Source organism: Streptomyces sp. NPDC002867 (assembly GCF_053591895.1).
Window position 1 is genome coordinate 57,236 of the sequence record NZ_JBSFUR010000015.1, and the last position, 55,967, is coordinate 113,202.

At 72.0% G+C, this 55,967-nt stretch carries 50 protein-coding genes, 1 tRNA gene and 1 pseudogene (2 of these 52 running past the window's edge); 15 read left to right on the forward strand and 37 right to left on the reverse strand.

The window, feature by feature from the left end:
• The 3 genes from ACWD0A_RS16915 to ACWD0A_RS16925 form a co-directional block, all read left to right on the forward strand.
• Positions 1-180, forward strand: the final stretch of a protein-coding gene (locus ACWD0A_RS16915; protein ID WP_451298753.1) for an acyl-CoA desaturase. Its footprint begins 828 nt before the window's first position; only the last 180 of its 1,008 coding nucleotides appear in the window; its start codon lies beyond the left edge, outside the window; its stop codon occupies positions 178-180.
• Positions 180-866, forward strand: a complete 687-nt coding sequence (locus ACWD0A_RS16920) for a TetR family transcriptional regulator (RefSeq protein ID WP_451298898.1) — start codon at positions 180-182, stop codon at positions 864-866. The genes ACWD0A_RS16915 and ACWD0A_RS16920 overlap by 1 nt, the downstream gene beginning before the upstream one ends.
• 225 nt (positions 867-1,091) lie before the next feature.
• Positions 1,092-2,846 (forward strand): FG-GAP repeat domain-containing protein, encoded by a 1,755-nt coding sequence (locus ACWD0A_RS16925; RefSeq protein WP_451298900.1) that lies wholly within the window; start codon positions 1,092-1,094, stop codon positions 2,844-2,846.
• A 73-nt stretch (positions 2,847-2,919) separates the two neighbouring features.
• Here ACWD0A_RS16925 and ACWD0A_RS16930 read toward each other — a convergent pair.
• Positions 2,920-3,173, reverse strand: a pseudogene (locus tag ACWD0A_RS16930) (hypothetical protein).
• Positions 3,173-3,994, reverse strand: coding sequence for a trans-aconitate 2-methyltransferase (locus ACWD0A_RS16935; protein ID WP_451298755.1), 822 nt, complete (start codon positions 3,992-3,994; stop codon positions 3,173-3,175). Before ACWD0A_RS16935 ends, ACWD0A_RS16930 begins: the two are co-directional and overlap by 1 nt.
• 131 nt (positions 3,995-4,125) lie before the next feature.
• Between ACWD0A_RS16935 and ACWD0A_RS16940 the strand changes: the two genes are divergently transcribed.
• The gene (locus ACWD0A_RS16940) at positions 4,126-4,623 is read left to right on the forward strand and encodes a MarR family winged helix-turn-helix transcriptional regulator (protein ID WP_307715065.1); all 498 of its coding nucleotides are present in this window, start codon (positions 4,126-4,128) and stop codon (positions 4,621-4,623) included.
• On the opposite strand, the gene ACWD0A_RS16945 is transcribed toward ACWD0A_RS16940, so the two are convergent.
• From ACWD0A_RS16945 to rsmI, 16 genes are all read right to left on the reverse strand, one after another.
• Positions 4,582-5,340 carry a LuxR C-terminal-related transcriptional regulator gene (locus ACWD0A_RS16945; RefSeq protein WP_451298757.1) on the reverse strand — a complete coding sequence of 253 codons (759 nt, stop codon included), beginning with the start codon at positions 5,338-5,340 and terminating at the stop codon, positions 4,582-4,584. The genes ACWD0A_RS16940 and ACWD0A_RS16945 overlap by 42 nt on opposite strands.
• Positions 5,341-5,641: 301 nt before the next feature.
• Positions 5,642-6,748 carry a galactokinase gene (gene galK / locus ACWD0A_RS16950; RefSeq protein WP_451298759.1) on the reverse strand — a complete coding sequence of 369 codons (1,107 nt, stop codon included), beginning with the start codon at positions 6,746-6,748 and terminating at the stop codon, positions 5,642-5,644.
• Complete coding sequence (gene galE, locus ACWD0A_RS16955) at positions 6,745-7,713, reverse strand: UDP-glucose 4-epimerase GalE (RefSeq protein ID WP_451298761.1); 969 nt, start codon at positions 7,711-7,713, stop codon at positions 6,745-6,747. Before galE ends, galK begins: the two co-directional genes overlap by 4 nt.
• Positions 7,714-8,754 (reverse strand): galactose-1-phosphate uridylyltransferase, encoded by a 1,041-nt coding sequence (gene galT, locus ACWD0A_RS16960; protein ID WP_451298763.1) that lies wholly within the window; start codon positions 8,752-8,754, stop codon positions 7,714-7,716.
• Positions 8,755-8,914: 160 nt separating this feature from the next.
• Complete coding sequence (locus ACWD0A_RS16965; RefSeq protein WP_451298765.1) at positions 8,915-9,622, reverse strand: helix-turn-helix transcriptional regulator; 708 nt, start codon at positions 9,620-9,622, stop codon at positions 8,915-8,917.
• A 211-nt stretch (positions 9,623-9,833) separates the two neighbouring features.
• Positions 9,834-11,669, reverse strand: coding sequence for an outer membrane protein assembly factor BamB family protein (locus tag ACWD0A_RS16970; protein WP_451298767.1), 1,836 nt, complete (start codon positions 11,667-11,669; stop codon positions 9,834-9,836).
• Between the two features lie 66 nt (positions 11,670-11,735).
• Positions 11,736-13,517, reverse strand: coding sequence for an outer membrane protein assembly factor BamB family protein (locus tag ACWD0A_RS16975; protein ID WP_451298769.1), 1,782 nt, complete (start codon positions 13,515-13,517; stop codon positions 11,736-11,738).
• 67 nt (positions 13,518-13,584) lie between these two features.
• On the reverse strand, positions 13,585-15,219 hold the full coding sequence (locus tag ACWD0A_RS16980) for an outer membrane protein assembly factor BamB family protein (protein WP_451298771.1): 1,635 nt from the start codon (positions 15,217-15,219) through the stop codon (positions 13,585-13,587).
• A gap of 244 nt (positions 15,220-15,463) precedes the next feature.
• Positions 15,464-17,272 carry an ABC-F family ATP-binding cassette domain-containing protein gene (locus ACWD0A_RS16985; RefSeq protein ID WP_451298773.1) on the reverse strand — a complete coding sequence of 603 codons (1,809 nt, stop codon included), beginning with the start codon at positions 17,270-17,272 and terminating at the stop codon, positions 15,464-15,466.
• A gap of 36 nt (positions 17,273-17,308) precedes the next feature.
• A complete protein-coding gene (locus ACWD0A_RS16990) occupies positions 17,309-18,616 on the reverse strand; it encodes an acyltransferase family protein (RefSeq protein ID WP_451298775.1) in 1,308 nt (435 codons plus the stop codon).
• 193 nt (positions 18,617-18,809) lie between these two features.
• On the reverse strand, positions 18,810-19,709 hold the full coding sequence (locus ACWD0A_RS16995; protein ID WP_451298777.1) for a 4-(cytidine 5'-diphospho)-2-C-methyl-D-erythritol kinase: 900 nt from the start codon (positions 19,707-19,709) through the stop codon (positions 18,810-18,812).
• On the reverse strand, positions 19,706-20,566 hold the full coding sequence (gene rsmA, locus ACWD0A_RS17000; RefSeq protein WP_451298779.1) for a 16S rRNA (adenine(1518)-N(6)/adenine(1519)-N(6))-dimethyltransferase RsmA: 861 nt from the start codon (positions 20,564-20,566) through the stop codon (positions 19,706-19,708). Before rsmA ends, ACWD0A_RS16995 begins: the two co-directional genes overlap by 4 nt.
• Positions 20,563-21,732, reverse strand: coding sequence for a ubiquitin-like domain-containing protein (locus ACWD0A_RS17005; RefSeq protein WP_451298902.1), 1,170 nt, complete (start codon positions 21,730-21,732; stop codon positions 20,563-20,565). The genes rsmA and ACWD0A_RS17005 overlap by 4 nt, the downstream gene beginning before the upstream one ends.
• A gap of 392 nt (positions 21,733-22,124) precedes the next feature.
• Positions 22,125-22,994 (reverse strand): TatD family hydrolase, encoded by an 870-nt coding sequence (locus tag ACWD0A_RS17010; protein WP_451298781.1) that lies wholly within the window; start codon positions 22,992-22,994, stop codon positions 22,125-22,127.
• 84 nt (positions 22,995-23,078) lie between these two features.
• A complete protein-coding gene (locus ACWD0A_RS17015) occupies positions 23,079-23,528 on the reverse strand; it encodes a hypothetical protein (RefSeq protein WP_451298783.1) in 450 nt (149 codons plus the stop codon).
• A 147-nt stretch (positions 23,529-23,675) separates the two neighbouring features.
• Entirely contained in the window at positions 23,676-24,533 is an 858-nt protein-coding gene (rsmI, locus tag ACWD0A_RS17020; protein WP_177150571.1) for a 16S rRNA (cytidine(1402)-2'-O)-methyltransferase, read from the reverse strand.
• A gap of 61 nt (positions 24,534-24,594) precedes the next feature.
• Here rsmI and ACWD0A_RS17025 point away from each other — a divergent pair, with 61 nt between their 5' ends.
• Positions 24,595-26,322, forward strand: a complete 1,728-nt coding sequence (locus ACWD0A_RS17025) for a dolichyl-phosphate-mannose--protein mannosyltransferase (RefSeq protein WP_451298785.1) — start codon at positions 24,595-24,597, stop codon at positions 26,320-26,322.
• A 90-nt stretch (positions 26,323-26,412) separates the two neighbouring features.
• On the opposite strand, the gene ACWD0A_RS17030 is transcribed toward ACWD0A_RS17025, so the two are convergent.
• Entirely contained in the window at positions 26,413-28,107 is a 1,695-nt protein-coding gene (locus ACWD0A_RS17030) for a hypothetical protein (RefSeq protein ID WP_451298787.1), read from the reverse strand.
• Between the two features lie 311 nt (positions 28,108-28,418).
• On the opposite strand from ACWD0A_RS17030, the gene ACWD0A_RS17035 reads away from it, so the two are divergent.
• The 4 genes from ACWD0A_RS17035 to ACWD0A_RS17050 all read left to right on the forward strand — a co-directional run bounded on the left by ACWD0A_RS17035 (position 28,419) and on the right by ACWD0A_RS17050 (position 32,334).
• A complete protein-coding gene (locus tag ACWD0A_RS17035) occupies positions 28,419-30,056 on the forward strand; it encodes a penicillin-binding transpeptidase domain-containing protein (RefSeq protein ID WP_451298789.1) in 1,638 nt (545 codons plus the stop codon).
• A gap of 55 nt (positions 30,057-30,111) precedes the next feature.
• Positions 30,112-30,603, forward strand: a complete 492-nt coding sequence (locus ACWD0A_RS17040; protein WP_451298791.1) for a YbaK/EbsC family protein — start codon at positions 30,112-30,114, stop codon at positions 30,601-30,603.
• Positions 30,600-31,451 carry an EamA family transporter gene (locus ACWD0A_RS17045; RefSeq protein WP_451298793.1) on the forward strand — a complete coding sequence of 284 codons (852 nt, stop codon included), beginning with the start codon at positions 30,600-30,602 and terminating at the stop codon, positions 31,449-31,451. The genes ACWD0A_RS17040 and ACWD0A_RS17045 overlap by 4 nt, the downstream gene beginning before the upstream one ends.
• 85 nt (positions 31,452-31,536) lie before the next feature.
• A complete protein-coding gene (locus tag ACWD0A_RS17050; protein WP_451298795.1) occupies positions 31,537-32,334 on the forward strand; it encodes a DUF817 domain-containing protein in 798 nt (265 codons plus the stop codon).
• Here the strand turns inward: ACWD0A_RS17050 and ACWD0A_RS17055 are convergent.
• The 7 genes from ACWD0A_RS17055 to ACWD0A_RS17085 all read right to left on the reverse strand — a co-directional run bounded on the left by ACWD0A_RS17055 (position 32,258) and on the right by ACWD0A_RS17085 (position 37,984).
• Entirely contained in the window at positions 32,258-33,064 is an 807-nt protein-coding gene (locus ACWD0A_RS17055) for an SDR family NAD(P)-dependent oxidoreductase (protein ID WP_451298797.1), read from the reverse strand. The genes ACWD0A_RS17050 and ACWD0A_RS17055 overlap by 77 nt on opposite strands.
• Positions 33,061-34,251, reverse strand: a complete 1,191-nt coding sequence (locus ACWD0A_RS17060; RefSeq protein ID WP_451298799.1) for a serine hydrolase domain-containing protein — start codon at positions 34,249-34,251, stop codon at positions 33,061-33,063. Before ACWD0A_RS17060 ends, ACWD0A_RS17055 begins: the two co-directional genes overlap by 4 nt.
• Positions 34,252-34,330: 79 nt before the next feature.
• The gene (locus ACWD0A_RS17065; RefSeq protein ID WP_451298801.1) at positions 34,331-34,798 is read right to left on the reverse strand and encodes an organic hydroperoxide resistance protein; all 468 of its coding nucleotides are present in this window, start codon (positions 34,796-34,798) and stop codon (positions 34,331-34,333) included.
• 91 nt (positions 34,799-34,889) lie between these two features.
• On the reverse strand, positions 34,890-35,309 hold the full coding sequence (locus ACWD0A_RS17070) for a MarR family winged helix-turn-helix transcriptional regulator (RefSeq protein WP_451298904.1): 420 nt from the start codon (positions 35,307-35,309) through the stop codon (positions 34,890-34,892).
• A gap of 71 nt (positions 35,310-35,380) precedes the next feature.
• A complete protein-coding gene (locus tag ACWD0A_RS17075) occupies positions 35,381-36,160 on the reverse strand; it encodes an energy-coupling factor ABC transporter ATP-binding protein (protein ID WP_451298803.1) in 780 nt (259 codons plus the stop codon).
• The gene (gene cbiQ, locus ACWD0A_RS17080) at positions 36,148-36,909 is read right to left on the reverse strand and encodes a cobalt ECF transporter T component CbiQ (RefSeq protein WP_451298805.1); all 762 of its coding nucleotides are present in this window, start codon (positions 36,907-36,909) and stop codon (positions 36,148-36,150) included. Before cbiQ ends, ACWD0A_RS17075 begins: the two co-directional genes overlap by 13 nt.
• Before the next feature lies 1 nt (position 36,910).
• Complete coding sequence (locus ACWD0A_RS17085; RefSeq protein ID WP_451298807.1) at positions 36,911-37,984, reverse strand: energy-coupling factor ABC transporter permease; 1,074 nt, start codon at positions 37,982-37,984, stop codon at positions 36,911-36,913.
• 173 nt (positions 37,985-38,157) lie between these two features.
• Here ACWD0A_RS17085 and ACWD0A_RS17090 point away from each other — a divergent pair, with 173 nt between their 5' ends.
• Positions 38,158-38,568, forward strand: a complete 411-nt coding sequence (locus ACWD0A_RS17090; RefSeq protein ID WP_451298809.1) for an SsgA family sporulation/cell division regulator — start codon at positions 38,158-38,160, stop codon at positions 38,566-38,568.
• A 183-nt stretch (positions 38,569-38,751) separates the two neighbouring features.
• On the opposite strand, the gene ACWD0A_RS17095 is transcribed toward ACWD0A_RS17090, so the two are convergent.
• Together ACWD0A_RS17095 and ACWD0A_RS17100 are read right to left on the reverse strand one after the other, a co-directional pair.
• Positions 38,752-40,917 carry an MMPL family transporter gene (locus tag ACWD0A_RS17095; protein ID WP_451298811.1) on the reverse strand — a complete coding sequence of 722 codons (2,166 nt, stop codon included), beginning with the start codon at positions 40,915-40,917 and terminating at the stop codon, positions 38,752-38,754.
• A gap of 136 nt (positions 40,918-41,053) precedes the next feature.
• Positions 41,054-41,626, reverse strand: coding sequence for a TetR/AcrR family transcriptional regulator (locus tag ACWD0A_RS17100; protein ID WP_451298813.1), 573 nt, complete (start codon positions 41,624-41,626; stop codon positions 41,054-41,056).
• Positions 41,627-41,798: 172 nt separating this feature from the next.
• Between ACWD0A_RS17100 and ACWD0A_RS17105 the strand changes: the two genes are divergently transcribed.
• Entirely contained in the window at positions 41,799-45,131 is a 3,333-nt protein-coding gene (locus ACWD0A_RS17105) for a S41 family peptidase (RefSeq protein WP_451298815.1), read from the forward strand.
• 90 nt (positions 45,132-45,221) lie between these two features.
• Here the strand turns inward: ACWD0A_RS17105 and ACWD0A_RS17110 are convergent, their stop codons facing one another.
• The 4 genes from ACWD0A_RS17110 to ACWD0A_RS17125 all read right to left on the reverse strand — a co-directional run bounded on the left by ACWD0A_RS17110 (position 45,222) and on the right by ACWD0A_RS17125 (position 48,938).
• Positions 45,222-45,440, reverse strand: a complete 219-nt coding sequence (locus ACWD0A_RS17110; protein ID WP_307715035.1) for a hypothetical protein — start codon at positions 45,438-45,440, stop codon at positions 45,222-45,224.
• 113 nt (positions 45,441-45,553) lie between these two features.
• On the reverse strand, positions 45,554-46,459 hold the full coding sequence (locus tag ACWD0A_RS17115; protein WP_451298817.1) for an SDR family oxidoreductase: 906 nt from the start codon (positions 46,457-46,459) through the stop codon (positions 45,554-45,556).
• Complete coding sequence (locus ACWD0A_RS17120) at positions 46,456-47,373, reverse strand: alpha/beta fold hydrolase (RefSeq protein ID WP_451298819.1); 918 nt, start codon at positions 47,371-47,373, stop codon at positions 46,456-46,458. The genes ACWD0A_RS17115 and ACWD0A_RS17120 overlap by 4 nt, the downstream gene beginning before the upstream one ends.
• Positions 47,370-48,938 carry a flavin-containing monooxygenase gene (locus ACWD0A_RS17125; protein WP_451298821.1) on the reverse strand — a complete coding sequence of 523 codons (1,569 nt, stop codon included), beginning with the start codon at positions 48,936-48,938 and terminating at the stop codon, positions 47,370-47,372. Before ACWD0A_RS17125 ends, ACWD0A_RS17120 begins: the two co-directional genes overlap by 4 nt.
• Before the next feature lie 183 nt (positions 48,939-49,121).
• On the opposite strand from ACWD0A_RS17125, the gene ACWD0A_RS17130 reads away from it, so the two are divergent.
• The gene (locus tag ACWD0A_RS17130) at positions 49,122-49,832 is read left to right on the forward strand and encodes a MerR family transcriptional regulator (RefSeq protein ID WP_451298906.1); all 711 of its coding nucleotides are present in this window, start codon (positions 49,122-49,124) and stop codon (positions 49,830-49,832) included.
• Here ACWD0A_RS17130 and ACWD0A_RS17135 read toward each other — a convergent pair.
• Complete coding sequence (locus tag ACWD0A_RS17135) at positions 49,820-50,617, reverse strand: exodeoxyribonuclease III (protein WP_451298823.1); 798 nt, start codon at positions 50,615-50,617, stop codon at positions 49,820-49,822. The two genes, ACWD0A_RS17130 and ACWD0A_RS17135, sit on opposite strands and share 13 nt — an antisense overlap.
• An 86-nt stretch (positions 50,618-50,703) precedes the next feature.
• On the opposite strand from ACWD0A_RS17135, the gene ACWD0A_RS17140 reads away from it, so the two are divergent.
• Together ACWD0A_RS17140 and ACWD0A_RS17145 are read left to right on the forward strand one after the other, a co-directional pair.
• Positions 50,704-51,192 carry a GNAT family N-acetyltransferase gene (locus ACWD0A_RS17140; RefSeq protein WP_451298825.1) on the forward strand — a complete coding sequence of 163 codons (489 nt, stop codon included), beginning with the start codon at positions 50,704-50,706 and terminating at the stop codon, positions 51,190-51,192.
• Between the two features lie 110 nt (positions 51,193-51,302).
• On the forward strand, positions 51,303-52,256 hold the full coding sequence (locus ACWD0A_RS17145) for a trypsin-like serine peptidase (protein ID WP_451298827.1): 954 nt from the start codon (positions 51,303-51,305) through the stop codon (positions 52,254-52,256).
• A gap of 65 nt (positions 52,257-52,321) precedes the next feature.
• On the opposite strand, the gene ACWD0A_RS17150 is transcribed toward ACWD0A_RS17145, so the two are convergent.
• Positions 52,322-52,909, reverse strand: coding sequence for a TetR/AcrR family transcriptional regulator (locus ACWD0A_RS17150; protein ID WP_451298829.1), 588 nt, complete (start codon positions 52,907-52,909; stop codon positions 52,322-52,324).
• A gap of 120 nt (positions 52,910-53,029) precedes the next feature.
• Here ACWD0A_RS17150 and ACWD0A_RS17155 point away from each other — a divergent pair, with 120 nt between their 5' ends.
• Positions 53,030-54,193, forward strand: coding sequence for an FAD-dependent monooxygenase (locus tag ACWD0A_RS17155; protein ID WP_451298831.1), 1,164 nt, complete (start codon positions 53,030-53,032; stop codon positions 54,191-54,193).
• Between the two features lie 132 nt (positions 54,194-54,325).
• Here ACWD0A_RS17155 and ACWD0A_RS17160 read toward each other — a convergent pair.
• The 3 genes from ACWD0A_RS17160 to ACWD0A_RS17170 form a co-directional block, all read right to left on the reverse strand.
• Positions 54,326-54,399, reverse strand: a tRNA-Ala gene (locus ACWD0A_RS17160).
• 83 nt (positions 54,400-54,482) lie between these two features.
• Positions 54,483-55,577, reverse strand: a complete 1,095-nt coding sequence (sepX, locus tag ACWD0A_RS17165) for a divisome protein SepX/GlpR (RefSeq protein WP_451298833.1) — start codon at positions 55,575-55,577, stop codon at positions 54,483-54,485.
• Between the two features lie 147 nt (positions 55,578-55,724).
• Positions 55,725-55,967: the end of a GNAT family N-acetyltransferase gene (locus tag ACWD0A_RS17170; RefSeq protein ID WP_451298835.1), read on the reverse strand. 420 nt of this gene lie beyond the right edge of the window; 243 of the gene's 663 nt are visible here — the last part of the coding sequence; its start codon lies beyond the right edge, outside the window — the gene reads right to left on this strand; its stop codon occupies positions 55,725-55,727.

A 55,967-nucleotide genomic window follows, 5' to 3' on the forward strand; every position in this document is an offset into this window, starting at 1 on the left:
GCGCGGCACGGGGTGCTGCGGGGCCAGGTGGACTCCAGCGCCCGGCTGATCCGCTGGTTCGAGCTGGCGGGCTGGGCGTACGACGTGCGCTGGCCGCAGCAGTCCCGTATCGACGCCCGTCGCGCGGAAGCGGACGGTGAGGACGCCCGCGGCAAGCGCGCCACCGCCGACGCGGCATGATGGACGGCGTGGCGAGTGACGGCAGTACGAGCAGCGCGGACAAGAACCGGTCACCCGGCGGCAGGCGGGTCCGCCGGGTGCGGATGACCGGCGCCGAGCGCCGGGAGCAGTTGCTGGACATCGGGCGCACGCTCTTCGCCGAGAAGGGCTTCGAGGGCACGTCGGTCGAGGAGATCGCGGCCAAGGCGGGTGTCTCCAAGCCGGTCGTGTACGAGCACTTCGGGGGCAAGGAGGGCCTGTACGCGGTCGTGGTGGACCGTGAGATGCGCCAGCTGCTGGACATGGTGACGGGCGCGCTGACGGCCGGCCATCCCCGGGAGCTGCTGGAGCAGGCGGCGTTCGCGCTGCTGGACTACATCGAGACGTACACGGACGGTTTCCGCATCCTGGTCCGCGATTCGCCGGTGGCCCAGTCGACGGGTACGTTCGCGTCCCTGATCAGCGACATCGCCACGCAGGTCGAGGACATTCTCGGCCTGGAGTTCAAGAACCGCGGTTTCGACCCGAAGCTCGCCCCGCTGTACGCGCAGGCGCTGGTGGGCATGGTGGCGCTGACGGGCCAGTGGTGGGTGGATGCCCGCCGCCCGAAGAAGGCGGAGGTCGCGGCGCACCTGGTGAACCTGGCGTGGCACGGCCTGGACGGCCTGGAGCAGAAGCCGCGCCTGATAGGCCACCGCAAGAACTGACGCGGCGGCGTCCCGCTTCGAAGTCCCCCGGCGCGAGCAGCGGCCGGCCCCTCCTGCGAGAGGGGGCCGGCCGCTGCTCGTGCCGGGAGGCACCGCGCCGGAAACCGTGTGGAAATCGAGCGGTTTTCCGTACATCCCTTGATCCCCCTGGACTGTCTATATCGGTGCCTCGTCCCGATGACGAGGCGTGAACCGACTTTTCCCCGAGGGGGGACTTTGACTTCAGTGGAATCCGGCCGCCCCGCCGTCGCGCGCCGTACGGCGGCGCGCCGCGTCGCGGCCTGCACCGCGCTGGTCGTCTCGGCGGGCATGCTGCTCGCCGTTCCGGCGCACGCGGACGACGCACCGGCGTCGCGCACGCCGGTGGAGCGCACCGCTCCGACCGTCGAGAGCATGCCGAAGTCTCCGATCAGGCAGTCCGGCGCGGCGAAGGCGCCGTCGGCCTCCGTGGCCGGCGCCGCCGAGACCGCGGCGCCGGCCGTGCCGCGCAGTGACCTCGACCGCGACGGCTTCAGCGATCTGCTCCAGCGCACCGTCGACGGCCAGTACTGGGTGACGCCGACCGGCAGCGAGGAGACCTACCCCTACCTGCTGGGCGAGAGCGGCGAGACGTTCAAGGACGCGTTCACGGTCGCGGGCATGGACACGGCCGACCCCACCCGGCCCACGGTCTTCACGCTGTCCGCCGACGGCCGCCTCTCGTCGTACCTCAGCCACGACACCTACGCCGACCTGCAGTGGTCCGGCACGGGCTGGCAGCAGTTCAACAAGATCTTCTCGCCCGGCGACCTGACCGGCGACGGAGTCGGCGACGTCCTCGCACGCAACTTCGCGGGCGAGCTGTTCCTGTACCGGGCCCAGCCCGGCGCGGCCGAGCCGTTCGCGCCGAAGGTCCGCGTCGGCTCCGGGTGGGGCCAGTTCGACCAGCTCGTGGGCGTCAACGACGCCGACGGCGACGCGATCGCGGACCTGTTCGCGCGCAACCCCGCCGGTGAGCTGTTCTTCTATGCCGGCACCACGGCCGCGCAGCCGTTCAAGCCGCGCGTGAAGATCGGCACCGGCTGGGGCATCTACAACCAGCTGTTCAGCGTGGACGACATGAACGGCGACGGCTTCGGCGACCTGCTGGCCCGCACCGTGTCCGGCACGCTCTACCGGTACCTCTCCACCGGCACGGGCGCCTTCCAGGCGAGGACGCAGCTCAGCACCGGCTGGAACGACGTCTCGCAGTTCTCCGGCGCCGGCAACAATCCGCACTGGGGCAAGAACGAGGTCCTCGGCGTCAACACGTCCGGTGTCCTGTACGCGTACTACGGGATGAACAACGGCCAGCTCAGCGCCCGCGAAGAGTTCGGCCCCGGCTGGGGCGGCGCGAAGCTCACGCTCACCTCCTCGTTCAACGACGACGGCTACGGCGACCTGCTCGAGATCTTCGAGGACGGCACGCTGTGGAACTACGACGACTACGTCGGCGACAGCGAGATCGGCAGCGGCTGGGGCATCTACAACACCCTGGTCGGCCCCGGCGACCTCTCCGGCGACGGCAAGGGCGACCTGCTGGCCCGCGACAGCGCCGGTGCCCTGTACCTGTACCGGGGCAACGGAAACGGTTCGGCGTTCGCCGCCCGCCAGAAGATCGGCACCGGCTGGGGCCAGTTCTCCGTGCTCGCCGGCGCCGGTGACATCGACGGCGACGGCCGCGCGGACATCCTCGCGCGCGCCAAGGACGGCAGCCTGTACCTGTACGCGGGTACGGGCGTGGCCACGGCTCCGTTCAAGGCGAAGAAGCTGATCGGCACGGGCTGGAACCAGTTCAACAAGTTCGTGACGCCCGGCGACCTGACCGGTGACGGCCGCGCCGACCTGCTGGTCCGCGCGTCGGACGGTGTGCTGTACCGCTACGACGCCGACGGCAAGGGCGGCTTCAAGGCCAAGGCGAGGGTCGGCTCGGGCTGGAACACGTACCGCACCCTGCACTGATCCCGCTGCCCCGGCAGCACGGCGCCCCGCCGCGGTTCTCCCGCGGCGGGGCGCCGTCGTACGCCCGGCCCCCTCAGCCGGCCGGCTCCAGGAACTCCGGGCGGTTGCCCACCGGGGCCTCGGAGCGGAACCGCTTGTGTCCCGGCAGGTTCTCGTCCCCCACGACCTTCGCACCCAGCCTCTCCAGCCTTCGCGCGTACGTCTCGACACCGCGGTGACGCGCAGCCCGGGATGCGCCGTGCCCAGCACGTCGCCGTGGTACGCGCGCGGCGCGTCCTTGGAGCCGGGCGGGGCGGCGAGCCGGACGTGGCCGGCGGCGGCGAGCATCACGACACCTTCCGGGCGACGGCGAAGATGCGGCGGAACGGGAACACGGTGCCGTGCGGCCCCTGCGGATACGCCTTGCGCAGCAGGTCCCGGTACTGGCCCAGGAACTCGCGCTCGGCCTCCGGGTCGTCGGCGAGCTCGGTGAGGACGGGACGCAGCGCGGTGCCCTTCACCCAGTCGAGCACCGGGTCCTCGCCGCCGAGCAGCTGGAGGTAGGTGGTCTCCCAGGTGTCCGTGTCGCAGCCCAGGTCGGCGAGCCGCAGCAGGTACTCGGCGGGCTCCAGGATGTGCACGTAGCGCCGCCCGTGGTCGCCGAGACGCTCGCGCCACTGCGGGGACGCGCACAGCTCGCCGAGGAGGGCGTGGCTGGGCGAGGTGAAGTTGCCGGGCACCTGGAAGGCGAAGGTGCCGCCGGGCGTGAGTCCGTCGATCCAGACGGCGAAGGACTCGGGGTGGTCGGGGACCCACTGGAGCGCCGCGTTCGAGACGATCAGGTCGTACGGCTCGTCGGGGGTCCAGTGCGCGGCGTCGGCGAGACGGAAGTCCAGCCAGCCGCCGCCGGGTGTGGTGCCGGCGTGGTCCTTCTCGGCCTGGGCGAGCATCTCGCGGGAGAGGTCGAAGCCGGTGATGTGGGCATCGGGCCAGCGGTCGGCGAGGAGCGCGGTGACGTTGCCGGGGCCGCAGCCGATGTCGGCGATCCGGGCGGGGCGGCTGCCGGAAGGCAGCTGGGGTATGCGGGCGAGCATGTCCAGGAAGGGGCGCGTGCGGTGCTCGGCATGGCGCAGGTACTGGTGCGGATCCCAGGTGGGTGCGGAATGCATGTTCGAGTCCCCTTTGCAGGAACGGGCAGCCAAAAACGGAACGGTTCCGGGCCGACCCTGCCCAATAGTCAAGCAGAATATATCTTGACGTCAAGAGACTTCATGTCGACAGACCAACTACACTGATCGACATGGAGGACGAGGTCGATCGACTGGTCGCAGCATGGCGCCGAGAGCGCCCGGACCTCGACGTGGAACCGCTCGAGGTGCTCAGCCGCGTCTCCAGACTCGCCCGCCATCTCGACCGGGCCCGCCGGCTCGCCTTCGCCGAGCATCAGCTGGAGCCGTGGGAGTTCGACGTGCTCACCTCGCTGCGCCGGGCGGGCGCGCCGTACCAGCTCTCCCCCGGCCAGTTGCTCACCCAGACACTGGTCACGTCCGGCACGATGACCAACCGCATCGACCGGCTCGCCAAGAAGAATCTGGTCGAGCGGCTGCCCGACCCCAGCGACCGGCGCGGCGTCCTGGTGCGGCTCACCCCCGAGGGCCGCGACCGGGCCGACCAGGCACTGGCCGGACTGCTCGCCCAGGAACGGGCGATCCTGGCCCAGCTCTCCCACGCCCAGCGCGCGGAACTGGCCGCACTGCTACGCCAGTTGACCGCCCCGTTCGACAACATCCCCGGCTAGGTCCACCGGACCGACACCCGCCCTGCGCGCCAGGGCGACCGCGGCGAGCGTGGAGTGCACGCCGAGCTTGCCGAGCACGTTCTGCATGTGCGTCCGGACGGTGTGCGGTGACAGGAAGAGGCGCTCGGCGACCGCTTTGCGCCCCAGGCCCGCCACCATGCAGCGCAGTACCTCCTGTTCGCGCGGGGTCAGCGACTCGACCAGCTGCTCGCTCTCCGTGCGGTGCTTGCGGGCCGCGGTCAGCTCGCGCAGCACGCCGGTGAGTAGTGCGGGCGACACATGCGTCTCGTCCCGCAGCACCCCGCGGACCACGCCCAGCAGCCGTTGCAGCGAGCAGTCCTTGGCGACCCAGCCCGACGCCCCCGCCTGGAGCGCGAGCGCCGCGCGGGCGGCGTCGTCCTTCTCGGCGAGCACCACGGACCGCACGGCGATCTGACGGACACGGACGCCGGCGACCAGCGAGATCCCGTCCACCAGCCCGTCGTCGGCGCCCGCCACCGCGCGCGGCGCGGGCACCGGGGAGATGCCGAGATCCGCGTCGACGAGCATGACGTCGAAGCGCCGTCCCTCGGCCGCGGCCCGCTCCAGGCAGCGCAGCGCGGCAGGGCCGCTGCCCGCCGCGGCGACCTCGACGTCGGGCTCGGCGGCGAGAGCCGCGGCGAGCGACTCGGCGAAGATTCGGTGGTCGTCCACCACCAGGACCCGGATACGGACCACAAGCACCCCCAGTGCCGGAGGACGGATCGGCGCGGATACGACGCCCGGAGAAGGAGGTACAGGAAATCGCCCGGCCGCCGCCGTGCTCTGACTGATACCCCGCCCCGGGCACCGTACCCAACGGTGTCGCCCCCTGATCGACACCGGCCCCCACCGGTGCTGAGCATCAGGGTACGGACGGGCGGCTGCGAGCGAAGCCTCTTTGCGGAAATGACCGTCCCAAGCCCGCCCCGCATCGCGATCCGCCGCCCGTCCGTGCCGCCTGCACCCCCGGGCCGGGGGCGCGTTCGGCTCGAGCACCTCAGGACACGCGCCGCGCCCCCGCGGACGGGACCGCCGTGAAGACGCGGGGCTCGTCCAGGGTCCGGGCCGCGAACGCCTCCTGGACCGCCTTCGTCACCAGGTGCGCCGAGGACGACTCGGCCAGCACGATCGCCGAACCGCCGAAGCCGCCGCCCGTCATCCGCGCGCCGAGCGCCCCGGCGGTGAGTGCCGTGTCGACCACCAGGTCGAGTTCGGGGCACGAGACCCGGAAGTCGTCGCGCAACGAGGCGTGGCCCTCCGTCAGGACCGGGCCGATCGCGCGGACCTCGCCCGCCTCCATCTGTGCGATCACGCGCTCCACCCGGTGGTTCTCCGTGACGATGTGACGGACCAGGGCGCGCACCTCCGGGTCGTCGAGGCGGGCCAGGGCGTCGTCCAGCCCGTCGAACGGGACGTCCCGCAGCGCGTCGACGCCGAGCGCCGCCGCGCCCGCCTCGCAGCCGGCGCGGCGCTTTCCGTACTCACCCTCGCTGTGGGCGTGCTTCACCCGGGTGTCCACGACGAGGAGTTCGAGGCCGTGGGCCGTCAGGTCGAAGGGGATCTGGCGCATCGAGAGGTCACGGGTGTCCAGGTGCAGGGCGTGGCCCTCGACGCAGCAGGCCGAGGCCATCTGGTCCATGATCCCGGTGGGGGCGCCGACGTAGACGTTCTCCGCCCGCCGGCACATACGGGCGATGTCCCGGGAGTCCATGCCCAGTGCGTACAGGTCGTTCAGGGCGAGCGCGGTGACGACCTCCATCGCGGCGGACGAGGACAGTCCGGCGCCGGTCGGCACGGTGGACTCGTAGTGGATGTCTGCGCCGCCCACCGCGAGGCCCGCCCAGCGCAGCGCCCACACGACGCCCGATGGGTAGTCGGTCCAGTCGCCCGAGCGCGCGGCGGGGGCCAGGTCGTCGACGCGCAGTTCCACAGGATCGCCGGCCACGTCGGCGGAGTGGAGCCGCAGCACGCCGTCGTCGCGGCGCGCCACGGTCGCCACCGTGGTGTGCGGCAGCGCGAAGGGCATGACGAAACCGTCGTTGTAGTCGGTGTGTTCACCGATCAGATTCACCCTGCCGGGGGCTGCCCACACACCGTCGCTCATGACGCGTTTTCCCTCCCGCGGGCGAATGCCCAGGCGTCGGACACGATGCCGGCCAGGTCGGCGCGGCTCGGTTGCCAGCCCAGGCGTTCCTGGGCGGCGGCTGCGGAGGCGACGAGGACCGCGGGGTCACCGCCTCGGCGCTCGGCCATGACCTCGGGCACCGGGTGGCCGGTGACCTTGCGCACGGTCTCGATCACCTCGCGCACGGAGAAGCCGTTGCCGTTGCCGAGGTTGCAGATCAGGTGCTCGCCGGGCTTCGCCGCGTCGAGCGCGAGCAGATGCGCCTCGGCGAGGTCGGCGACATGGATGTAGTCGCGGACGCAGGTGCCGTCCGGCGTCGGGTAGTCGTCGCCGAAGACGGAGATGGACGGGCGCCTGCCCAGGGCGACCTGGAGGACCAGCGGGATGAGGTGCGACTCGGGGTCGTGGCGCTCGCCGCAGTCGCCGTACGCGCCCGCGACGTTGAAGTACCGCAGGGACACCGCGGCCAGCCCGTGCGCCGCGGCCTCGCCGCTGATCATGTGGTCGACGGCGAGCTTGGAGGCGCCGTAGGGGCTCGTGGGCGCGGTCGGGTCGGACTCGGTGATGGGGGTCGAGACCGGCTCGCCGTACGTCGCGGCGGTGGAGGAGAAGACGAGCGTGCGCACGCCGGCGGAGCGCATCGCGGACAGCAGCGCCATCGTGCCGCCGACGTTGTTCTCCCAGTACTTCTCCGGCTTGACGACCGACTCGCCGACCTGCGAGAACGCGGCGAAGTGCAGCACGCCGTCGTACGAGGCGTCGAGATGGCGCGCGGCGTCCTGGATGCGGCCCTCGACGAACTGCGCGCCCGCCGGGACGCCCTCGCGGAACCCGGTGGAGAGGTCGTCGAGCACGGTCACCTGGTGGCCGGCCTCCAGGAGGTGCTGGGCCACCACACTGCCGACATATCCCGCACCGCCTGTGACCAGGTATTTCTTGCTCACTTAGCTCGCTACCTCTCGCAGTCGCTCGGCCGCGGCTTCCGGCGGCACGTCGTTGATGAACACGCTCATACCGGCCTCGGAACCCGCGAGAAACTTCAGCTTGCCGGAAGTGCGGCGGATGGTGAAAAGCTCGAGATGCAGGGCGAAGTCGTCCCGCCCGTCCGCGGTGAACGGCGCCTGGTGCCAGGCGGAGATGTACGGGGTCGGCGGTTCGCCCGGGCCGAAGATCCGGTCGAAGCGCCTCAAGAGTTCCAGATAGATCTGTGGGAACTCTGTGCGCGCGGCCTCGTCCAGGGCACGCAGATCGGGCACCCGGCGCTTCGGATAGAGGTGCACCTCGTAGGGCCAGTGCGCCGCGTACGGCACGAAGGCGACCCAGTGCGCGCCCTCCAGCACCACGCGGACCTCCTCGGTCAGCTCGCGCGCCACGACGTCGTCGAAAAGGTTGCGCCCGGTCGCCGCGCGGTGCCCGGCCGCGGAGCGCAGCATGAGGCCGGTGCGTGGGGTGACGAAGGGGTAGCCGTAGATCTGGCCGTGGGGGTGCTGGAGGGTCACGCCGATCTCGGCGCCGCGGTTCTCGAAGCAGAAGACCTGCTCGACACCGGGCACGTCGGCGAGGTCGGCGGTGCGGTCGGTCCATGCTTCCAGGACGAGTCCGGCCTGCTCGGCGGTGAGATCGGCGAACGAGACGTCGTGGTCGGAGGTGAAGCAGACGACCTCGCAGCGGCCGAGGCCGCCCGCGAGGGAGGGGAAGCGGTTCTCGAAGACGGCGACGTCGTAGTCGGCGGCGGGGACTTCGCTGTGACGCCCTTCGCGCGAGGGGCAGAGGGGGCATGCGTCGGCCGGCGGGTGGTAGGTGCGGCCCTGCCGGTGCGCGGCGATGGCGACGGCGTCGCCGAGGAGGGCGTCGTGGCGGATCTCGGAGGTGGTGGAGACGGCGTCGAGGGGCCTCGGGTCGACGGCGTCGCGTACGACGTCGTCCCGGGCGTCGTAGTAGAGCAGCTCACGACCGTCGGCGAGCCGGGTCGGCGTCTTCCTCACACGGAGCTCCTCACCACTTTCTCTCAACAGAATCAAACATAAGTAATCATGACCCAACAGTTGGCGTCAATGGCCGCCCACCCCGGGACGACGCCGGCCAGAAGATCAAGACCAGTTCGGTGAACCACCCACCAGAACCATCACCATCAAACAAAGAACCTCAGCGCGACTGTCCGTCCCGTTCGAGGCCGGACGGCACATCGCCGTGCGCCGCACGGTCCAGTAGGCCCGTCCGGGCGGCCAGGGCCGCCGCCTCCAGACGGGAGCCGACGCCCAGCTTCATCAGCACGCGCTGCACATGCGTGCGCGCGGTGCTCGGCGCGATGCCCATCCCGGCCGCGATCAGCCGGGTGTCCTCGCCCTCCGCGACCCGCACGAGCACCTCGACCTCGCGTGCGGTGAGCAGCGAGAGGAGCCGCTGACCCTCGTCGTCGGGCTGCGCGGCCGGGTTGAGGAGGTCGGTGAACGCGCCCTGGAGGAGCTGGGGCGCCACCACCGCCTCGCCCGAGCGGGCCTTCACCAGCGCGCGCTCCACCCCTTCGATGCGCTCGTCGTGGCGCACGTAGCCGGACGCCCCCGCCGCGAACGCCGCGGCGATGCCCCGCGGGCTGGGCACCGGGCCGAGGACCAGGACGGCCACCTGGGGGCGTTCCCGCTTGATCCGTACGACCGGGTCGAAGGCGCCCGGCGCGGCAGGCGCCTGGGTCCCCAGCAGACAGACCTCGGGCGCCCTGGCGACGACGAGTTCGGCCGCCCCGGCGGCGGGCGCGGCCGCCGCCAGCACCCGGTGCCCGCGCAGTTTCAGCGCCGAGGCGAGCGCCTCCGCGAGCAGTCTGTGGTCGTCGACCACGATGAGCCGCACGCCCATCGAGCAACCCTCCCCGTTGGAGCAGGCCCCCCGGCCTCCTGACCCGGCAAGCTACACGCTCGTACCCACGAGCGCGCCCCCAACTCGGCAGAAGCGCCCCGGAATGCCGAATTCGTCGGTAAACAGGGCCACTTGTACCGGCCCTGGGCGACAAACACCGCGGCCCGGTCCGTCGAAGCGACGGGCCGGGCCGGACGGCGTTCTCGTACGGTCAGTCGGCCACGCTGAAGGCGACCGCCAGGTACTTCTTGCCGAACTGCGAGTCGTTCTCGCGCGGCTTGCTCATCAGGTCCTGCGAGACGAAGAACCGGCCCGCCGCGTAGTCGTACTCGGCGCCGGTCTCCGGGAAGCTCGTCTCGGCGTCGCGCACGGCACGGTCGGAGGGGTTCTCCAGCAGCACCGTCTGCTTGAAGGTGGCGCCGTCGATGCTCACCACCTGACCGCCCTTGTTGTAGGGGGGCCACTTGTAGACGATGAGGTTGCCACCGTCCATGCGCAGCGGCAGCGAGTGGTAGCCCTCGCCGGCGTCGGCGCGCTCGGGCGTGCCCTTGCCGGTCGCGAGGTCGAAGGCGACGATCTCGTTGGTGCGGCCGAGCGCACCGCCGCCGTCGTGCTCGGTGGTCGGCAGGTAGAGCCTGTCGTTGCCCACGAGCACGAACTGACAGCCCTCGACGCCGTCGCTGGCCGAGCAGCGGGCCAGGTACTGGTCGCCCGGAGCCGCGATCTTCGCGCGCAGCTTGCCGGTCCTGCCGTCGATGGAGAAGAAGTCCGAGATGCCGAACGTGCCCGTGTCACCGACGTCGGCGGCGACGACCAGCGGGTCGCTGGACACGACACGGGCGTCCTCGACGCCCGCCGGCATCTTGTACGACGACAGCGGGGTGCCGTTGTCCGCGTTGAGCGTCTGGACGGTGGCCGTGCGGTTGTCGTAGTCGCCGCAGGTGCGGACCGCGACGAGCGCCTTGCCGCCGCCGTAGCCGATGTCACGGCACTGCTGGGCGTCGACCTTGGGCTTCCAGCGGACCTCTCCGGTGGTCAGGTCGAACGCGGCACCACCGTAGAGACCGCCCGCGGCGACCGTGTTGCCGCTCTGGGTGACCTGGTCGAACTGGCTCTTCGCGTCGCCGTCGCCGGGGACCGACTTGCTCCACAGCAGCTTGCCGGTGTTGAGGTCGAGGACCCCGACCTCGGTGCACCTCTCGTAGAACTTGGGAGCGGTGCGCTTCTTCGCCTCGAAGAGGATCGCCGTCTTGTGGTCCTCGGTCATGTGGCGCGAGGCCGCGCACACCTGGCCGGCGAGCGGGATGGTCCACAGCACGCTGCCCTTGGCGACGTCGTACGCGACGACCGAGTTGACGCCCGGCTTCACGTACGCCTTGTCGGTGACCCAGGAGCCGGGGACGGCCGTCAGGTCCTCGCGCGCCGGTTCGGGAAGCTGGAAGGCGACCTTGGCCTTGGTGTTCGCCCCCGCCTTCTCCTTGCCGGCCCCGTCCGGGGCGGGCTTGGTGTCGCCGCCGCCACCGCCGCCGGACGCGCCGCCCGAGGAGTTCTTGGCCTCGTCCTTCTTGCCGTCGTCACCGGTGTTCGCGTACACGATGCCGCCGACGACGATCAGGACGATGGCCACGCACGCGGCGATGATGATCTGCATCTGCGTGCTGAGCTTCCGGCCGCCGCCACTGCCACTGTTCTGCGGCGGCGTGTACTGCGGCTGCATGGGCTGCGTCGGGTAACCGTAGCCCTGCTGCGGATGACCCGGAGCGCCCTGCTGCGGGTAGCCGTAGGGCGGCTGGCCCGCGGCGGGCGGCGGGGTCTGGGGCGGCTGCCCGTACGGCGGCTGGGCGGGCGGCGGGGTCTGCGGGTAGCCGTACGCGCCGTCCTGCGGCGGCGCGCCGAACCCGCCCGCCGGCGGCTGCTGCGGCGCGCCGAACCCGCCCTGCGGGGGCTGGTGCGGCGGGCCGGCCGGTGGCTGGTGCGGCGGCGGGCCGGGCGGCTGGTTCGGCGGCGGGCCGGGCGGCTGGTTCGGCGGGGGCGGCGGCTGCGTCATGGGGTGCTTACCTCTGGGGACGGTACGGCTGAAGAGCGGACAAGGGTTCCGGGACGACGGTCACGGTCACTGGCCGAAGGCCATCATGGTCTTCGTCTCCTTCTCCTCCTTGTCGTTGCTCGCGCTCACCCGCCCGGCGGCGATGAAGAAGCGGCCGTCGGCGTAGACCGTCTTGGGCGAGTAGAAGGTGTTCTCGATCTGCGCGGTGGACGCCGGGTGCTGGAGCAGCGTCTTCGGCGCGCCGCCGGTGGGGGCAATCGTGGCGACCGTGCCGCCCTTGTCGTAGGAGGCGCCCATGTAGACGAGGACGTTGCCGCCCTCCATCCGCAGCGGAGTCATCCGACGCTCGGCCGGGGCCTTGGAGCGCCACTTGGCCTTGCCGGTGTCGAGGTTGAAGGCGACGACCTCGTTGGCGGTGCCGTAGCCCGTCTCGGTCGCCATGTAGAAGGTGTTCGCGTCGGCGGCCACGCCGGTGCAGCCCTCCAGGTTCTGGCCGAAGACCACGAAGGCGCCGCCGCAGCGGGGCTGGTACTTGTCCTTGCCGCCGTCGATCTGCGAGCGCGGCTTGCCGTTGTCGGTCAGCGCGATGATCGACCACTTCTTGGGCTCGCGCTGGGTGATGGAGACGACCAGCGGGCTCGCCGAGTAGACCTTGTCGATCTCCCAGCCCTCGGGCGTGTTGTAGGTCCACTTGGCCTTGCCGGTGACCGGGTCGACCTCCTGGAGCTGCTGCTTGGGCTTGTCGTAGTCCGACGTGGGGCAGCTCGCGCCGGCCAGCAGGCGGGGTCCGCCGGCGAAGGCGAACGGCTTGCAGTCGCCCGACGGCTTGCCGAACAGCTGCTTGCCGTCGGCGAGGGAGTAGCCGTACGAGTTGCCGCTGCCGCCGACCGCCAGTGTGTTGCCGCTGATGGCGAGCGTGAAGTCGGACAGGCCGGCGAAGCCGGAGACCTTGGGGATCGACTTCTTCCAGCCGGCCTTGCCGGTCTTGAGGTCGACCATCTGCAGGTCGTTGCACTTGGCCTTGTCGGTCAGGCCGTCCTCGACACCGAAGACGATCTTCCCGTCCTCGGAGGCGTTGGCGGGTGCGGAGCACACCTTGGTGCTCACCGGCACGCTCCACTTCTTCGTGCCGTCGGTCACCGAATACCCGGCGATCTCGCGGTACATGGCCTTGACGACGGTGTCGCCGACCACCCACGGGCCGAACACGTCGGAGCCGTTGCGCGGCAGGTCGACGTCGTTCTTGGTCAGGAAGAGGACCTTGGCCTCGCCTGCCTGGCGCCCCGCGTTGAGGTCGTCCTCGCCGTCGCGCGCCCCGCCGTCGCCGTTGCCGTCGCCCTGGTCGACGGTCGGGGAGCCGGTCGGCTTCGGGTCGTCGCTGGACTTGCTGACGTTCGGCTTGTCCTGCTTGTCGTCCCCGGCGACGGCGAAGTACGTGCCACCGCCGATGAGGAGCAGCGCGGCGGCCGAGGCGGCCACGATGATGCCGGTCTTCCCCTTGAAGAAGTTCCCCGAACCGCCGGACGGGGGGGTCGGCGCACCCGGGTACTGCGGCTGCGCCGGGTAACCGCCGTACGGACCGGGCTGGTTGTACGGGCCCGGCTGCTGGTTGTACGGGCCGGGCTGCTGGGCGTACGGGCCGGGCTGGCCCGCCTGCGGGTATCCGTAGCCGGGCTGCGGCGCGGGCTGCTGCGGATAGCCGTAGCCCGGGGCCTGCGGTGCGCCCGCGGGGGGCGTCGGCGGGGCGGGCGGCATCTGGGGCGGCTGGGCGGGCGGCTGCGGGACGCCCTGCGGGTCCTGGGGGGCTCCGAAGCCCGGCTGCGGCGGCTGGTTCGGCGGCTGTGTCATGGCGTACTACCTCTGGAGTGTTCGGTGCGAGTAGGGGTGGGGGGTGTCCGGATGACCCAGACCGCGTTCACTTGCCGAAAGCCATCATGGTGTTCGTCTCCCGCTCCGCCGCGTCGTTCAGTGCCTGGACCATGGGGGCGACGAGGAAGAGCCTGCCGTCCGCGAAGACCGCCCGTGCCTCGGAGAAGCCTTCGGCGTCCGTCTTCGGGAGCCTGAGCAGGACCTTGCGCTCCCCGCCGGACGGGGCGACCGTCGAGACCGCGCCGCCCGAGTAGAGCGAGGGCCCGACGTGGTGCACCACCGTGCCGTCCTCGGCGGTCATGGGCGTGATGGTGCGGTCGTCGCCGGCCGACGAGACGCCCGTGCGCCTGCCCGTGTCCAGGCCGAACGTCACGACCTCGTGGCCGCCCTTGGTGGCGAGGTACACGGCGGCCCCGTCGGCCGCGGCGCCCGCGCACCAGCCCTGGATCTCGCCGCGGAGCTGGATCGCTCCGCTCCCGCAGCGGGGCTCGAACTCGTCGTCGCCGAAGGCGATCCGCGAGCGCAGCCGACCGGTGTCCGTGAGCACGAACACCTTCTTGTCGACGACTTCGCCCGCCATGTCCTCCTTGTGGGCGAAGAAGGCGACCGGGGCGACCGAGAAGACCTTGTCCAGCTTCCAGTCGGCGTCCAGCGTGTACCGCCACGCGGGCCTGCCGGTGGCCGGGTCGATCCCCTGGATCTCCTGCTTGGCGACCTCGTCGGCGGCGGTGGGGCACTCGGCCGCGGCGATCAGCCGGGACCCGCCCGCGAAGGCGTACGGCAGGCAGCCGGACGACGGCATGGCGAAGAGCCGCCGGCCGTCGGTGACGGAGAACCCGAAGGAGGTGCCGGTGCCGACGGCGGTGACCGTGTTCCCGCTGAGCGCGAGCACCAGGTCGGAGAAGCCGGTCATGCCCTTGGGCTTGGGCACGGTCGTGCGCCAGCCCGCCGTGCCCGTCTTCGCGTCGATCATCTGCAGGACGCTGCAGTCGGACTTCGCCGTATGGCCGTCGAGCACCCCGATGACGATCTTGCCGTCGGGCGAGTCCTGCGGGGCGGCCATGCAGAGGTCGGAGTCGAGCTCGACGGTCCACTTCTTGGCGCCGTCCGTCACCGAATAGCCGGTGACCTCGCGGTACATGGCCTTGACGACGGTGTCGCCGACCACCCAGGGCCCCTGGGCGAACGCGCCGTCGCCGGGCAGGTCGGTCTCGTTCTTCGTCACGAACAGGACGCGGGCGTCACCGGCCCTGCGCTGGGCGTTCGGGTCCTTCGCCGCGTCGTCCGGCCCGCCGGAGGCGGTGGGTGAGCCGGCGGGCTCCGGGGCGTCGCCCGGGGCGCCGGCGACGGGCGGCGTCTTCTTGTCGTCGCCGCTCAGTGCCGCGTAGGTGACGCCGCCCGCGACGAGCAGTCCGGCCACCGCAGCGGCGACGACGCGGCCCGTCCGGCTCGCCAGGAAGCGACGTGGTCCACGCGGCTGAGGCGGGACCTGGGGCTGCGTCGGGTACGGCCCGTACGCAGGTGTGGCGTACGGCCCCGTCTGCGGATAGCCGTACCCGGGCTGCGACGCAGGCGTCTGCGGCGCCTGCGCGGGCGGAGGGGGATACGCGCCCCCCTGCCACTGATGGTGCGCGGCGCCGAAGCCTCCCTCAGGCCCCTGTCGATCAGGCGGCTGAGTCATCAGCGCCTCCCCCTTCTCCTGCGGTCCGCTGCCCGGCGGGCACCCCCCACGGCTTTCGGCGTGGTCGGCGGTGCCCCGGCCCCCGTGGCCCCCCCGGCGGGCGGCCGGAAAGCGCAGCCGGACGCGCTTCTTTGTATCACCCACGACGAACGCGGAACGGGCTCGGTCCGCCCCTGTTCCCAAGGGAGGACCGGCCCGTGATGCTGTTGTTACGCGGTTTCCACGGCTTCTCTACGAGCGGCTTCTAGGCGTCTTCCGCCAGTTCGAGCCAGCGCATTTCCAACTCGTCGCGTTCGCCCGCCAGTTCGCGCAGCTCGGCGTCCAGCTTCGCGACGCGCTCGAAGTCGGTCGCGTTGTCGGCGATGTGATCGTGCAGCTTGCTCTCCTTCTCGGAGATCTTGTCGAGCTGTCGCTCGATCCGCTGCAGTTCCTTCTTCGCCGCACGCGCGTCCGCGGCCGACTTCTCCTTGCCCCCGACGGCCGCAGGGGCGGGCGGCGGTGTGGGCGCGGACGCCTCGACCATGCGTGCCCGGCGCTCCAGGTACTCGTCGATGCCTCGGGGCAGCATCCGCAGCGCGCCGTCGCCGAGCAGCGCGAACGTGCGGTCCGTGGTCCGCTCGAGGAAGAACCGGTCGTGGGAGATGACCACCATCGAACCGGGCCAGCCGTCGAGCACGTCCTCCAGCTGCGTCAGCGTCTCGATGTCGAGGTCGTTCGTGGGCTCGTCGAGGAAGAGGACGTTCGGCTCGTCCATCAGCAGGCGCAGCAGCTGGAGGCGGCGCCGCTCACCACCCGACAGATCGCCGACCGGCGTCCACTGCTTCTCCTTGCCGAAGCCGAACTGCTCGCACAGCTGGCCCGCGGTCATCTCGCGGCCCTTGCCGAGGTCGACGCGGTCGCGTACCTGCTGCACCGCCTCCAACACCCGCAGTGCCGGGGGAAGTTCGGCGACGTCCTGCGAGAGGTACGCGAGCCTGACCGTCTTGCCGACGACGACGCGGCCGGCCACGGGCTGCTTCTCGCCCTCGGTGCGGGCGGCGTCGGCGAGGGTGCGCAACAGCGAGGTCTTGCCCGCGCCGTTGACGCCGACCAGACCGATGCGGTCGCCGGGCCCGAGCTGCCAGGTGAGGTGCTGCACCAGCACCTTGGGGCCGGCCTGGACGGTCACGTCCTCCAGGTCGAAGACCGTCTTGCCGAGCCGGGCGCCGGCGAACTTCATCAGCTCGGACGTGTCGCGCGGCGGCGGCACGTCGGCGATGAGCTCGTTCGCGGCCTCGATGCGGTAGCGGGGCTTGGAGGTACGGGCGGGGGCTCCGCGCCGCAGCCAGGCCAGCTCCTTGCGCATCAGGTTCTGCCGCTTGGCCTCCTCGGTGGCCGCGATGCGCTCGCGCTCGGCCCGGGCGAAGACGTAGTCGCTGTAGCCGCCCTCGTACTCGTACACGGCCCCGCGCTGCACGTCCCACATCCTGGTGCAGACCTGGTCGAGGAACCACCGGTCGTGCGTGACGCAGACGAGCGCCGAGCGGCGGGCCTGCAGATGCTTCGCGAGCCAGGCGATGCCCTCCACGTCGAGGTGGTTGGTGGGCTCGTCGAGGACGATCAGGTCCTGGTCGGCGATGAGCAGCTTGGCGAGCGCGATACGGCGGCGCTCGCCGCCGGACAGCGGCCCGATCACGGTGTCGAGTCCCTGCGGGAAGCCGGACAGGTCGAGGCCGTCGAACAGCCCGGTCAGCACGTCGCGGATCTTGGCGTTCCCGGCCCACTCGTGGTCGGCCAGGTCGCCGATGACCTCGTGGCGGATGGTGGCCTCGGGGTCGAGCGAGTCGTGCTGGGTGAGCACGCCGAGCCGCAGCCCGCCGCTCTGGGTGACCCGGCCGGTGTCGGGCTCCTCCAGCTTGGCGAGCAAGCGGATGAGGGTGGTCTTGCCGTCGCCGTTGCGGCCCACGACGCCGATGCGGTCCCCCTCGGACACGCCGAGGGAGACGGAGTCGAGCAGGGCGCGTGTGCCGTACACCTTGCTGACTGCCTCGACATTGACCAGATTGACGGCCATTTTTCTCCTGCCAGGGGGAACGATCGACCTCCCAGCCTACTTGGCACGTGTTCCGGCCCGTTCCACCAGCAGCCAGCCGCCGAGCGCCATGGCGACCGCCGCGGGTGCGCTGACCGGCACGGCGACGAGCGTCGCGGTCCTGCCCTCCAGCAGCCCCCCGAAGCCGACCATGGACAGTCCGAGGACGCCGAACAGACACAGGGTGATCCCCGTGGCGGCGACGGGCCCGGTGCCCGGGACGGGCGCACCGGCGCCGTGCGCGGGCCGCTCGAAGCGGCGGAAGACGGCGACGAGGCCGGCGGTCGCCAGGGCGGCCGCGGCGATCCGGAACGGGACCCCCGCCCACCAGGCGGCGCCCGCGGGCTCCGGCAGTTCCAGGCCCGCGGCGAGCATCGCCCCGTACACGCCGAGCATGGCGGTCAGGTGCCACAGGAACGCGGTCATGGCGATCCCGTTCGCGGCGACGACGCCTCGCCAGACGCGGGGGCGGCGCAGCAGGCGGGCGCCCGGCCCCTTGAGCAGCTCGACGGCGCCGACCAGCCACAGCCCGTGGCAGAGGAGGGCGAGGGTGGGCGGGGCCATGTTCGAGATTTTCTCGCCGGGCATGCCGACCATGGAGAGCGGATACGGCCCGAGGGCGACGAGCGCGGCGGCTCCGGCGAGACCGGCGGCCGCGAGCAGGGCAGGCCTGCGGATACGGCCGTCCGCCCGCAGGAAGCCGAGCTGGTGGACGGCGAGCCAGACGAAGGCGAAGTTCAGGAACTCGACGAAGGGGACGTCCGCGGCGAGCCGCAGCACGTCGACGGCGGTCGCGGCCGCAGCGAGCGCTCCGAAGGCGCCCCAGCCGAAACGCTCGTGCAGCCTCAGCAGCGGCGGGGTGAACGCGACCATCGCGAGATAGATGCCGATGAACCACAGCGGCTGGGCGACGAGCCGCAGCGCGACCCCCGTCGTCCCGCCGCCCCCGCCGAGCAGCTGCACGGCGAGCGCGGCGGCACCCCAGACGAGAACGAAGGCCATGGTCGGCCGCAGCAGCCGCTGGAGGCGTCCGCGCAGGAAGACGGAGTACACGGCCCGGTCCGGGTGACGGCGCCGCAGCGACCGGTACGAGAGGGCGTGCGAGAACCCGCCGACGAAGAAGAAGACGGGCATCACCTGGAGGACCCAGGTGAGGACCTGCAACTCCGGCACGACGGCGAGCAGGTTCCCGACCCCGTCGTCGGTCACGGCGGCCATGAGCCAGTGCCCGCCGACGACGACGCCGAGGGAGGCGACGCGAAGGAGGTCGACGTAGCGGTCGCGGGTGACGGGGGTGGCGGCGGCGAGCTCGGTGACGGTGGCCATGCGCTTACGCTCGCGCGGGGCGGCGCGTCGCGGGAGGGCGCATGTACTCAGGTGCGGCGTGAGTACCGCGCAAAGTCAGCCCCGCCGGCGTTTGAGGCGCGGGGGTCCGGGGGCAGCGCCCCCGGTAACGGGAAGGGGGCGGGGTGAGGACGCAGCGGCCCCCACGTGCCCGGGCCCCGCGGCCCCCGACGCCTCAGGCCGACACGACCGTCGCGCCCGCCGCCGGCCCCGTCGCCACCCGCGCCGCGCGGCACGTGCCGGAGGCCGTCAGCGCCGACGCCACCGCCTCCGCCGCGTCCTCGTCCTTCGTCAGGAACGCCGTCGTCGGGCCCGAGCCCGAGACGAGGCAGGCGAGCGCCCCGGCTGCCGTGCCCGTCGCGAGCGTCTCGGCCAGCGACGGGCACAGCGAGAGCGCCGCGGGCTGGAGGTCGTTCACGAGCGCGCCCGCGAGCGCCGCCGCGTCGCCCGTGCGCAGGGCGTCGAGCAGCGCGGGCGAGGCGACGGGCTCGGGCACGGCGACACCCGAGTTCAGCCGGTCGAACTCGCCGAACACCACCGGCGTCGACAGCCCGCCGTCCGCCATCGCGAACACCCAGTGGAACGTCCCGCGGACCTCGAGCTCCGTGAGCCGCTCGCCGCGGCCGGTGCCCAGCGCCGCGCCGCCCACCAGGCTGAACGGCACGTCGGAGCCCAACTCGGCGCAGAGGGAGAGCAGTTCGTCCCGCGACGAGCCGAGGCCCCACAGCGCGTCGCATGCCAGCAGCGCGCCCGCGCCGTCCGCGCTGCCGCCCGCCATGCCGCCGGCGACCGGGATGTCCTTGTCGATGTGGATGTGCACGTCGGGCGAGATCCCGTGGCGGGCCGCGAGGAGCTCGGCCGCGCGGGCCGCCAGGTTCGTACGGTCCAGGGGGACCTGGTCCGCGCCGGGTCCGGCGCAGGTGAGGGTCAGCGACGGGGCCGGGCTCACCGTCACCTCGTCGTACAGCCCCACCGCGAGGAACACGTTGGCCAGGTCGTGGAAGCCGTCGGGACGCACCCCGCCGACCGCCAGCTGCGCGTTGACCTTCGCCGGCACCCGTACGGTCACACTCACTGCTTCGCCTCCGCGATCCGCGCGAACTCCTCCACCGTCAGCGCCTCACCGCGCGCCTGCGGCGAGACACCGGCCGCCACCAGCGCCGCCTCCGCGGCGGCGGGTGATCCGGCCCAGCCCGCGAGCGCGGCCCGCAGGGTCTTGCGGCGCTGCGCGAAGGCCGCGTCGACGACGGCGAAGACCTCCTGGCGGGAGGCCGTCGTGGCGAGCGGCTCCTTGCGGCGCACCAGTGACACGAGGCCGGAGTCCACGTTGGGGGCGGGCCAGAAGACGTTGCGCCCGATCGCCCCCGCCCGCTTGACCTCGGCGTACCAGTTGGCCTTGACGGACGGGACCCCGTACACCTTGTTCCCCGGCCGGGCGGCGAGCCGGTCGGCGACCTCCGCCTGCACCATGACGAGGGTGCGCTCGATCGTCGGGAAGCGTTCCAGCATGTGCAGCAGGACCGGGACGGCGACGTTGTACGGCAGGTTCGCGACGAGCGCGGTCGGTGCCGGACCGGGCAGCTCCCGCACGTGCATGGCGTCGGAGTGGACGAGCGAGAAGCGCGAGGCCTTCTCGGGCAGGCGGGCGGCGATCGTCGTCGGCAGGGCCGCGGCGAGCACGTCGTCGATCTCGACGGCGACGACCCGGTCCGCCGCCTCCAGCAGCGCGAGGGTCAGCGATCCGAGCCCGGGGCCCACCTCGACGACCACGTCGTCGGGCTCGACCTCGGCCGTGCGCACGATCCGGCGGACCGTGTTGGCGTCGATGACGAAGTTCTGGCCGCGCTGCTTGGTGGGGCGTACGCCCAGCGCGGCGGCCAGTTCGCGGATGTCGGCGGGGCCGAGGAGTGCGTCGGGATCAGTGGTGCTCACCGATACAGCCTACGGCCGCAGTGCGGCCACGGAGTCGCCCCCCGCTGCATGTAGAGCTTCTTCGCCCGGTACGTCTGTTCCGCGGGGGACGCGTCCTGCGGGCGTCCGCTGCCGCCCAGGGAGCGCCAGGTCCCGAGGTCGAACTGGTACAGCCCGCCGTAGTTCCCCGAAGGGTCGACCGCGCCGGGCCGGCCGCCCGACTCGCACTCGGCGAGGGCGTCCCAGTTCAGGTCGTCGGCCCCGCCCACGGACGACGGCAGCTGCCGGGTGCCGACCCGCACCTGCTCGGTGACCGGCTCGCGCACGATCTCCTCGGAGAGCTTGCGCGGCTTCTGGCGTACGCCGTTGACCGTGCGCAGCGCGTACGTGACCCGGCGCACGCCCGGCGCGCCCTGCCGCACGACGATCTCGGTGCCGGCGAACAGCTGCGGGTCACGGGTCCTCTCGACGGTGTACGGGACGGGTTCCTCGTGGACCTCGCGGGTGCCGGTGATGCGCAGGACGGTGACGGTCTGGCCGTCGCGCGGGAAGCTCTCGGGCGGCACGGAGGTGGTGTCCTGGCCGCGCAGCGTGATGCCGGCCTCGGCGAGCGCCTCGCCCACGGTCGGCGCGTTGGTGCGGATGGTGCGCTCTCGCCCGTCGGCCATGAACGTGACGGACCGCTCGGTGCGCACGTCGAGCGCGAGCCCGGAGCGCGGGACCGCCGACGAGCGGGAGACGGACACGAAGGCTCCCTCGGCGCGGACGCCGAGCTGCCGCAGCGCCTCCTCGACCGTGCGGGCGGTGGTCCACACGGTGCGGCGGTGGCCGTCGAGGGTGAGGGCGAGGGGGCGGCCGTAGCGGACGACGACCTCGTCGCCGCTGTCGAGGTCGGCGCCCGCTCCTGGCGCGACGATGTCGTGCGGGCTGACGGCGAGACCTTCCTCGTGCAGCAGTTCCCGCACGTCGTCGGCGAAGGTGTGCAGGGTGCGGGGGGCGCCGTCGACGGTGAGCCGCACGGACTTGTCGGCCGCGACGAAGGCGGAGGTTCCGCCGGCGAGGAAGGCGACGACGAGGGCCCGCGGGACGAGCCGGCGCAGGGTGTCGGGCCGATCCGCCGCGCGGCGGCGCCGCCCGCGCGCCCGTCCGCCCGTGCCGCGCGTGGCGTCCTCGTACGAGAGCGGCATCTGGCGTGGCAGCTGCGGCCCGGCCCCGGCCGTCCCGCCGTGCGCCGGTGCCGAGGGGGCGCGGAGGCCGCTGCCGCGCAGGTCCAGGTTCGGCATGGTCGGCGCGTACGCGGCGGCGAGACGCGCGTCCACGATCGTCGGCTCCGGCGGAGCGTACGCACCCGCCGCTTCGGCCTGCGGGGCGGCCGGGCCGTCCGGCCCGCCGACGAGCACGGCCCAGGGCGCCTGGCGGCGACCGCCGCGTGCGGCACGGTGACTGCCCTGCGCATTGCTCACGACGCTCCAGAGGATGTCCGGCCCGACACGTGGCACCGGACAGTATCGGAGCGTTCGTCACTCTCCAAAGCGGCACGAACACGCAGCGTTGCGAGAGGTTGGTGCGCCCGATCGGGTCAGTAGTCGAACGCGCGCGCGGTGTTCGCCGCGATCGCCGAGGCCAGCGTGTCCTCGTCCAGTCCCTTGACCTTCGCCATGGCCCGCAGGGTGACCGGAACGAGATAGGAAGCGTTGGGCCGTCCGCGGTACGGGGCCGGGGTGAGGAACGGCGCGTCCGTCTCCACCAGGACGAGTTCGGCGGGGGCCACGGCGAGCGCGTCGCGCAGCGGCTGGGCGTTCTTGAAGGTCACGTTGCCGGCGAAGGACATGAAGTAGCCCGCGGCCGCGCAGGCTTCCGCCATTTCCGCGTCGCCCGAATAGCAGTGGAACACGGTGCGCTCGGGCGCTCCTTCCTCCGCGAGAATGCGCAGCACGTCCGCGTGGGCCTCGCGGTCGTGAATGACGAGGGCCTTGCCGTGCCGTTTGGCGATCTCGATATGCGCGCGGAAGGAGCGCTCCTGGGCCGCCATTCCCTCGGGCCCCGTACGGAAATAGTCGAGGCCCGTTTCGCCGACGGCCTTCACCTCGTCGAGGGCCGCGAGACGGTCGATCTCGGCGAGCGCGTCGTCGAGCGCGGCGTTCCCGCCCGCCTCCCTCGCCCCCTGCCGCGACCATCCTTCGGGATCGCCCAGCACGATGCGCGGCGCCTCGTTGGGGTGCAGCGCGACCGCGGCGTGGACCTCCCGGTGCGCGGCGGCGGTCTCGGCGGCCCACCGGGACCCCTTGATGTCGCAGCCCACCTGGACGACGGTCGTCACGCCCACCGCCGCGGCCCTGGCCAGGGCCTCCTCGACGGTGCCGTCCTGCATGTCCAGGTGGGTGTGCGAATCGGCAACCGCCACCCCGAGCGGTTCGGGCAGCGGCGGCGGTGCGGACTTCGAACTCATGGGCGCGATCCTACGAGGCGCCCGCCCCTCGGCCTCACGCGCGGTGGCGGCTCACCCGCGGCTCACCCGCCGCTCGCGTACGGCTCACTTGCGGTGGTGGAAAGGGTGGAGCAGGTCGGAGAGATGCCAGTGGTGCGCACGCACCGGGCCCGGTGGCTCGCCCTTCACGTGGGCGCCCCCGGCCGGAGGCTCGGCGGCTTCCGCGGCCGTGCCCTGCGCTTCGGCGGGCGACGCCGTGGGCACAGGGTGCGCCCGCGGCTGGCCGTACATCTCCGCCATCATGTCCCTGACCGAGGAGACCTGCCCCGCCCGCATGATCCGGACCCGGTGCCTTCCGCAGTTCACGCAGGTCGGGGCCTTGAGCGGGGAAGGCACCCGCACGCCGCCGGTCTTGTAGACGACGAAGGCCCGGCCCGCCCCGTCGGTGTGGTGCTCGATGTCGTACGACTGCTCCCAGCCATGCCCGCAGTACATGCAGGCGAAGGAGTACTCCTCGTGGCCGGCGGCGGTGCCGGTGCCTGTGGTCTCACTCATGCCAGCTCCTCTCCACTGATCCAGTGGACGCCTGTTCCGGCGGGAGCGCATCAGCAACGGTCGAACGAGGGAAAGCTCTTTGACTTCCCTTGCCGAAAGGGCCGCTGCAGGCTCTGGGCTTTGCCTTTCACCATAGCCCTTTCCCTCTCACTGGGCCGATCGAGTCGCGTTCTTTGCCGCGACGACGGCGTCGAACACCTCGCGCTTGGGCAGGCCCGCTTCGGCGGCCACCGCGGCGATCGCCTCCTTGCGCCGCTCTCCCGCCTCCTCTCGCACCCGCACCCTGCGCACCAGTTCGTCGGCGTCGAGTTCGGCGGGTCCGGTCTCGGGGGCGCCCTCGACGACGACGGTGATCTCGCCGCGCACACCCTCGGCGGCCCAGGCCGCCAGCTCGCCGAGGCCACCGCGCTTGACCTCCTCGTACGTCTTGGTCAGCTCCCGGCACACCGCCGCGCGCCGGTCGGCGCCGAAGACCTCGGCCATCGCGGCGAGCGTGTCGTCGAGGCGGTGCGGCGCCTCGAAGTAGACGAGGGTGCGCCGCTCGTCCGCGACCTCACGCAGCCGGCCGAGGCGCTCGCCCGCCTTGCGGGGCAGGAAGCCCTCGAAGCAGAAGCGGTCGACGGGCAGTCCCGACAGGGCGAGCGCGGTCAGCACCGCCGAGGGCCCCGGAACGGCGGTGACCTTGATGTCCTGCTCCACCGCGGCGGCGACGAGCCGGTAGCCGGGGTCGGAGACGGAGGGCATGCCCGCGTCCGTGACCAGCAGCACCCGCGCGCCGCCGACGAGCGCCTCGACGAGCTCGGGGGTGCGCGCCGACTCGTTGCCCTCGAAGTACGACACGACCCGCCCCTGCGTGTGCACGCCGAGGGCCTGGGTGAGCCGGCGCAGCCGCCGCGTGTCCTCGGCGGCGACGATGTCGGCGCCCGCCAGCTCGGCGGCGAGCCGCGGCGGCGCGTCCGCGACGTCGCCGATGGGTGTCCCTGCGAGTACGAGCGTTCCTGTCACAAAGCCATCCTCCCAGGACGGGAGGCACCACTCGCACAGCCGTGTTCCCTACGATGGCGCGGTGACCAGTACCGCGCCGCACACCATCGAGGGCAAGGACGCAGGCCAGCCGCCGCCCGGCTGGCAGCAGCGGCTGCGCCGATTCGGCTACACACCCCGGTCCGTGATCGGCCTGCGCGAACGCCTGGTGCCGCCGTACACCCGCCCTTCGGGACGGCTGTGGGCGGTGCTCGGCCTCCGGCCGGGCGACGTGGAGCCGCTGCTGAGGATCGCCGCCTGGGGCGGGCCGGTCCTGGTGGCGCTGCTCGCGGGAGTGCTGCGGTTCTGGAACCTCGGCAAGCCGCACGCGGTGATATTCGACGAGACGTACTACGCCAAGGACGCCTGGGCCCTGATCAACCAGGGCTACGAGGCGAGCTGGCCGAAGGATGTCGACAAGACGATCCTCAGGGACGGCTCGTCCGTCCCGATCCCCGACGACCCCGGCTATGTCGTGCATCCACCGGTCGGCAAGTGGGTCATCGGGCTCGGCGAGAAGATGTTCGACTTCACACCCTTCGGCTGGCGCTTCATGGTCGCCGTGCTCGGCACGCTGTCGGTGCTGATGCTGTGCCGGATCGGGCGCAGGCTCTTCCGCTCGACTTTCCTGGGCTGCCTGGCGGGTCTGCTCCTCGCCGTGGACGGCCTGCACTTCGTCATGAGCCGTACGGCGCTGCTCGACCTGGTGCTGATGTTCTTCGTGCTCGCGGCCTTCGGCGCGCTGCTCGCCGACCGCGACCGCTCACGGCGCAGGCTCGCCGCCGCGCTCCCGACGGACGCCGACGGCGTGCTGCGCCCGGACGCCGAGGTCGCCGAGACCCTGCGGCTGGGGTGGCGGCCCTGGCGGCTGACGGCGGGCGTGATGCTGGGCCTGGCGGCGGGCACCAAGTGGAACGGTCTGTACATCATGGCCGCGTTCTGTGTGATGAGCGTGCTGTGGGACGTGGGCTCGCGGCGCACGGCCGGCGCGGTGCGCCCCTACGCGGCGGTGCTGAAGAAGGACCTGGTCCCCGCGTTCTGCTCGACGGTGCCGGTCGCGCTCGTCACGTACATGGTGTCGTGGACCGGCTGGCTGGTCACCGACAAGGGCTACTACCGGAACTGGGCGAGCACCGGGGACGGCAGAAAGAGCAACTGGGGCTGGCTGTTCCCGGACTGGTGGCGCAGCTTCTGGCACTACGAGACGCAGGTCTACGAGTTCCACATCGGCTTGACCTCCGGTCACACCTACCAGTCGAACCCGTGGAGCTGGCTGGTGCTGGGCCGCCCGGTCTCGTACTACTACGAGGACCCGGCCGCAGGCACGGGCGGCTGCCCCAAGGGCACTGCCGACAAGTGCGCGAGCGAGGTCCTGGCCCTGGGCACGCCGCTGCTGTGGTGGGCGGCGTGCTTCGCCCTCTGCTACGTCCTATGGCGCTGGTTCTTCCGCCGCGACTGGCGCGCGGGCGCGATCCTGTGCGCGTTCCTGGCTGGTTGGGCTCCCTGGCTGCTGTACCAGGAGCGGACGATCTTCCTGTTCTACGCGGTCGTCTTCGTGCCGTTCCTGTGTCTTGCGGTGGCGATGATGATCGGCGCGATGCTGGGCCCGCCGGGCTCCGACGAACGCCGCCGGGCGGTGGGCGCGATCGGGGCGGGCGTGCTGGTGCTGCTGATCGTGTGGAACTTCATCTACTTCTGGCCCATCTACACGGGCACGCCGATCCCGATGGAGGACTGGCGCGGCCGGATGTGGCTGGACACCTGGGTGTAGCTGCGACGGCGACGGGCCCGGCACCTCTCGGTGCCGGGCCCGTCCGGGTCGTTGCCGGTCGTTGGCAGTCGTCCCGGGTCGTCCTTGGTGTCATCCACCGGTGTTCGCAGCAGTGCGCACGCACTCCTGGAACGGGTTCTGCTGGAGGCACTTGGGGAGCGAGGCGTTCCACTGGGTCAGCTGCTTGGTTGCCTCGGTCCGCTGCGTAGCGTTCGAACTCTGGGCCTCCTTCAGCGTGGTGTTCACCTTCTTCGTGAAGTCCGTCGCCGCCTTCTGATCCGCCGGCTTCGTACCAGACTTCAGAGAAGACACCAGGATATCCGTCGTCGTCTTCACGACATTCGTCGCGGTCACCTTCACACTCGTCGGCGCATTCGACTGCACAACGTCCACCAGGACGTTCGTCGTCGTCTTCACGGTGTTCGTCACCGCTATCTTCACCGCTTGCGGCGCCTTCGACTTCAGACAGCCCGCCAGGACATTCGTCGTCGACTTCAGGGTGTTCGTCACCGCCACCTTGACCGCCGGCGGCGCATTCGACTTCAGAACGTCCACCAGAACATTCGTCGTCGTCTTCACCGTGTTCGTCACCGCTATCTTCACCGCTTGCGGCGCATTCGACTGCACAACGTCCACCAGGACATTCGTCGTCGTCTTCACGGTGTTCGTGACCGCCACCTTCACGGCCGACGACGCGTTCGACTTCAGGACGTCCACCAGAACGGTCGTCGTCGTCTCAACGGTGTTCGTCACCGCTATCTTCACCGCCGAGGACGCATTCGACTTCAGGACGTCCACCAGAACGGTCGTCGTCGTCTTCACGGTGTTCGTCACCGCCACCTTCAGGGCGGACGACGCGTTCGACTTCAGGACGTCCACCAGAACAGTCGTCGTCGTCTCAACGGTGTTCGCCACCGCTATCTTCACCTCGGACGGCGCATTCGACTTCTGAAGGTCCACCAGGACATTCGTCGACGTCTCAACGGTGTTCGCCACCGCCACCTTCACCTCGGACGGCGCATTCGACTTCAGAACGTTCACCAGAACGTTCGTGGTCGTCTCCACGGTGTTCGCCACCGCCACCTTCACCTCAGACGGAGCGTTCGACTGCTGGATGTCCGCCAGGACCTCCGTCGACGTCTCCACGGTGTTCGTCACGGACGCCTTCACCTCTGACGGCGCAGCCGCCTTTTCCACGTTCGCCAGGACATCCGTCGACTGCTTCACGACGTCCGCGAGCGCGACCCGCTCCGCCAGCGGTGTCGTCGGGTCCTCGATCGCCTTCAGCGTGTTGTTCAGCTTGCCCGCAGTCTCCTTGAGCTCTTCGGGGACGTCCTGCTGGGCCATCAGTTCCTGGACATCCTGCTTGAGCTCGGGCGTCTGCTGCTGCAGCTCCGCCCTCTGCTGCGCAGGCGGTGGCTGGGGCTCCTCCTGCTGCGCCGGCGGGGGCTGCTCCTCCTGCTGCTCTTGCTGCTCCTGCTCCTGCTGCTGCTCCTGCTGCTCCTGCTCCTGCTCCTGCTGCTCCTGCTCCTGCTGCTGCTGCTCCTGCTGCTGCTCCTGCTGCTCCTGCTGCTGCTCCTGCTGCTGCTGCTCCTGCTCCTGCTGCTGCTCCTCCTCAGGAGGCGGAGTAGGCGGAGAGGGTTGAACGGGTACTGCGGCCGTGGCTTCAGCGAGCGCTTGGGGCGCTGCCGCAGCACTCGCCATGCCCGGCGAGAGCGCAAGCGCCGCCGCCAGGCAGGAGGAACCAACGAAACGAAAGATTTTATGCTGAGCAGTTCTGGACATGGTTGTTCCAACCGTGCTTTCCAGGTGCTGTTCTGACCCTGCGAAACGCGGCCCTGAGGGCGGCGGCGGCCTGTGGTCGCGGAGATCCACGGCTCAACGGTGCACAGGCGGTACGAAAACCACTCTTCCCTCATTCGGCGCATCTCGCAACGCGAAGGCACCGTGCTGCGGACGACGACGCCAGTCGGTTCGGGTCCTGACGTCGCAGTCCCATAACGACCCCTCCCCCGTCATCACCGTCCCGTAGAGTGCTCCTGACTCGCGATCTTGAACGTGTTCAGGATGCGCACTCTGGGGAGGGGGCTGCGGTCATGCGCAGTGGAGCGAAGGTCGCCGTCGTCGGCGGCGTGTTCGCCGTCGTGGCGACGGGTGTCGGCTACGGGGGATGGAACCTGTACGACGGGCTCACCGGGAACGGCGGGGAGGGCGGCGTCACGACCCGGTCCGCGGCCAAGGAGACCGGGCCGCCGAGCGCGGACGAGGTCGAGAGGACCGCGAAGGACTTCCTCACCGCGTGGGCCGCGGGCGAAGGTCCGGCCGCCGCCCAGCTCACCAACAACGCGGCGGAGGCGGAGCCGTTGCTCACCGGCTACCGCGAGGACGCCCATGTCACCGAGGCCGTGATCGAGCCCGGCGCGGCCGTCGGCGCGAAGGTGCCGTTCACGGTCGAGGCGACGGTGGAGTACGAGGGGACGTCCAAGCCCTGGTCGTACTCCTCCGAGCTGACCGTGGTCCGCGGGCTGACCACCGGCAGACCGCTGGTCGACTGGCAGCCGTCCGTCGTGCACCCGCAGCTCACCGAGGGCACCTCGCTCGCCACGGACACCGCGTCCGCCCCGCCGATCAAGGCGGTCGACAAGGACGGCGTGGAGCTGACGAAGGAGAAGTACCCCTCGCTCGGCACGGTCCTGGAGCAGCTGCGCGAGAAGTACGGCGCGAAGGCGGGCGGCAAGCCGGGCGTCGAAGTGGTCGTCACATCGGCGGACGGCAGCGTGCCCGACGAGACGCTGCTCACGCTCACCAAGGGCGAGGAGGGCACGCTCCGGACCTACCTGGACGCGGGCGTGCAGGCGGCCGCCGAGAAGGCGGTGAAACAATTCGGCAGGGCATCCGTCGTGGCGGTCGAGCCGAGCACCGGCCGGATCAGGGCCGTCGCCAACAGCCCGGCGCAGGGCTTCAACACGGCGTTCGGGGGCGCGCAGGCGCCGGGCTCGACGATGAAGATCGTGACGGCGGCGATGATGCTGGACAAGGGTCTGGTCAGCGGTCCGGGCTCGTCGGTCGAGTGCCCGGCGACGGTCACCTGGGAGCGCGAGTTCCACAACCTCAAGGACTTCTCGCTCGGGACCACGACGCTGCAACGCGCCTTCGCCCGCTCCTGCAACACCACCTTCATCAAGCCGGTCAAGCCACTGGGACAGAGCGCCGGTTCGGCACTGGGTGAGACGGCCCTGACGTACTTCGGCATCGGTGCGGAGTGGCAGACCGGAGTGAAGACCTGGGACGGTGCGGTCCCCGCGTCGACGGGCGCCGAGACGGCGGCCTCGTACATCGGCCAGGGGAAGATCCAGATGAACGTCCTCAACGTCGCGTCCATCGCCGCGACCGTCAAGGGCGGGGCCTTCCGGCAGCCGGTGATCGTCCCGCAGGACCTCGACGACCGTGAACTGGCCACCGCACAGCCGCTCCCCGCGGGCATGGCGCAGACCCTGCGTCAGTTGATGAGCGCCGGAGCCGCCGGCGAAGGCACCGGAGCCCGCGCCATGGCCTCCGTGGGCGGGAACAAGGGCGCCAAGACCGGATCCGCCGAGGTCGACGGCCAGGGCGACTCCAACGCCTGGTTCACCGGATACGCCGACGACCTCGCCGCAGCCGCCGTCGTCGACTCCGGCGGGCACGGCGGCGACGCCGCCGGCGAGGTCGTGGCATCGGTGCTGAACGCGCGCTGACCATGAGGTGAAACACGGTCGCATGGCCCGTACAACCACCGCTAGCGTGCGGGCCATGAGCACTCACGACACCGCCGACGCCCACCCCCGATTCGCCGAGGCTCTGCGCGAGCTCGGACTCGAGGTCCCCGTACGCCGTTTCCCGGACGCGACGCGCACCGCGGCGCAGGCCGCCGAGGCCATCGGCTGCGACGTCAGCGAGATCGTGAAGTCGCTGATCTTCGAGGCGGACGGCCGGCCGGTACTGGTGCTGATGGACGGATCGTCGCGGGTGGACGTCGAGCGGGTCCGTGCGGAACTGGGCGCCGAGTCCGTGCGGCGGGCGAACGCGGACCTGGTGCGCGAGACGACGGGATACGCCATCGGGGGCGTACCGCCGTTCGGTCACCGCACCCGCACGCGCGTGCTCGCGGACCGGGGGCTGCTCGACCACGCCGTGGTGTGGGCCGCGGCCGGCACCCCGCACACGGTGTTCCCGCTCGACCCCAAGACGCTGATCGCCCACGCGAGCGGCACGGTCGTGGACGTCCGCGAGCGCACGGCGTGACGGTTCTCGTCGCCGCCGCGGTGCTCGCCGCGGCGGTCACGCATGCCGGCTGGAACGCCCTGGCGCATGGGATCAAGGACCAGCTCGTCGCCTTCACCCTGATTGCGGGCGGCGCCGCCGTCATGGGCGCGGTCATGGCGTGCTTCGCCCCGGTGCCCGCGGCGGGCGCCTGGCCCTGGCTCGTCGCGTCCGCGCTGCTGCACGTCGGCTACCAGGCCCTGCTCATGCGGTCGTTCAGCCTCGGCGACTTCGGCCAGATGTATCCGATCGCGCGCGGCACGGCCCCGCTGGTGGTGACGGGCGCGGCCGTGGTGTTCGTCGGCGAGCACCTGGGCGCCTGGCAGGCGGCCGGTGTCGGCGTCGCGTCGGCGGGCCTCGTCGGTGTCGCGCTGTGGGGCATCAAGGGCTCCGGCACACGCCCGCACTGGTCGGCGATCGCGGCCGCGCTCGCGACCGGGCTGTCGATCGCCGCGTACACGGTGGTCGACGGCCTGGGCGTGCGCGCGTCCGGCACGCCGGTCGGCTACATCGCCTGGCTGATGGTCCTCGAAGGCCTCCTGGTCCCGGCCTACGCGGTGTACGCCCGCCGGGGCGCGCTGATCGCCCAGCTGCGGCCTCACGTGGGGCGCGGACTGCTCGGCGCGGCGATGTCGATCGCCGCGTACGGACTGGTGCTGTGGGCCCAGACCCGCGCCCCGCTCGCGCCGATCGCGGCGCTGCGGGAGTCGTCGATCATCGTCGGCGCGGCGATCGGCGCGCTGCTGTTCAAGGAGCGGTTCGGGGCGCCGCGGATCGCGGCGGCGTGCCTGATGGTGCTGGGCATCGGCCTGATGCTCAAGGCGGGCTGATGCTCACGGCGGGCTGATGCGCGGTGCCGGCTGATGCGCACGGTGCCGGCGAACCGTGCGGCGCCTCCCAGGCGTCCCTGCCGCCATGGGGACGATCACACACGGGATACGACAGCTGCTCCGTTTCGGCCTGCTGGAGGCGCGCTGCTGCGCCTTCGCCGTCGCTCTCGTCGGCGGCATCGCCGTTTCGGGGCAGCTGCCCGACCTGCCCGTCGCCCGCTACGACCTGCTGCTGCTCTACGGCATCGCCCTGGCCGTGCTCGCCAGGAAGATCGGCTGGGACAGCGCCCGCGACACCGCCGTGATCGCCTGCTGCCATCTCGTGGGGCTCCTCTTCGAGTTGGTCAAGGTGCGGATGGGCTCCTGGAGTTACCCGGAGGAGGCGCTCACGAAGATCGGCGGCGTACCGCTGTACGGCGGGTTCATGTACGCGGCCGTGGGCAGCTACCTCTGCCGGGCCTGGCACCTGTTCGACCTGCGGCTGACCGGCTACCGGCCCCGGGTCATGGCGGTGCTCGCGGCCGCCGTCTACGTGAACTTCTTCAGCCACCACTGGCTGCCCGACGCGCGCTGGGTGCTCGCGGCGCTGCTGCTGTGCGCGACCGCGGGGACGTGGGTGCGGTTCCGGGTGGGCGAGCGCGACCACCGGATGCCGCTGGCCCTGGCGTTCGTGCTGATCGGCTTCTTCCTGTGGGTCGCCGAGAACATCGCGACGTACGCGGGGGCCTGGAGCTATCCGGACCAACTGGCGGGCTGGCAGCCGGTGTCGGTGGCCAAGTTCGGGGCGTGGGCGCTGCTCATCACGGTCACGTTCGTGCTGACGGCGGGGTCGGCCGGCCGTTCGCTGCCCGGCTCGCGTGCAGTCGCTCGAAACCGGAGTTGACGGCGAGCAGGCCGCCGTCGACCCGGAGCGTCGTGCCGGTGATCCAGGCCGCGTCGCGCGAGGCGAGGAAGGCCACGGCCGCCGCGATGTCCTCGGGCTCGCCGACGCGGCCGAGAGGGTAGACCTCGCGCAGGGCCTCCAGTTCGGACGCGCGGTCCTGCCAGGCCCGGGTGCGGACGGTGCCCGGGTTGATCTGGTTGACGCGGACGCCGCGCGCCGCAGCGTCGGCGGCGAGGGTGCGGGTGAGGGAGGCGAGACCGGCCTTGGCGGCGCTGTAGGCGTGACCGCCGAAGGACTGCTCGGCGTTGATGGAGCCGATGTTGACGATCGCCCCGCGGCCGCCCGCCTCCAGACGCGGCAGTGCGGCGCGGCAGCACCGGAACGCCCCGGTCAGGCAGATGTCGAGGTCACGGGCCCAGTCGTCGTCGGGCAGGTCCTCGAACCGCTCGGTGTCCGGGGTGGCCGAGAGCGCGTTGTTGACCAGCACGTCGAGGGTGCCGAAGCGTTCCACGGCGTGCGCGACGGCCGCCTCGACCGAGCCGCGGTCGCCCACGTCGCACGGGAAGGGCTCCGCGCCGTCGATGGACGCGGCGGTCTCCTCGGCGGCGTCCGTGTCGATGTCGGTGACGAGCACCCGCGCGCCCTCCGAGGCGAGGCGCCGGGCGGTCGCCGCCCCGATGCCGCGGGCGGCTCCGGTGATCAGTACGCCGTGTCCCTCGAAGCGATTCACAGGGCCGAACGTACCGCCCTGATCAGCGCCTGCGCACGAGGATCGGCCGTCACGCCCTTGCGCATGCCGTTCGTCGCGTAGCCCAGCGCGATGCCCGACTCCGGGTCGGCGAAGCCGAGGGAGCCGCCGCGGCCCGGGTGGCCGAAGGAGCCGGGGCCCAGCAGCGGCGAGGCGGGCCCGTGGAGCATGTAGCCGAGGCCGAAGCGGGTGGGGACGACGAGCACGCGGTCGGGTCCGGCGGACTCCTCGGTACGGGCGAGGGTCAGGGTGGCCGGGGCGAACAGCCGGGGCCCGCCGTCGATCTCGCCGATGGTGGCGGCGTAGAAGCGGGCGAGGGCGCGGGCGGTGGAGATGCCGTTGGACGCGGGGAGTTCGGCGGCGCGGAAGGCGGGGTCGTTCTCGTCGGGCGCCGGGTCGATGGCGCCGAAGGCGCGGCGGGTCAGGGAGGCGGGGTCCCGGTAGGCCTCGGAGACGGAGCGCTTGGGGCGGAGCTTGAGGCCGCCGCCCTGGGCGGTCTCCGGCTCGGCCACGGGCCCGAGGCGGCCGACGCGGTGGGCCTCGTCGGCGGGCAGGCCGATCCAGAAGTCGAGGCCGAGCGGGCGGGCTATCTCCTCGGCGACCCAGCGGCCCATGGTCCGGCCGGTGACGCGGCGCACCAGTTCGCCCAGAAGCCAGCTGTAGGTCTGCGCGTGGTAGCCGTGCGCGCTGCCGGGCTCCCAGGCGGGGGCCTGGGCGGCGAGCGCGGCGGGGCCGCTCGTGCCGTCCTCGGCCTCGGCCGGGGTGAGCGGCCGGTCCAGCACCGGCAGGCCGGCACGGTGCGCGAGCAGGTGACGGACGAGGACGCGCTCCTTGCCCGCCGCCTTGAACTCCGGCCAGTACGTGCCGACCGGCGCGTCCAGGTCGATCTGGCCGCGCTGGTGGAGCAGGAGGACCACGGCCACGGCGACGCCCTTGGTCGCCGAGCGGACGACCTGGGCGGTGTCGACGGCCCACGGTTCGCGGCCGTCCACGTCACGGGCGCCCGCCCACAGGTCGACGACCTTGCGGCCGTCGCGGTAGACGGCGACCGCGGCCCCGCGCTCGCCGCGCTGCTCGAAGTTGCGTACGAAGGCGTCCGCGACCGCTTCGAAGCCGTCCGCCACCGTGCCCCGGACGTCCACCACATGTGCTCCTTCGCTGCCGTCCATCCCCCCATGGTGCAACGTGGTCCAGACCGGCCGGATTCCGGGGCGGAACTTGTCGGGGCGTCAGCTCGGGACGGCGCCGTCAGCTGAGGACGATGGAGACGTCGATGTTGTCGCGGGTGGCGTTGGAGTACGGGCAGACCTGGTGCGCGGCGCCCACGAGCCGTGCGGCGAGGTCCTGATCGACGAGCGGGAGGGAGACGTTGAGGGCGACCGCGAGTCCGTATCCCCTGGCCCGGTTGGGCCCGATGCCGACCTTGGCGGCGACTGTGGAGCCTGTGAGGTCGAGACCGGCGCGGCGGCCGACGAGCACCAGGGCGTTGTGGAAGCAGGCACTGTAGCCGGCCGCGAAGAGCTGTTCCGGGTTGGTGCCTTTACCGTCGCCGCCGAGCGCGGGCGGCATGGCCACGCGCAGATCGATCCGGCCGTCGTGGCTCGTCACATAGCCGTCCCGGCCGCCGTGGGCGGTGGCCTCCGCCACGTACATGATCTTCGTGGGCCGGGTGTCGGCAGTGGCGGAGGTGTCGGCTGTAGTGGCCTGCTCGCTCATGGTGCGTCCCCGTGGTCAGTGCGCCGCTGCATTTACATCGCGCACAATGTATCGGAATCCGGGGGCAGTTGTTACTCGAGGGTAGCCTGGATCAGCCGGGGTCCGCCGCCTCGGCCAGCCGGTGCAGTTCGGCACGCAGCCGCGCGATGTCGGGCCTCCCCAGACCGGTGCTGCGCATCAGCTGCTCCGGCACCCGTTCGGCCCGCTCGCGCAGCGCCCGGCCCTCGTCGGTGAGCACCAGCAGCACCGAGCGCTCGTCGGCCGCCGAACGCTCGCGGTGCACGAGCCCCGCCGACTCCAGCCGCTTCAGCAGCGGCGAGACGGTGCCGTAGTCCAGCCGCAGTGCGGCGGCCAGCTCCTTGACCGGGACCTCGCCGCGCTCCCAGAGGACCAGCATCGCCAGGTACTGCGGATACGTCAGGCCCAGCTCCGCCAGCAGCGGCCGGTAGGCGGCCGTCACCGCGCGCTGCGCCGCGTACAGCGCGAAGCACAGCTGGTCGTCGAGCAGCAGCGATGCGGCGGCCGTGGTGGCCGGGGTCTCGTCGGTGCGGGTCTCGTCGGTGCGGGTCTCCTCGGTGCGGTTCACGCGCCCATTGTCACGGACTTCGGGTCGAAGCCGAAGGGCAGCTCCAGCCGGTGCCTGCGCATCAGGTCCTCGTCGCCCAGCAGGTCCTGCGTGGCGCCGTCCGCGGCGATCACGCCGTCGCTGAGGACCACCGAGCGGGGGCACAGCTCGAGCGCGTACGGCAGGTCGTGCGTGACCATCAGGACCGTGACGTCCAACGAGCGCAGGATGTCGGCCAGTTCACGACGGGACGCAGGGTCGAGGTTGGACGAGGGCTCGTCCAGGACGAGGATCTCCGGCTCCATCGCGAGCACGGTCGCGACGGCGACCCGGCGGCGCTGTCCGAACGACAGGTGGTGCGGCGGCCGGTCCGCGAAATCCGCCATGCCGACCCGCTCCAGCGCGTCCGCGACACGCTGCTCCAGCGCGGCGCCGCGCAGGCCGGAGGCGGCCGGCCCGAAGGCGACGTCCTCACGGACGGTGGGCATGAACAGCTGGTCGTCCGGGTCCTGGAAGACGATGCCGACCCGGCGGCGGATCTCCGCCAGGTTCTCCTTGGCCACCGGCAGTCCGGCGACGGCGACCGTGCCGACCCCGCCGGCCAGGATGCCGTTGAGATGCAGGACGAGGGTCGTCTTGCCGGCGCCGTTGGGGCCGAGGAGGGCGACCCGCTCACCGCGCCCGACCGTCAGGTCGACGCCGAAGAGGGCCTGGTGTCCGTCGGGGTACGCGTACGCGAGCCCGCGCACCTCCAGCGAGGGAGCCGTCTCCGGCGAAAGGGTCGTCACAGCATCCATCCCAGCAGACAGACCGCGAGCGCGGTCACGGGCAGTACGGCGGCGTACGACCACTGGGCAGGCGTGGCGCGCACGTCGTCCAGGACGGGCATGGTCCCGGTGTAACCCCGGCTCACCATGGCGAGGTGCACCCGCTCACCGCGCTCGTAGGAGCGGATGAACAGGGCGCCCGCCGTCTTGGCCAGCACGCCCCAGTGGCGCACGCCCCTCGCCTCGAAGCCGCGCGAGCGGCGGGCGATCGACATGCGCCGCATCTCGTCGGCGATCACGTCGCCGTAGCGGACCATGAACGACGCGATCTGGACCAGCAGCGCCGGCAGCCGGAGCCGCTGGAGGCCGAGCAGGACCGAGCGCAGTTCGGTCGTCGAGGCGAGGAGCACGGAGGCGGCGACACCGAGCGTGCCCTTGGCGAGGATGTTCCACGCGCCCCACAGACCCGGGACGCTCAGCGCCACCCCGAGCACCTCGGTCCGCTCGCCCGGGACGACGAACGGCATGAGCACGGCGAAGGCCACGAACGGGACCTCGATCAGCAGCCGCTTGAGCACGAAGCCCGCCGGGACGCGCGCCACCGCGGCGACCGCCGCCAGCAGCAGCGCGTACCCCCCGAAGGCCCACACGGCCTCGCGCGGCGTCGAGACGACGACGAGCACGAAGCACAGGACGGCGACCAGCTTGCAGTGGGCGGGCAGGGCGTGGACCGGCGAGTGCCCGTGCCGGTAGAGCTTGTGGGCATGCCCCGCTCCCATGTCAGACGGAGCTCCGCACGCGGGTGTCCTGCTCGCTGTCCGCACGGCGGCGGCGCACGACGCAGAAGACCCCGGTGCCGACGGCGACCGTCGCGCCGACGCCGATGACACCGGCGAGGCCGCCGGAGAGCCGGTCGTCCTCGACGTCCTCGACGCCGTAGTCGGCGAGCGGCGAGCCGGCCACTGCGTGCTCCTCGACGGTCTTGTCGATGCCCTTGTCGGCGGCGACCTTCTCCAGGCCGTCGGGGCTGGCCGAGGCGTAGAAGGAGACGAACCCGGCGAGGACGAACGCGGTCACGAGGCCCGTCAGCCACACCTTGCGCGGCGACCGGGCGGCCACGGTGGCCGGCTCGGCCGGGGCGTCGACGAGCTCGCCGCCGACGCGGAGCTTGAGCGGGGCCGCCAGGCCGCGTGCGCCGTACACGAGATCGGGGCGCACGGCGAGCACGGCGCCGACGGTGAGGGCGGTGATCGCGGCCTCGCCGATGCCGATCAGGACATGGACGCCGACCATCGCGGCGAGGACCGAGCCGATCGGCACATCGGTCAGCCCGCCGACCGCGTAGAGCAGGGTGAACGCGGCGGCGGCGGCCGGCACCGAGACCAGCGCGGCGACGAAGGAGGCGACGGTCACCGAGCGCCGGCTGCGCGGCAGGACCGTGACGAGCCCGCGGAACAGCCCGTACGCGACCAGGACGGTGACGACGCCCATGACGGTGATGTTGACGCCGAGGGCCGTGAGGCCGCCGTCGGCGAAGAGGATGCCCTGCATCAGCAGCACGACGGCTATGCACAGGACGCCGGTGAACGGCCCGACGAGGATGGCCGCGAGCGCGCCGCCCAGCAGATGTCCGCTGGTGCCTGCGGCGACCGGGAAGTTCAGCATCTGCACGGCGAAGACGAACGCGGCGACGAGGCCGGCGAGCGGTGCGGTGCGGTCGGCGCCGGGCAGCGCGACGGCCGATCCACCCAGCTCGCGGCGGGCGCCGCGGAGGCTGACGGCGACCGCGCCGGCGGCGGCGACTCCGGCGGCCACCGAGACCGGCGCGTTGATGAATCCGTCAGGGACATGCATGGCGGGCTCCGCTTCGGACAGATGAATAAGCGTCCCATGATAGGTCTCTCTTGCGAACGATGTGCAAGAGCGCACAGGTCACAGATGAGCAGTGCGGCCGGCAAGCGAAGTGAGCATCTCAAGGAAAATATGGGACATTAGATGACAAAGTGGACGAGTGTGAGGAGCAGGCCATGTCCCCCGCCGTCATGGAACACGCACGAGGCCGGATCGTCACCGACGCTCCTCAGTACCGCGCCGTACGCGTCTCGCTCAGTTACGACCCCACGGCGGACCCACAGGCCGTGTGCTTCTCGTTCCCCAGCGGCAAGGAGTGGACCTTCCCGCGCGAGGTGCTGGAGAGCGGGCTGAACGCACCGGTCAGGCGGGGGGACATCGAGATCTGGCCGTGCGGCCGGGTACAGGCGGTGGTCGAGTTCCACACGCGCGACGGAGTCGCGGTGGTGCAGTTCGACGCCAAGGCGCTGAGCCGCTTCCTGCGCCACACGTACGCGGTGGCCGCGACGTCCCAGGCGCCCGCGGCGCCCCCGGCGTCCGCACAGGCCCCCGCGGCTGCGCCTTCGGCACCCCCGACCCCTGCCTGACGGCCCGCGACCGCAAACCCGGCAGCGGCCGCGCGACGCGAGGTGGCCGTACCCGCCCGGTCCGGCGGATACGGCCACCTGTCACGACGGCTCCCGTCCCCACGGCGCCGTCGCGCACCCAGGGGGCCGCTCCTGCGGTGCGGTGCCCATCACCGCCGCACGGACCCCCGGAGCACTCGGGGATCAGACGCGGACCAGTTCCCGGTCCTCGTCCGGATCGCCCGGCGTGTCACCCAGCTCCTTGTGGAGCTTCTCGCCCTCCACGTCCACGTTGGGCAGCACCCGGTCCAGCCCGCGCGGCAGCCACCAGGCCTTGTGCCCGAGCAGGGCCAGCACCGCCGGCACGATCGCCATACGGACCACGAAGGCGTCGAAGAACACCGCGATCGCGAGACCGAAGCCGATCATCTTGACCATCTGCTCGCTGGAGCCGATGAAGCCGGAGAAGACCGCGATCATGATGACGGCCGCCGCGGTCACCACCCGGGCCCCGTGCCGGAAGCCCGTGACGATGGCCTCGCCGGGTCGCTCGCCGTGGACGTACGCCTCCCGCATGCGCGTGACCAGGAAGACCTCGTAGTCCATCGCGAGACCGAAGACCACGCCGATCATGAAGATCGGCATCATCGACATGATCGGGCCGGTCTGCTCGACGCCGAACAGCGAGCCCAGCCAGCCCCACTGGAAGACCGCCACGACCGCGCCGAGCGCCGCGACGACGGAGAGCAGGAAGCCGAGAGCGGCCTTGAGCGGCACCAGCACCGACCGGAAGACGACCATCAGCAGCAGGAACGCGAGGCCGACGACGAGCGCCAGGTAGGGCAGCAGCGCGTCGTTCATCTTCTGCGAGAAGTCGATGTTCATCGCGGTGGCGCCGGTGACCAGGACCTCGTCACCGCTCTTGTCGCGGATTTCCCGGACCAGTTCCTCGGTGGCCACCGAGGACGGACGGTCCTTCGGGACGACGGTGATCACCGCGGTGTCACCGGTCTTGTTGAACGTCGGCGGGGTCACGGCGGCGGTGCCTTCGAGGCCCCTGACGATCTCGACCGTGCGGTCGGCGGCGCTCTTGTCGCCGTCGACGACGACCATCAGCGGACCGTTGAAGCCGGGGCCGAAGCCCTCGGACAGCAGGTCGTACGCCTTGCGCTGCGTGGTGCTGACCGGCTGCGAGCCGTCGTCGGGCAGCCCGACCTCCAGCGAGGCGGCCGGCACGGCCACGGCACCGAGGCCGACGACGCCGGCGAGCAGGACGGCGACCGGGCGGCGGATCACGAAACGCGCCCAGCGGGTGCCCGCGTTCGGCTTGTCGGAGACCGGCTTGCCCTTGCGGACCTTGCGGCCGAGGACCCGCTTGCCCGCGAAACCGAGCAGCGCCGGTATCAGCGTGAGGGCGATGAGGACGGCGATGACGACGGTGCCCGCCGCGGCGAAGCCCATCTTGCTGAGCATCGGGATGTTGACGACGGCGAGGCCGACCAGGGCGATGACCACGGTCAGACCGGCGAAGACGACCGCGGAGCCCGCGGTGCCGACGGCGCGCCCGGCTGCCTCCTCGTGCTCGCGGCCCTCGGCCAGCTCGGCGCGGTAGCGGGAGACGATGAAGAGCGCGTAGTCGATGCCGACCGCGAGGCCGATCATCATCGCCAGCGTCGAGGTGGTGCTGCCGAGGTCGAGGACGCTCGCCAGGGCGGTGATCGTGGAGATGCCGATGCCGACGCCGATGATCGCGGTGAGCAGCGGCAGTCCGGCGGCGACCAGCGATCCGAAGGTGATGACCAGCACGATCCCGGCGATGACCACGCCGATGATCTCGCCGACTCCCTGCTCCGGCATGGTCTGGAGCGCGTCGCCGCCGATCTCCACCGTCAGCCCGGCCTCGCGCGCCTCGGTGCCGGTCTCCTCCAGCGCCTCGCGCGTGGCGTCGGTCAGCTCCATGGAGGTGACCTTGTAGGTGACGGAGACGTACGCGGTCGAGCCGTCCTTGGACACGGCGCGCGCGGTGTACGGGTCGGTGACCGAGGCGACCTGGTCGGAGCCGGACTTCAGCTCGGAGACCGCCTTCGCGACCTCGCCCCTGGGGCCGGCGTCGGTCATCTTCCCGCCGTCGGGCGCCTTGAAGACGACCCGGGCGGTGGCGCCGTCGGCGCTGCCGCCGGGGAAGCGCTCCTCCAGCAGGTCGAAGGCCTTCTGGGCCTCCGTGCCCGGGATCGAGAAGGACGAGGACGTGGCGGTCGGAGCGGAGGCCGCGCCGGCGCCCGCGAGCACGAGCAGGGCCACCCACAGCAGGGCGACGAGACGGCGGCGCCGGAAGGCGGTCCGTCCGAGTGTGTAGAGGAACGTGGCCACGAGGGCTACTCCCGTGTGTGAGGTGAACAGGGCAGGGGAGCCGGCCCGACGACGAGAGCGGCGCGCGTCAGGTGGTGCGGGGTGAGCGGATCGTGCAGGTGATCCGGGGAGGCCGGCGGAGTGGGGCTCCGCCGTGTCAGGCGCCGAGGGCGGGGAAGACCACGGCGTCGAGGTAGTCGGTGAGGAAGGCCCGGTCGGGTGCACGGTCCTCGATGAGCTGCCGGGCGACGACAGCGCCGAGGAACATGTGCGGGACATATCCCAGGGCGAGGTTGTCCGCCCTGATCTCGCCCCGGTCCACGGCCCGCCGCAGCAGCACGTCGAGTCCGGTGATCTCCGGCTCGATGAGCAGCTCGCGCAGGGCCTCGTGCAGATCGGGGTGGGAGTGGACCGCCTGGGCCAGACCCCGCATCAGCGCGGAGTCCTTCTCCATACGGCAGTCGTCGGTGCGGGCCAGCATCGCGTGGAAGTCGCCGCGCAGCGTGCCGGTGTCGATGTCGCCGACGTGCACCGGCTTGCTGTGCCTCAGCGCCCTGGCGACCAGCTCGGGCTTGCTCCGCCACTGGCGGTAGAGCGTGGCCTTGCTGGACCGCGTGCGTCCGGCCACGGCGTCCATGGTCAGGGCGTCGTAGCCGACCTCGCGCAACAGGTCGAGCACCGCTTCGTACAGCTCTGCCTCGCGCTCGGGGGTGAGCCGGCTGCGCGTCATGTCGGCCTCCCCCGATCGCTGCCGAACGAAACTGTTTCGTACACATCGAAGGTACCCCAGCCGTCGAACGAAACGAAACCGTTTCGCTTGTGGGCTGGGTCACGCCCGCCGGACCGCGATCGTCCGGCTCCACGAGTTGCCGCGCCCCCCGGGCGCGGAAAGCATGGGTGGGGTGAGTGACGACGCCGCGTATCTCCGCTTCCCGCACCTGCACGACGACTTGCTGTGCTTCGCGGCCGAGGACGACCTGTGGGTCGCGCCCCTCGTCCCGGAGGATCAACGGCCGGGCCGCGCCTGGCGGCTGACCGTCGACCGGACCAGAGTCGGCCATCCCCGCTTCTCCCCCGACGGCAGCCACATCGCGTACACGAACTGGCGCAGTCTCGATCCGGAGATCCATCTCGCGCCGGTCGACGGCGGCCCCGCACGACGGCTCAGCTACTGGGGCTCGACCGACACCCGGGTCTGCGGCTGGACGCCCGACGGCCAGATCCTCGCCGTGTCCTCGCACGGCCAGCCCTTCTCGTACTTCTCCTGGGCCTACAGCGTCCCGACCGACGGCGCGCCCGGCGGACGCCTGCCCTGGGGCCCGGTCGCCGACATCGCCGTCACGGACGTGGCCGACGGGCCCTCCCACGCCGGCGGCGCCGGCTGCGAGCGGCGCACCCTGCTGCTCACCGGCAAGCCCCCGCACGAGCCCGCCGCCTGGAAGCGGTACCGGGGCGGGGCGACGGGCCGGCTGTGGCTCCACGGCAAACGGCTGCTCCCCGACCTGGACGGACACCTCGACTGCCCGATGTTCATCCGCGGGCCGGGAGCCGACCGGTGGTCGCCGGATGAGGGCGGCCGGATCGCGTTCCTCTCGGACCACGAGGGCGTCGGGAACCTGTACTCGTGCCTGCCCGACGGGACCGGTCTGCAGCGCCACACCGACCACGACGCGTTCTACGCCCGGCACGCCTCCAGCGACGGCCGCAGGATCGTCTACCAGTGCGCCGGCGACCTGTGGATCGTCGACGCGCTCGCCCCGGACTCCGCCCCCCGCAAGCTGGAGGTACGGCTCGGGGGCCAGCGCGCCGGCCGGCGCACGTACCAGGTCCCGGCCGCGGGCAACGTGGACGGCCTGTCCGTCGACGAGACCGGCCGGGCGAGCGCGGTGGGCGTCCGCGGCAGCCTGTACTGGCTCACGCACCGCGACGGCCCCGCCCGCACGATCGTGGACACCCCGGGCGTACGGGTGCGGATTCCGGCAATGCTCGGCAACGGCCAGGTCGCGTACGTCACCGACGCGGAAGGCGACGACGCCATCGAGATCGCGTACCTGCCGCGCGCGAGCGGCGACCGCGAGCCGCGGCGGCTGGCGCAGGGCGAGCTGGGGCGTGTGCTGGAGATGGCGCCGGACCCGGACGGGGAGCGGATCGCGGTCGCCTCGCACGACGGCCGGCTGCTGCTGGTCGACGCGTCGGAGGAGGGCACGGGTGAGGTCACCGAACTGGTCAGGTCCGACAACGGGCCGGTGCGGGACCTGGCGTTCTCGCCGGACGGCGGCTGGCTGACCTGGTCGCAGCCCGGCATCGGCCGCTCGCTGCGCCAGATCAGGATGGCGCGCATCGCCGAACCCGGGGCCCGCACGATCGTCGACGTCACCAACGGCCGCTTCGAGGACGAGAACCCGGTCTTCACGCGCGACGGCCGCTACCTCGCCTTCCTGTCCTGGCGCGGCTTCGACCCGGTGTACGACGTGCACACCGGCGACCTGTCGTTCCCGCTGGGCTGCCGCCCCTACCTGGTGCCGCTGTCGTCGGCGACCCCCTCGCCCTTCGCGCTCACACCGGAGGGGCGGCCGGCCGCGGGCGGGCTCGACCCGCTGGAGGACTCCGGCGACCACACGGCGATGGTCGAGGTCGAGGGCCTGGAGAACCGGGTCGTGCCGTTCCCGGTCACGGCCTCCAAGTACTCGGCGCTGCATCCGGTGAGCGGCGGCGGCCTGGTGTGGCTGCGCTGGCCCATCTCCGGCGCGCTGGGCGAGACGTTCGCCAACCCGGCCGACGTGTCGGGGCGTCCGACGCTGGAGCACTTCGACCTGTCCAAGGCGCGCAGGACGGAACTGGTCGACCACCTCGACTGGTTCGCGGTCAGCGGCGACGGCAGCCGGCTGGTGGTCGTCGACGAGGGCGAGCTGCGGGCCCTACCCGCGACGGAGACCGGCGACGGAGACTCGACGGTCTATCTCGACATGCGCCGCATCCTGCACGAGGCGGACCCGGCGTCCGAGTGGCGCCAGGCGTACGGCGAGGCGGGCCGGCTGATCCGGGACTACTTCTGGGAGCCGGACATGTGCGGCATCGACTGGGACGCGGTCCTCGATCAGTACCGCCCCCTGGTCGAACGGGTCGCGTCCCCCGACGAGTTCGCCGACCTGCTCCGCGAGGTGCTGGGCGAACTGGGCACCTCCCACGCCTATGTCACCCCGGCACGGCGCAACGAGGGGCCGCCGCACTACCAGCGGGCGATGGGACTGCTCGGCGCCAACCTGGTGTGCCGCGACGGCAGATGGGTGGTCAAGCGCATCCTGCCCGGCGACTCGTCCGACTCCAAGGCCCGTTCGCCGCTGGCCGGTACGGGCATCCGCGAGGGCGCGGTCCTCACCCACGTCGACGGTCGGCCGGTGGACCCGGTCGCGGGCCCCTACCCGATGCTGTCGGCGGCGGGCGGCACCACGGTCGAACTCACCTTCCTGCCCGCGGAAGCCGCGGAGGAGGGCGAGGCGCATCCGCGCCGGGTCGCGATCGTTCCACTGATCGACGAACGCCCGCTGCGCTACCAGGACTGGGTGGCCAAACGGCGGGAGGTCGTACGCGAGCTGAGCGACGGCAAGTGCGGCTACCTGCACATCCCCGACATGGGCGGCTCGGGCTGGGCGCAGTTCAACCGGGACCTGCGCATGGAGGTGTCGCGTCCGGCGCTCATCGTGGACGTGCGCGGCAACGCGGGCGGCCACATCAGCGAGCTGGTGGTCGAGAAGCTCACCCGCAAGATCCTGGGCTGGGATCTGACCCGCAACGCCGAGCCCGTCTCGTACGCCTCGAACGCGCCGCGCGGCCCGGTCGTCGCGATCGCCGACGAGGCGACGTCGTCGGACGGCGACATGATCACCGCCGCGTTCAAGCTCCTCAACCTGGGTCCGGTGGTGGGCAGCCGCACCTGGGGCGGCGTGGTGGGCATGACGGGCCGGCACCGGCTCGGCGACGGCACGGTGATCACGGTGCCGATGAACGCCGCGTGGTTCGACGCGTACGGCTGGTCCATCGAGAACCACGGTGTCGAACCGGACCTCAACTCGCTGCGCACCCCGCTGGACTGGGCCGAGGGCCGCCACACCGACATGGACGACGCGGTCCAACTGGCCCTGGACATGCTGAAGTCCGCGCCCGCGGCGCTCCCGCCGGACTACTCGTCGGCACCCGGCCTGCGCCGCCCGCCGCTGCCTCCGCGGGAGCGGTGACCGCCGCCCCGGCAGACGGCGAATGCCCCCCGGCAGACGGAGAAGGCGCACCCGCGAGGAGCGGGTGCGCCTTCTTGTGTACGCGGCGTGTCAGGCGTCGTAGTCCTGGTTGAACCGGTCCAGGGCCTCCTGCATCGCCTCCTGCGCGTCCCGTGCGTCGTCGGGCCCCGTCCCCCGCTGCGGTTCCCTGTCACGGTCCTGGCCCACGCGCTTCGACGGCCGCTCGCCCCGGCCGCCGCCCTGCGCCTTCTGCTGCGCCCGATCGGCGCTCTCCTGCGCCTTTTCCTTGGACTGGTCCGACATACCCATGAGACGTCACTCCCGGAAGGATGAGGAGGTCGGGGGCGGGCACACCCCCCGAGGGGACCGCCGCCCCCTGACCCCGACCAGCCTCGCACGCAGGAACACACCGCGCATTTCGATCAGCTGCGGCGCCCCTGCTGCGTGACAGCGCCCGCCGCGCGGGCCGACTCGTCCGCCGCTCCACCCGCTCCCACCAGGCCTTTCGAGACGTCGGCGAGCCGGGGCGCGAACCGCCGCATCTCCCGCCGGCCGACGGTCCCGATGACCGCGGGCAGGTAGCCGCGCACCGACTGCATGCCCCGCAGCCACCACTGCGCGTACACGTGCGCCGAGCGGCGCTCGATCCCGGCCACGATGCGGTCCACCGCCGGACCGAGCGGATACGTGCGGTTCGCCGGCCACGGCAGCCGCTTGCGCAGGTCGCGCATCACGTCGTCCTGGTCCGCGCCGCGCACCATGTCCGTGTCCGTCCAGGACAGGTAGCCGACGCCGACCTTCACGCCCCGGTGGCCGACCTCGGCACGCAGGCAGTGCGCGAACGCCTCCACGCCCGACTTGGACGCGCAGTACGCGGACATCATCGGCGCCGGCGTGATCGCCGCCAGCGACGCGATCTGGAGGAAGTAGCCGCGGCTCTCCACCAGCACGGGCAGGAACGCCCGCCCCGTCACCGCGCTGCCGATCAGATTGACCTCGATCACGCGCCGCCAGGACACCGGGTCGGAGTCGACAAACGGACCTCCCGCCGCCACGCCGGCGTTGGCGACGACGATGTCGACCTTGCCGAAGCGCTCCTTGACCTCCTGCGCGACCCGCGCCATGGACTCGTGGTCGGTGACGTCCGCGTACCAGTGGTCGCACTCGGTGTGGAGGCGGGCCGCGACCTGCTTCAGCTCGTCCGGTTCGAGGCCGACGAGCGCGACCTTCGCCCCGCGGGCCGACAGCTTGCGGGCCAGCAGCTCTCCGACGCCGCGCGCCGCGCCGGTGACGACCGCGACCTGTCCTTCCAGGCTGTTCCTGCTCATGCGGCCTCCTCCTTCGTGGTCAGGTACGTGCCGGCCAGCTCGCGGATCTTCCCGGTCACCGCCTCGGGCGCCTCGACCGGTGTCATGTGTCCCATGCCCGCGAGTTCCACCAGCCCGACGCAGTGCGGCAGGTCGAGGGCGAGCCGCTTGGCGTGCACCAGCGGCGTGAGCCGGTCCACCGTGCCGGCCACCACGACGGTCGGCACGGTCAGCGCCCTTACGCCCTCGTCGAGGTCGAGCTCGCCGAGCACGTGCGACCACGCCACGCGGGCCGTCCGCGGACAGGCGTGCACGATGCGGGCACACGCGTCGACCCGCTCCGGCGACGAACCGGGGCCCATGGTCGCGTACTTGAGGATGTGCCGGGACACCGGCGTGACCGGCCCGAGCGGGGCGCGCGCACCGAGGATCAGGGTCGTGAGCCGGGTGCGCAGCGGACCGGGCCGCATCGGCACGACCAGCGATTCGGCGGTCAGCCGGGCGGCTCCGGTGCTGCACAGCAGCGCCGCGGCGGCGTGCTCGCGGAAGCGGGGACGCCGGGACGCGGCCATGATCGTCATGCCGCCCATGGAGTGTCCGGCGACGACGGCCCTCTCGCCCGGGGCGAGGGCCGCCGCGAGCACGGCCTCCAGGTCGTCGGCGAGCCGCTCGGTGCCGACGGGCCCGGCCGGGGTGCGGCCGTGACCGCGCTGGTCGTAGACGACGACGCGGTGGTCCACGGCGAGGTCGCGTATCTGGGCGGCCCAGAAGAGGGTGGAGCAGGTCCAGCCGTGGGCGAGGACCACGGCCGGCGCGTCCTCGCGGCCGTGGACCTCGACGTGGATGCGCGAGCCGTCGGCGGAGTGCGCGGTCAGTTCGCGGTCGGCGACGGGGGGCGCGTCGGTGCGCCGAGTGCTGCGGAGCAGGCGGCTCATGCGACGACCTCCGCGTCCGTCGCGACGTGGGCGTCCGCGGCAGCGGCGGGAGCCGGGACCTTGCGGGCGCGGATCACCTCGTACTCGGCGAGGTCCACCCGCCGCGTCGCGCTGCGGAACTCGGTCGTCGTGCCCGGCCAGATGGTGGTGTTGCGGCCGTTGGCGTCGAGGTACCAGCTGGTGCAGCCGCCGGTGTTCCAGACGGTGCGCTTCATCCGTTCCTGCACGCGCCGGTTCCAGGCGTGCACGGCGGAGGGCCGGGCGGCGAGGACGCTGCCCTCGCCGAGCAGGGTGAGCTGGCGCAGGTAGTCGGCCATGTAGTTCAGCTGCGACTCGATCATGAGGATCATGGAGGAGTTCCCGAGCCCGGTGTTCGGGCCGATGATCGTCATGAAGTTGGGGAAGCCCGCCGCGGAGGCGCCGCGCAGCGATTCCATGCCGTCCTTCCAGGCCTCCGCCAGCGTGATCCCCTCGGCGCCGACGACGCGTTCGGCGATCGGCATGTCGGTGACGTGGAACCCGGTGCCGAAGATGATCGCGTCGACCTCGGTCTCCGTTCCTCCCCCAGAGCCCCCGGCCTGGGAGGTGCCCCCAGCGGCGACCACGGTCGAGCCGCGCACCTCGGTCAGCCCGGACGCGACGACGTCCACATTGGGCTGCGCGAGTGCCGGGTAGTACGTGCTGGAGAGCAGGATGCGCTTGCAGCCGATGCGGTACGAGGGCGTCAGCTTGGCGCGCAGCGCCGGGTCCTTGATCGCCTTGGCCATGTTGGCCTTGGCCAGCCGCTCCACGATCCCGAGCTCGCCCGGCCGCTTGGTGAACGCCTGGACCTGGAGCTCCCGGATGCCCCAGAGCAGACCGCGCCGCGCGGTCCCGGTGAACGGCAGCTGACGGTGCAGCCAGCGCTCGGCCCCGGAGATCCTGCGGTCGATGCGCGGCATGACCCACGGGGGCGTGCGCTGGAACACGGTCAGCCGGCCCACCTCGGGCTGGATCGCGGGCACGATCTGGATCGCCGACGCCCCGGTCCCGATCATGGCCACGCGCTTGCCCGTGAGGTCGTAGTCGTGGTCCCAGCGGGCCGAGTGGAAGACCTTGCCCGGGAAGCTGTCCAGGCCGGGGATGTCGGGCGTCCTCGGGTCGGACAGCGGCCCGCTGGCGGAGACGACGACGTCCGCCGTGAACCGGCCCCGCGAGGTCTCGATGTCCCACCGGAGGGCGTCGCTGTCCCAGCGCATCATCAGCACCTCGTGCTCGAGGCGCAGATGAGAACGGAGCCGGAAGGTGTCGGCGACGTGCTCCAGGTAGGCGCGGATGTGCTCCTGCCCGGAGAAGGTGCGCGGCCAGTCGGGGTTGGGCGCGAAGGAGAACGAGTAGAGGTGGGAGGGCACGTCGCAGGCACAGCCCGGGTAGTCGTTGTCCCGCCAGGTGCCGCCGACCGAGTCCGCGCGCTCCAGGACGACGAAGTCGGTGATGCCTTCGCGGCGCAGCCGGACCGCGGCGCCGAGGCCACCGAATCCGGATCCGATCACCGCCACTCGTACGTGCTCGTGCTGCTCGGTCATGCCGCTGCCTCCCGCTGAAACCGCTGAACGTCCCGGATCGCCGTACCGCAAAGAAACTGCCAGCAATCACTGGCATGGTTGGGAGGGTAGAGCAGCGGCATACCGAGCGGTAGGGGTCGGGGCCCACAAGTTACTGGCGGTACAACATAGGCTTCTGCTGTGACTGAGGCGCGCGAGTACCGCATGGAGGAATTGGCCAAGGAGGCCGGCATCACAGTGCGCACCCTGCGCTTCTACCGCGAGCGCGGCCTGATACAGCCGCCTCGCCGCGAGGGCCGCATCGCCTGGTACGACGAACACCACCTGGCCAGGCTGCGGACGATCGCCGCCCTGCTGGAGCGCGGCCACACGCTCAACGGCATCGCGGACCTCGCGACCGCGTTCGAGAGCGGCCGGGACGTCGGCGAGGTCCTCGGCCTGGGCGAACCCACCGAGGAGACACCGGTCCGGCTCACCCCGGAGGCCCTCGCCGACTACTTCGAGGGCGAGGTCACCCCGGAGAACTTCGCCAAGGCGCTGGAGCTGGGCTACCTGGCGACCGACGGCGACGAGATCGTCCACATCAGCCGCAGGCTCCTGGACGTCTCGGCCGAGCTGGTGCGGGAGGGCGTGCCGCTCGCGGCGGTCCTGGAGACGGGCCGCCGGGTCCGCGCGCACGCGGAGGCGCTGGCGGAACTGTTCATCGACATGCTCACGGCCCACAGCGCGGAGTCCGAGCTGGAGCGCCTGCGCCCGCTGGCCAAGAGTGTGGTCGACGCGGAGCTGTCGATGGCGATGGACCGGCGCCTGCGCACGCCGTCACCGGGCGAGGAGCACGAGAGCCGCGAGCACCCGGCCCCGGCCGGCAGCCCGGACGACGATCCCGGCCGCCCGGACGCCGCTCAGAGTTCGTAGACGGCGCTCACCGGCGCGTGGTCGCTCCAGCGCTCGCCGTGCGTCGCGGCCCGCTCCACCCACGCCTTCACGGCCCGCTGCGCGAGACCGGGCGTCGCCACCTGGAGGTCGATGCGCCAGCCCGTGTCGTTGTCGAAGGCCCGCCCGCGGTAGGACCACCACGAGTAGGGGCCCTCCTGGCCGGGGTGCAGGGCGCGCACCACGTCCACGTAACCGGCCTCCTCGTACACCCGGGTGAGCCAGTCGCGCTCCTCGGGGAGGAAGCCCGAGTTCTTCCGGTTGCCCTTCCAGTTCCTGAGGTCGGCCTCCTGGTGGGCGATGTTCCAGTCGCCGCAGACCACGACCTCGCGGCCGTCCGCGGCCGCCCGTTCCCGCAGCTCCTTCAGGTACGGCAGGAACTCGTCCATGAACCGCGTCTTCTCGTCCTGCCGCTCCGTGCCCACCTCACCGGAGGGCAGGTACAGGCTCGCGACGGTGACGCCGGGGAGGTCGGCCTCCACGTACCGCCCGGCGCCGTCGAACTCGCTCGACCCGAAGCCGATCCGCACCCCGTCCGGCTCGCGCCGCGTGTACAGGGCGACTCCCGCGCGTCCCTTCGCGGCAGCCGGGGCGTGCACCGTGAACCACCCCTCGGGGCTGCGCACCTCGGCCGGCAGCTGGTCGGCCTCTGCGCGTACCTCCTGGAGGCAGACCACGTCGGCGGAGGAGCCCGCCAGCCACGGGCCGAAGCCCTTCTTCGCGGCGGCGCGCAGTCCATTCACGTTCACGGAGGTCACGGTGAGCATTCCGGCAGCCTACCGACCCCCGGCCGGCGGACCGGCACCGATCCCGCCGCACCCGCTCCGGTGCGCATCCCCGTACGCTTTTCCGCATGCAGCTCAGAGCCATGGCGTTCGACCACCCCGACGCCGTCAAACTCAACGACCAGGTGCAGCTCGAGTACGTCGAGCGCTACGGAGACGGGGAGGGCGACGCCACCCCCCTCGACGCCTCGATGTTCGAGCGGCCGAGTGGCCTGTATCTCATCGCGTACGACGTCGACGAGCGCCCCGTGGCCACCGGTGGCTGGCGGACCCAGGACGAGAACCCGACGGGATACTCGGACGGCGATGCCGAGCTGAAGCGCATGTACGTGGTCCCCGAGGCCCGCGGGCTCGGCCTCGCCCGCCGCATCCTCGCAGCCCTGGAAGAGGACGCCCGCGCCGCCGGCCGGATCCGGATGGTCCTGGAGACCGGCGACATGCAGCCCGAGGCGATAGCGCTCTACCGGTCCAGCGGCTACGAACCCTGCGCGAAATTCGGCCACTACCGCTGCTACGAGAGCAGCCTGTGCATGGCCAAACCCTTGACGCGCTCCTGACATAACCGCGTCTTTCGTGGCACCCTGCCTCACGCACGTCCTTCCGCACCGCCTCGTCCCCCACCCCGCCCTCGTGCGCCACCGGGCGGGCATGGCAGAAGGAGACCTGCGTGAGACGCCATCGCACCATCGCCGGCACCGTGCTGGCCGTCACGGCCCTGTTCGCCGGGGCCCTGTCGGCCGCCTCCGCCGCCGCGGCCCCCGTTCCCTCTCCTCCCTCCACCTCCACCCCGGCGTCCTTCGCCCCGAAGCAGGCGCCGACCGGCTTCTGGACCGCCGAGCGCATGCGCGCCGCCACCCCGCTCGACCTGATCCGCACCGTCCCCGGCTCGCTCAGGGCCCCCGAGCCCGGCGGCGAGAAGACGGTGATCGCGCCGACCGCGTTCCCGCAGCCCGGTGGTCCCTGGACCGGCGGCGGAGCCGTCGTGAAGACGTCGGGCCGGGTGTTCTTCACCTTCCAGGGCCGTACGGCGTCCTGTTCCGGCAACTCGGTCACCAGCCAGAACGGCAGCACGGTCATCACCGCCGGCCACTGCGTGAAGTACCAGGGCTCCTGGCACACCAACTGGGTCTTCGTCCCCGCGTACAACAACGGCCAGGCCCCGTACGGTCAGTGGAGCGCGACGAAGACCCTGGCGACCGACCAGTGGGCGGCGAGCGAGGACATCAACTACGACGTCGGCGCGGCCGTCGTCGCCCCGCTGAACGGCAGGACTCTCGCGCAGACTGTCGGCGCCCAGGGCCTGCAGTTCAACGGCGGCTACAACAAGGCGATGTACGCCTTCGGCTTCCCCGCCGCCGCCCCGTACGACGGCAGCAAGCTGATCCACTGCAGCGGCAACAGCTCGAAGGACTTCCTCTTCTCGCAGGACCACAGCCTGGGCTGCAACATGACCGGAGGCTCCAGCGGCGGTCCGTGGTTCACCTCGTTCAGCGAGGCGGCCGGCACCGGCCTGCAGGTCTCGGTGAACAGCTTCGGGTACACCTTCCTGCCCAACCGGATGTTCGGCCCGTACTTCGGCAACGAGGCCAAGGCGGTCTACGACAAGGCACAGGTCTCCTGAGCCCCTGCCCCGCGCGGCCGGACCGGCTCACGGTCCGGCCGCGCGGGGCCCGGCAGCCTCCCGGCTCACGACCCTCCGGCGGCCGTGCGCCCCAGCGCCACCGCGAGCAGGTCCCCGACCTCCCGGTCCAGTCCCCCCTCCTGGTCGCTGTTTACGAGCCGGTCGAAGACCAGTCCGTCCACGCAGGCCAGCAGCGTGATCGTCCTGCGCCCCGCTTCCTCGGGCGGCACACCGTGCGCGACGAGGAAGTCCTGCACGACATCGCGCGCGGCGTTCCTCCGGGGCGCGAGGATCTCACGCAGCTCGGGGTGATGGACGCTCTCGACGGCGCATGCGTACCGCGCGAGGGAGCGCTGCCTGCCAGGCCCGAGCCGCTGCCGCGTGAAGGCGGCGATCGCGGAGGTCAGTTCGCCCGGATCCCGGGGCGTGGCCGCGGTGGCGCCCGCGGCCTCCAGTTCGGCCTGGTCCAGCTCCACGATCCGCCGCACGACCGCCGTCAGCAGCGCGTTGCGGGTGCGCAGATAGGCGGAGGTGGTGCCCGCCGGCAACCCCGCAGCCCCGTCGACGGCGCGGTGGGTCAGCGCCCGCATCCCCCCTTCGGCGAGGACGGCGACGGCTGCGTCCGCGAGGACGGTACGGCGATCGGGGTTCATGACCCCTTTGTACACCGGTTCCGCCCCGCCTCTTTCTACGGCTGTAGTAGCTCGTAGTACCCTTCTTCTACATCTGTAGAAGCGACGGGCTTCCAGTGGACGGGAACGGAGCGTGCGGGCGTGACGGCAACAGCGGTGGTCGTCGGCGGAGGGATCGGCGGTCTCGCCGCCGCGATCGGACTCCGGCGCGTCGGCTTCGGCGTCACGGTCGTCGAGCGTGCCCGGGCGCTCGACGACGCGGGCGCCGGCATCTCACTGGCGGCCAACGGCATACGCGCCCTCGACGCGCTCGGCGTCGGCGACGCCGTCCGCGCGGCATCGGCCCGCCAGCTCACGGGCGGCACCCGCACGCCGCGCGGCGGCCTGCTGGCCGAGATGGACGGCGCCGCAATCGAACGCGCCCTGGGCGCGCCGATCGCGGGCATCCCGCGCAGCGACCTCCACGCGGAGCTGCGGGCGGTGCTCGCCCCGGGCACCCTGGTCACCGGCGCCGAGGTCACCGCCCTCGATCTCGCCGACCCCGCCCGCCCCCGTGTCGCCCTCGGCGGTACCGCACTGGCGGCCGATCTGGTCGTCGCCGCCGACGGCGTGGGCAGCGGGCTGCGCGGCCGGCTCTTCCCCACCGCGCCCGGCCCCGTGCACAGCGGCTCCACGGTTCTGCGCGCCATCACCGAACGGCCCGTCGAGGTCGGCGGCGACTTCGAGCTGACCTGGGGCAGGGGAGCCGAGTTCGGCCACCTGCGCTTCACGGACGGCCGCGTGGAGTGGCACGCCGTCCTCAACGCCCCTGCCGGCGTCCGCTATCCCGACCCGCTCGCCGAGGTCCGCCACCGCTTCGGGCACTGGCACGAGCCGATCCCGGCCCTGCTGGCCGCGACCGCACCGGAGGCGGTACTGCACCACGACATCGCCGAACTGCGCACCCCGCTCCCGACGTTCGTCTCCGGCCGCGTCGCCCTCCTCGGCGACGCCGCCCACGCCATGCCCCCTCATCTCGGCCAGGGCGCCTGTCAGGCACTGGAGGACGCGGTCACGCTCGCGGCCGCGCTGGCCGAGGAGCCCTCCATCGAGGCGGCCCTGCACCGCTACGACGCCGAACGCCGCCCGCGCGCCCAGTCGGTGGCACGCGCCGCACGCCGGGCGGGCCGCATGGGCCAGCAACTGGCCCACCCCGTCGCGGTGGCCGCCCGCAACGCGGCCCTGCGCCTCGCCCCGGCCGGCGCGACGGTCCGCGCGATCCTGCGCCACGCGGCCTGGGTCCCACCCCGCCTCGGCCCCCGGTAGTCCGCGACGCTCCCCGGGCTGTCTGCGACCGAAGAGACCTACGCCACACCCATCGTGCCGACGGCCCCAAGGGCTCCCCGGAACGCCGAAGAGCCCCGATCGAATCTCTCCGATCGGGGCTCTCAGCTGCGGTGGACCTGTGGGGATTTGAACCCCAGACCCCCTCGATGCGAACGAGGTGCGCTACCAGACTGCGCCACAGGCCCTTGCAACGAGTGAAACTCTAGCATCCCGATCGGGGTGCTTGGAAATCCGTTCCGCCCTGGTCACGGATGCCGCCGGGGCGGCGTCACTCGTTGGCCGCGCGCGGCCGGTCCTCGTCCGCGTACTGATCGAAGAGCGGCGTGCGGCCGCGGTCACGGGAGCGGCGCGCCTGGGGAGGCCGCCGGCCCGCCGGCGGCTCCGCGGTCGGTGCCGGCGCGGCCGGGGTCGTCGGCTCCGCGGCCGAGGAGCGGGCCGCGCTCCACGTCTCCGGATCGCTGACCTCCACACCGCTCGACGCACGCGGGGCGACGGGCGCGGTGACGTACGTCGGCAGCGGCACGGGAACGGGGTCCCAGCTGTCGCCGGTCGCGGGGCCGCGCTGGCGCTGCTGATCCACCCACTCGGCGTGGTCGGTCTGCTCGACCAGCGCCCGGCGCCCGGCCTCCTGCGGTGAGAGCCTCGGCGCCGGCTCCGGCTCGGCGTGCGCGGCGGGCTCCTCGTCGGGCTCCGGCGCGCGGGCGGGCGGCTGGTGGCGGCGCGGCCGGTTCTCCCGCAGCCGCTGTGCCGCGGCCTCGGCCTGCCTGCGGTCCATGACGTACGCGAAGCGCCGCCGCTCCTGGGTCCGCAGATGCACGATGTAGATGCTCAGCAGGACGGCCGGGACGCCCGGCGCCCACAGGAAGCCGAGTCCGCCGACCGCCGCGACCACCGCTCCGGCGGTGAAGGCGACGAACAGGACCGACGTCGTCCGTCTGCGGCGGGCCAGTACCTTGCTGCGCCGGGCCCGCTCGACGGCGGCGCGGCTCTGCCGCTGCCGCGGGGCCGGGCGCCGGGCCGGCGGACGGCCCGGAGGGTCGGCGTCCGAGGTCGTGCCGGACGACGCTTCCTGGCGCACGTCGGTTCGGGGCGCGGCGAAGGCCCGGACGTCCACAGAACTCAGCCGGTCCGTGGCGGCGTCCGGGTCCACGTCGTGCTCGGGCCCCTCTGCGATGCGCTCCCGCAGCTCCTTGGCGTACCGGCGCTCCATCCCCGCCCGCCCGGACAACAGCCGGATGGCGGTGGAGAAGCGTTCCGTGGGACGGGCTTCGTTGAGCTCGTCCTGCCTGCGGAGCCACATCGGCACCAAGTAGGCGGCCCAGGCCCCGACGATGACTGCGTAGATGAGGCCGCTGCTGCTCACGCATCACACCGTAGAGGGATTCGCGCAAGGGCATCCGCCAATTGGCCCGGTGTGTCGCACGATCTGGCTGATATCACCGACTTTTTTTGTGATTACTCAGACCAGTTGGCGTTCCGTGACGACCGGACGGCGACCAATTTCGAACACTTATTTTATTTCCTGTGCCGTCCCGGATGCCGTTCCGGGTGTTCCGGGTGCCGATCCAGGTCGTGCCTGGTGCCAGCGGGTCAGAAGTCCCTCCGGGACTTCCTCGACCGTCAGCGCGAAGACAAGATGGTCACGCCACGCACCGTCGATGTGGAGATAGCGGGGCCGCAGCCCCTCCTCGCGGAATCCGAGTTTCTCCACGACCCGGCGGCTGGGCGTGTTCTCGGGCCGGATGCACACTTC

What these genes read in the sequence shown, in the direction of transcription:
- ACWD0A_RS16920 (WP_451298898.1), top strand. Translation starts at nt 180, where the DNA reads ATGGACGGCGTGGCGAGTGACGGCAGTACGAGCAGCGCGGACAAGAAC.
- ACWD0A_RS16935 (WP_451298755.1), bottom strand. Translation starts at nt 3,994, where the DNA reads ATGCATTCCGCACCCACCTGGGATCCGCACCAGTACCTGCGCCATGCC.
- ACWD0A_RS16940 (WP_307715065.1), top strand. Translation starts at nt 4,126, where the DNA reads ATGGAGGACGAGGTCGATCGACTGGTCGCAGCATGGCGCCGAGAGCGC.
- galK (WP_451298759.1), bottom strand. Translation starts at nt 6,748, where the DNA reads ATGAGCGACGGTGTGTGGGCAGCCCCCGGCAGGGTGAATCTGATCGGT.
- ACWD0A_RS16965 (WP_451298765.1), bottom strand. Translation starts at nt 9,622, where the DNA reads ATGGGCGTGCGGCTCATCGTGGTCGACGACCACAGACTGCTCGCGGAG.
- ACWD0A_RS16970 (WP_451298767.1), bottom strand. Translation starts at nt 11,669, where the DNA reads ATGACGCAGCCGCCGCCCCCGCCGAACCAGCCGCCCGGCCCGCCGCCG.
- ACWD0A_RS16975 (WP_451298769.1), bottom strand. Translation starts at nt 13,517, where the DNA reads ATGACACAGCCGCCGAACCAGCCGCCGCAGCCGGGCTTCGGAGCCCCC.
- ACWD0A_RS16980 (WP_451298771.1), bottom strand. Translation starts at nt 15,219, where the DNA reads ATGACTCAGCCGCCTGATCGACAGGGGCCTGAGGGAGGCTTCGGCGCC.
- ACWD0A_RS16985 (WP_451298773.1), bottom strand. Translation starts at nt 17,272, where the DNA reads ATGGCCGTCAATCTGGTCAATGTCGAGGCAGTCAGCAAGGTGTACGGC.
- ACWD0A_RS16990 (WP_451298775.1), bottom strand. Translation starts at nt 18,616, where the DNA reads ATGGCCACCGTCACCGAGCTCGCCGCCGCCACCCCCGTCACCCGCGAC.
- ACWD0A_RS17005 (WP_451298902.1), bottom strand. Translation starts at nt 21,732, where the DNA reads ATGCCGCTCTCGTACGAGGACGCCACGCGCGGCACGGGCGGACGGGCG.
- ACWD0A_RS17010 (WP_451298781.1), bottom strand. Translation starts at nt 22,994, where the DNA reads ATGAGTTCGAAGTCCGCACCGCCGCCGCTGCCCGAACCGCTCGGGGTG.
- ACWD0A_RS17015 (WP_451298783.1), bottom strand. Translation starts at nt 23,528, where the DNA reads ATGAGTGAGACCACAGGCACCGGCACCGCCGCCGGCCACGAGGAGTAC.
- ACWD0A_RS17030 (WP_451298787.1), bottom strand. Translation starts at nt 28,107, where the DNA reads ATGTCCAGAACTGCTCAGCATAAAATCTTTCGTTTCGTTGGTTCCTCC.
- ACWD0A_RS17035 (WP_451298789.1), top strand. Translation starts at nt 28,419, where the DNA reads ATGCGCAGTGGAGCGAAGGTCGCCGTCGTCGGCGGCGTGTTCGCCGTC.
- ACWD0A_RS17040 (WP_451298791.1), top strand. Translation starts at nt 30,112, where the DNA reads ATGAGCACTCACGACACCGCCGACGCCCACCCCCGATTCGCCGAGGCT.
- ACWD0A_RS17050 (WP_451298795.1), top strand. Translation starts at nt 31,537, where the DNA reads ATGGGGACGATCACACACGGGATACGACAGCTGCTCCGTTTCGGCCTG.
- ACWD0A_RS17060 (WP_451298799.1), bottom strand. Translation starts at nt 34,251, where the DNA reads ATGGACGGCAGCGAAGGAGCACATGTGGTGGACGTCCGGGGCACGGTG.
- ACWD0A_RS17065 (WP_451298801.1), bottom strand. Translation starts at nt 34,798, where the DNA reads ATGAGCGAGCAGGCCACTACAGCCGACACCTCCGCCACTGCCGACACC.
- ACWD0A_RS17075 (WP_451298803.1), bottom strand. Translation starts at nt 36,160, where the DNA reads ATGGATGCTGTGACGACCCTTTCGCCGGAGACGGCTCCCTCGCTGGAG.
- cbiQ (WP_451298805.1), bottom strand. Translation starts at nt 36,909, where the DNA reads ATGGGAGCGGGGCATGCCCACAAGCTCTACCGGCACGGGCACTCGCCG.
- ACWD0A_RS17085 (WP_451298807.1), bottom strand. Translation starts at nt 37,984, where the DNA reads ATGCATGTCCCTGACGGATTCATCAACGCGCCGGTCTCGGTGGCCGCC.
- ACWD0A_RS17090 (WP_451298809.1), top strand. Translation starts at nt 38,158, where the DNA reads ATGTCCCCCGCCGTCATGGAACACGCACGAGGCCGGATCGTCACCGAC.
- ACWD0A_RS17100 (WP_451298813.1), bottom strand. Translation starts at nt 41,626, where the DNA reads ATGACGCGCAGCCGGCTCACCCCCGAGCGCGAGGCAGAGCTGTACGAA.
- ACWD0A_RS17110 (WP_307715035.1), bottom strand. Translation starts at nt 45,440, where the DNA reads ATGGGTATGTCGGACCAGTCCAAGGAAAAGGCGCAGGAGAGCGCCGAT.
- ACWD0A_RS17115 (WP_451298817.1), bottom strand. Translation starts at nt 46,459, where the DNA reads ATGAGCAGGAACAGCCTGGAAGGACAGGTCGCGGTCGTCACCGGCGCG.
- ACWD0A_RS17120 (WP_451298819.1), bottom strand. Translation starts at nt 47,373, where the DNA reads ATGAGCCGCCTGCTCCGCAGCACTCGGCGCACCGACGCGCCCCCCGTC.
- ACWD0A_RS17125 (WP_451298821.1), bottom strand. Translation starts at nt 48,938, where the DNA reads ATGACCGAGCAGCACGAGCACGTACGAGTGGCGGTGATCGGATCCGGA.
- ACWD0A_RS17130 (WP_451298906.1), top strand. Translation starts at nt 49,122, where the DNA reads ATGGAGGAATTGGCCAAGGAGGCCGGCATCACAGTGCGCACCCTGCGC.
- ACWD0A_RS17135 (WP_451298823.1), bottom strand. Translation starts at nt 50,617, where the DNA reads ATGCTCACCGTGACCTCCGTGAACGTGAATGGACTGCGCGCCGCCGCG.
- ACWD0A_RS17140 (WP_451298825.1), top strand. Translation starts at nt 50,704, where the DNA reads ATGCAGCTCAGAGCCATGGCGTTCGACCACCCCGACGCCGTCAAACTC.
- ACWD0A_RS17150 (WP_451298829.1), bottom strand. Translation starts at nt 52,909, where the DNA reads ATGAACCCCGATCGCCGTACCGTCCTCGCGGACGCAGCCGTCGCCGTC.